At 32.7% G+C, this 46,423-nt stretch carries 40 protein-coding genes and 4 pseudogenes; 34 read left to right on the forward strand and 10 right to left on the reverse strand.

Going from position 1 to position 46,423, the window contains the following annotated elements:
- Positions 1 to 279 precede the first annotated feature (279 nt).
- The 14 genes from AB5M32_RS13015 to AB5M32_RS13080 all read left to right on the forward strand — a co-directional run bounded on the left by AB5M32_RS13015 (position 280) and on the right by AB5M32_RS13080 (position 13,165).
- On the forward strand, positions 280 to 534 hold the full coding sequence (locus tag AB5M32_RS13015) for a type II toxin-antitoxin system Phd/YefM family antitoxin (protein ID WP_104761970.1): 255 nt from the start codon (positions 280 to 282) through the stop codon (positions 532 to 534).
- The gene (locus AB5M32_RS13020; protein WP_104761971.1) at positions 519 to 788 is read left to right on the forward strand and encodes a Txe/YoeB family addiction module toxin; all 270 of its coding nucleotides are present in this window, start codon (positions 519 to 521) and stop codon (positions 786 to 788) included. Before AB5M32_RS13015 ends, AB5M32_RS13020 begins: the two co-directional genes overlap by 16 nt.
- Before the next feature lie 51 nt (positions 789 to 839).
- Positions 840 to 1,598 carry a Fic family protein gene (locus AB5M32_RS13025; RefSeq protein ID WP_181916680.1) on the forward strand — a complete coding sequence of 253 codons (759 nt, stop codon included), beginning with the start codon at positions 840 to 842 and terminating at the stop codon, positions 1,596 to 1,598.
- Positions 1,599 to 2,299: 701 nt separating this feature from the next.
- The gene (locus AB5M32_RS13030) at positions 2,300 to 2,635 is read left to right on the forward strand and encodes a TnpV protein (protein ID WP_368024506.1); all 336 of its coding nucleotides are present in this window, start codon (positions 2,300 to 2,302) and stop codon (positions 2,633 to 2,635) included.
- A gap of 3,041 nt (positions 2,636 to 5,676) precedes the next feature.
- The gene (locus tag AB5M32_RS13035; RefSeq protein WP_368020676.1) at positions 5,677 to 8,145 is read left to right on the forward strand and encodes an SNF2-related protein; all 2,469 of its coding nucleotides are present in this window, start codon (positions 5,677 to 5,679) and stop codon (positions 8,143 to 8,145) included.
- Between the two features lie 37 nt (positions 8,146 to 8,182).
- Positions 8,183 to 8,569, forward strand: coding sequence for a hypothetical protein (locus tag AB5M32_RS13040; RefSeq protein WP_010720568.1), 387 nt, complete (start codon positions 8,183 to 8,185; stop codon positions 8,567 to 8,569).
- Between the two features lie 201 nt (positions 8,570 to 8,770).
- A complete protein-coding gene (locus tag AB5M32_RS13045; RefSeq protein ID WP_368020667.1) occupies positions 8,771 to 9,106 on the forward strand; it encodes a collagen binding domain-containing protein in 336 nt (111 codons plus the stop codon).
- Positions 9,107 to 9,112: 6 nt separating this feature from the next.
- On the forward strand, positions 9,113 to 9,616 hold the full coding sequence (locus tag AB5M32_RS13050; protein ID WP_368024510.1) for a SpaA isopeptide-forming pilin-related protein: 504 nt from the start codon (positions 9,113 to 9,115) through the stop codon (positions 9,614 to 9,616).
- Positions 9,617 to 9,974: 358 nt separating this feature from the next.
- Complete coding sequence (locus AB5M32_RS13055) at positions 9,975 to 10,466, forward strand: LPXTG cell wall anchor domain-containing protein (protein ID WP_252711022.1); 492 nt, start codon at positions 9,975 to 9,977, stop codon at positions 10,464 to 10,466.
- A gap of 317 nt (positions 10,467 to 10,783) precedes the next feature.
- Positions 10,784 to 11,443 (forward strand): hypothetical protein, encoded by a 660-nt coding sequence (locus tag AB5M32_RS13060; protein ID WP_368020668.1) that lies wholly within the window; start codon positions 10,784 to 10,786, stop codon positions 11,441 to 11,443.
- Positions 11,444 to 11,545: 102 nt separating this feature from the next.
- On the forward strand, positions 11,546 to 11,767 hold the full coding sequence (gene relB / locus AB5M32_RS13065) for a type II toxin-antitoxin system RelB family antitoxin (protein WP_096708555.1): 222 nt from the start codon (positions 11,546 to 11,548) through the stop codon (positions 11,765 to 11,767).
- Between the two features lies 1 nt (position 11,768).
- Positions 11,769 to 12,035 (forward strand): type II toxin-antitoxin system RelE/ParE family toxin, encoded by a 267-nt coding sequence (locus AB5M32_RS13070; RefSeq protein WP_161440314.1) that lies wholly within the window; start codon positions 11,769 to 11,771, stop codon positions 12,033 to 12,035.
- A 548-nt stretch (positions 12,036 to 12,583) separates the two neighbouring features.
- Positions 12,584 to 12,805 (forward strand): hypothetical protein, encoded by a 222-nt coding sequence (locus AB5M32_RS13075; protein WP_010738575.1) that lies wholly within the window; start codon positions 12,584 to 12,586, stop codon positions 12,803 to 12,805.
- Between the two features lie 3 nt (positions 12,806 to 12,808).
- Entirely contained in the window at positions 12,809 to 13,165 is a 357-nt protein-coding gene (locus tag AB5M32_RS13080; protein ID WP_010738576.1) for a type II toxin-antitoxin system PemK/MazF family toxin, read from the forward strand.
- Positions 13,166 to 13,234: 69 nt separating this feature from the next.
- Here the strand turns inward: AB5M32_RS13080 and AB5M32_RS13085 are convergent.
- A pseudogene (locus tag AB5M32_RS13085) lies at positions 13,235 to 13,497 on the reverse strand (hypothetical protein).
- Between the two features lie 188 nt (positions 13,498 to 13,685).
- Positions 13,686 to 14,363 (reverse strand): hypothetical protein, encoded by a 678-nt coding sequence (locus AB5M32_RS13090; protein ID WP_368020670.1) that lies wholly within the window; start codon positions 14,361 to 14,363, stop codon positions 13,686 to 13,688.
- Positions 14,364 to 14,954: 591 nt separating this feature from the next.
- On the opposite strand from AB5M32_RS13090, the pseudogene AB5M32_RS13095 reads away from it, so the two are divergent.
- The 16 genes and pseudogenes from AB5M32_RS13095 to AB5M32_RS13170 form a co-directional block, all read left to right on the forward strand.
- A pseudogene (locus tag AB5M32_RS13095) lies at positions 14,955 to 15,734 on the forward strand (hypothetical protein).
- Positions 15,735 to 15,774: 40 nt separating this feature from the next.
- Positions 15,775 to 16,719, forward strand: coding sequence for an LCP family protein (locus tag AB5M32_RS13100; RefSeq protein WP_136771186.1), 945 nt, complete (start codon positions 15,775 to 15,777; stop codon positions 16,717 to 16,719).
- A gap of 15 nt (positions 16,720 to 16,734) precedes the next feature.
- Entirely contained in the window at positions 16,735 to 17,514 is a 780-nt protein-coding gene (locus AB5M32_RS13105; RefSeq protein ID WP_252711026.1) for a YveK family protein, read from the forward strand.
- 12 nt (positions 17,515 to 17,526) lie between these two features.
- Positions 17,527 to 18,225, forward strand: a complete 699-nt coding sequence (locus tag AB5M32_RS13110; protein WP_136771184.1) for a CpsD/CapB family tyrosine-protein kinase — start codon at positions 17,527 to 17,529, stop codon at positions 18,223 to 18,225.
- Between the two features lie 27 nt (positions 18,226 to 18,252).
- Positions 18,253 to 19,017: a tyrosine-protein phosphatase gene (locus tag AB5M32_RS13115; RefSeq protein ID WP_368020671.1), complete on the forward strand. Its 765-nt coding sequence runs from the start codon at positions 18,253 to 18,255 to the stop codon at positions 19,015 to 19,017.
- A 13-nt stretch (positions 19,018 to 19,030) separates the two neighbouring features.
- The gene (locus tag AB5M32_RS13120) at positions 19,031 to 20,848 is read left to right on the forward strand and encodes a polysaccharide biosynthesis protein (RefSeq protein WP_252711028.1); all 1,818 of its coding nucleotides are present in this window, start codon (positions 19,031 to 19,033) and stop codon (positions 20,846 to 20,848) included.
- Positions 20,849 to 20,861: 13 nt separating this feature from the next.
- On the forward strand, positions 20,862 to 22,082 hold the full coding sequence (locus AB5M32_RS13125) for a DegT/DnrJ/EryC1/StrS aminotransferase family protein (RefSeq protein ID WP_010738106.1): 1,221 nt from the start codon (positions 20,862 to 20,864) through the stop codon (positions 22,080 to 22,082).
- A 23-nt stretch (positions 22,083 to 22,105) separates the two neighbouring features.
- Positions 22,106 to 23,116, forward strand: coding sequence for an NAD(P)-dependent oxidoreductase (locus AB5M32_RS13130; protein ID WP_136771181.1), 1,011 nt, complete (start codon positions 22,106 to 22,108; stop codon positions 23,114 to 23,116).
- Positions 23,106 to 23,798, forward strand: coding sequence for a sugar transferase (locus tag AB5M32_RS13135; protein WP_136771180.1), 693 nt, complete (start codon positions 23,106 to 23,108; stop codon positions 23,796 to 23,798). The genes AB5M32_RS13130 and AB5M32_RS13135 overlap by 11 nt, the downstream gene beginning before the upstream one ends.
- On the forward strand, positions 23,798 to 24,994 hold the full coding sequence (locus AB5M32_RS13140; RefSeq protein WP_368020672.1) for an ATP-grasp domain-containing protein: 1,197 nt from the start codon (positions 23,798 to 23,800) through the stop codon (positions 24,992 to 24,994). The genes AB5M32_RS13135 and AB5M32_RS13140 overlap by 1 nt, the downstream gene beginning before the upstream one ends.
- A 4-nt stretch (positions 24,995 to 24,998) precedes the next feature.
- Positions 24,999 to 26,144 carry a glycosyltransferase gene (locus AB5M32_RS13145; protein WP_002323845.1) on the forward strand — a complete coding sequence of 382 codons (1,146 nt, stop codon included), beginning with the start codon at positions 24,999 to 25,001 and terminating at the stop codon, positions 26,142 to 26,144.
- A 15-nt stretch (positions 26,145 to 26,159) separates the two neighbouring features.
- Complete coding sequence (locus AB5M32_RS13150; RefSeq protein ID WP_002323846.1) at positions 26,160 to 27,314, forward strand: glycosyltransferase family 4 protein; 1,155 nt, start codon at positions 26,160 to 26,162, stop codon at positions 27,312 to 27,314.
- 20 nt (positions 27,315 to 27,334) lie between these two features.
- Positions 27,335 to 28,591, forward strand: a complete 1,257-nt coding sequence (locus AB5M32_RS13155) for an O-antigen polymerase (protein WP_002323847.1) — start codon at positions 27,335 to 27,337, stop codon at positions 28,589 to 28,591.
- Positions 28,592 to 28,599: 8 nt separating this feature from the next.
- Positions 28,600 to 29,586, forward strand: a complete 987-nt coding sequence (locus AB5M32_RS13160; RefSeq protein WP_010738101.1) for an acyltransferase family protein — start codon at positions 28,600 to 28,602, stop codon at positions 29,584 to 29,586.
- 1,107 nt (positions 29,587 to 30,693) lie between these two features.
- Entirely contained in the window at positions 30,694 to 32,106 is a 1,413-nt protein-coding gene (locus AB5M32_RS13165) for a flippase (RefSeq protein WP_010738100.1), read from the forward strand.
- A 304-nt stretch (positions 32,107 to 32,410) separates the two neighbouring features.
- Positions 32,411 to 33,291: pseudogene (locus AB5M32_RS13170) on the forward strand (transposase); the annotation flags it as partial.
- 114 nt (positions 33,292 to 33,405) lie between these two features.
- On the opposite strand, the gene AB5M32_RS13175 reads toward AB5M32_RS13170, so the two are convergent.
- Entirely contained in the window at positions 33,406 to 34,890 is a 1,485-nt protein-coding gene (locus tag AB5M32_RS13175; protein ID WP_368024507.1) for a nucleotide sugar dehydrogenase, read from the reverse strand.
- Positions 34,891 to 35,155: 265 nt separating this feature from the next.
- Complete coding sequence (locus tag AB5M32_RS13180) at positions 35,156 to 35,905, reverse strand: MurR/RpiR family transcriptional regulator (RefSeq protein ID WP_368024508.1); 750 nt, start codon at positions 35,903 to 35,905, stop codon at positions 35,156 to 35,158.
- A 550-nt stretch (positions 35,906 to 36,455) separates the two neighbouring features.
- On the opposite strand from AB5M32_RS13180, the gene AB5M32_RS13185 reads away from it, so the two are divergent.
- From AB5M32_RS13185 to AB5M32_RS13195, 3 genes and pseudogenes are all read left to right on the forward strand, one after another.
- Positions 36,456 to 36,620, forward strand: coding sequence for a hypothetical protein (locus AB5M32_RS13185; protein ID WP_154650183.1), 165 nt, complete (start codon positions 36,456 to 36,458; stop codon positions 36,618 to 36,620).
- Positions 36,621 to 36,910: 290 nt separating this feature from the next.
- Entirely contained in the window at positions 36,911 to 37,285 is a 375-nt protein-coding gene (locus tag AB5M32_RS13190; RefSeq protein ID WP_010738095.1) for a DUF3440 domain-containing protein, read from the forward strand.
- Between the two features lie 50 nt (positions 37,286 to 37,335).
- A pseudogene (locus AB5M32_RS13195) lies at positions 37,336 to 37,829 on the forward strand (IbrB-like domain-containing protein).
- Between the two features lie 1,084 nt (positions 37,830 to 38,913).
- Here AB5M32_RS13195 and AB5M32_RS13200 read toward each other — a convergent pair.
- Both AB5M32_RS13200 and AB5M32_RS13205 read right to left on the reverse strand, forming a co-directional pair.
- Entirely contained in the window at positions 38,914 to 39,180 is a 267-nt protein-coding gene (locus AB5M32_RS13200; protein ID WP_010738094.1) for a helix-turn-helix domain-containing protein, read from the reverse strand.
- Complete coding sequence (locus tag AB5M32_RS13205; protein ID WP_010738093.1) at positions 39,167 to 39,526, reverse strand: type II toxin-antitoxin system RelE/ParE family toxin; 360 nt, start codon at positions 39,524 to 39,526, stop codon at positions 39,167 to 39,169. The genes AB5M32_RS13200 and AB5M32_RS13205 overlap by 14 nt, the downstream gene beginning before the upstream one ends.
- A gap of 130 nt (positions 39,527 to 39,656) precedes the next feature.
- Between AB5M32_RS13205 and xerS the strand changes: the two genes are divergently transcribed.
- Positions 39,657 to 40,742, forward strand: a complete 1,086-nt coding sequence (xerS, locus tag AB5M32_RS13210) for a tyrosine recombinase XerS (RefSeq protein WP_010738092.1) — start codon at positions 39,657 to 39,659, stop codon at positions 40,740 to 40,742.
- Positions 40,743 to 41,133: 391 nt separating this feature from the next.
- Here the strand turns inward: xerS and AB5M32_RS13215 are convergent, their stop codons facing one another.
- From AB5M32_RS13215 to AB5M32_RS13230, 4 genes are all read right to left on the reverse strand, one after another.
- Positions 41,134 to 41,676 (reverse strand): hypothetical protein, encoded by a 543-nt coding sequence (locus AB5M32_RS13215; protein ID WP_368024509.1) that lies wholly within the window; start codon positions 41,674 to 41,676, stop codon positions 41,134 to 41,136.
- 64 nt (positions 41,677 to 41,740) lie between these two features.
- Positions 41,741 to 42,295, reverse strand: coding sequence for a tyrosine-type recombinase/integrase (locus tag AB5M32_RS13220; protein WP_010738090.1), 555 nt, complete (start codon positions 42,293 to 42,295; stop codon positions 41,741 to 41,743).
- Positions 42,296 to 43,116: 821 nt separating this feature from the next.
- Entirely contained in the window at positions 43,117 to 43,710 is a 594-nt protein-coding gene (locus AB5M32_RS13225) for a hypothetical protein (RefSeq protein ID WP_010738089.1), read from the reverse strand.
- A gap of 12 nt (positions 43,711 to 43,722) precedes the next feature.
- Complete coding sequence (locus tag AB5M32_RS13230) at positions 43,723 to 44,640, reverse strand: ParA family protein (RefSeq protein WP_010738088.1); 918 nt, start codon at positions 44,638 to 44,640, stop codon at positions 43,723 to 43,725.
- Positions 44,641 to 46,423 lie beyond the last annotated feature (1,783 nt).

The raw sequence follows: 46,423 nt of genomic DNA on the forward strand, positions 1-46,423 counted from the left end.
ATCAAAGTGTTTCAAGACACAGATAGCGAAAAACAATATGCATTATTGGGTGAAGAAGATAGTCGTGGTGTGAAAAACGAAGTCCTATTTGTTGTTCAACTGGTTGAAGAAGATGGACAATATAAAATTGATAATTTTCGCTATGAACAACTTCATGTACATTAAATTCTTAATTTAAACAATTTCTATGTTCATTTATTTTCTATAACCAAAACGTTGACGAACGTTAAAGCGTACGCTATAATCAGGGATGAATAAACATAAAAGGATGTGAACATAATGGAAGTCACTACACCGACAAATGCTCGTAATAATATTTATGGGTTGATTAGGCACGTTGTTTCTGATAATCAACCTGTAGAAATTATCAATACAAAAAATGAGAATGAGAGTGTCGTTATGATCAGTAAATCTGATTGGAATGCGATTCAAGAAACATTATTTTTACAAAATACAGGGGTTCTTGATCAAATTAAACGTCACGAAAATGAAGGCACAGAAGAGCTAGGTGAAATTGATTGGGATTCACTATAGAGATTAAGAAAAATGCCAAAAAGGATTTACCAAAATTGAAAGCAGCAGGATTGCATAAAAAATTTGATGAACTGATTCAAGTGATTCGAGAAAATCCTTTTCAAACTCCACCACCATATGAAAAATTAGTTGGTGTTCCATATTATTCAAGAAGAATTAATATACAGCACCGATTAGTTTATAGCGTAGATATAAAAGAAAATGTGGTAGTTATCCTTTCTGTATGGTCACATTATGAACGTGGATTAAATTAGAAAAAATATACTAGCACCATGTAACTCCCAAAGAAAGTTAGAGGTGAGAAAATGACTTATAATTTTTACGATGAGTATTCTATCGCGCGTAATCAATTTCATAACCAGCAATTCCCTTCAGAATACTTAGATGATATTTTAGTTCGATTAGCTTATCATTCAAGTGCTATTGAGGGAAATACGATATCTTTACCTCAAACTGTTTCTATCATTTTGCATAATACGGTTCCCGAAAGAACTTCACTACGTGAGCTATTTGAAGTTGAAAATCATAGAGGTGCTTTTGCATTAATGCTGGAAAAAGTACAAGAGAACGAAGAATTATCCATTTCTTTAGTTAAAGATATCCATGAACGACTAATGGATAAATTAATTGTTGATCGTGGTCGATTCAAATCGAATGAAAATGCGATATTAGGGGCAGATTTTGATACAGCTTCACCGCAGGAAACTCCGTTTTTAATGCAACAACTTATTGATAACCTGAATTACCGGTTAGCTGTTTCTACAACTGAAGGCGAGCAACTTGAAGCAATTTTGGATTCGCATATCCAATTTGAACGTATCCACCCATTTAGTGATGGTAATGGACGTACGGGGCGATTGGTTATGAATTATTCTTTACTCAAAGAGGGATTTCCACCTTTAGTGATTCAAACGGAAGACAAAGGTCAATATCTGGAGTTATTAGCTGAACAAAATGTCAGAGGGCTAATGAAGTATGCACTTGAACAAATGGCCAAGGAAGAAAAGCGCCAAGAACAATTCATTGAAAAAGAAAAAGTACAGGAACACGATTTAGAGTTATAAAAAATTGAATAGAAAAGGGTACGCCTTTTCTAAGGAGGGGCGTATCCGCTCCTCCTTCTTTTATCTTTTTGGGAGGAAAACTATGAATTATCAAAAATACAAGGAATTAGGAAATTTATTCAAGGAGACATTTCTATTGGTTGTTTCTGATAAGAACAGTTTATTTGATTTTTTCAACCAAGTTCAGATATTTCATAAATACGATATTTATGAACAAATATTTATTTACGGACAGAAGCCGAATGCTACTCATATCGCTGATTTTGATACGTGGAAAAAATTAGGACGATTTGTTAAAAAAGGAGAAAAGTCTATTGCTGTTCTTAGCCAGTCAACAGGGAAAATAAATATAAAACATTATTTTGATCTTTCTCAAACAGATGGAAAAAAACTTGATTTTCCAGATTATACGTTAGAAAAGAACGACTGGAATCTTTTAGTTAGCCAAGAGATAGAAGATTTAATTGATGAAACAGTTGATTTTACTGAAGAACCAGATATTCGTAGACTATCTATAGAAATTGGTTTATTTTTGGCAAAAAATAAGAGTATTGGTTCTGAAGTAATTGATATAACCGAACAAGAATTCACTATGTTACAAAGTTTGCCTAACTTTTTTAAAGTAATGAATTATGCAAATGAAGTAAACCTACTAATTAGTAAAGAAATTTTAGTTTATAAAAGAGAGAGGATGAATGAACATGAGTCTAAAATATTACGAGAACGAGACAGGTCAATTGATACCAGAAGTCGAGTATCCCAATTATCCACTGGGGAGATTCGGGAAAATAGCTGTAGCCAAATTACAGGAAGAGAATCCCGTGGAGTATCAAATCAAACTAGTCGAGGGCGATTTGATGAAGTGGGGACACGAGATCAACAAAAAAGTGTGGAACAGAGTAAGCGAATTGATGGAATCGTTGGAAGAAGCCAATCCACTGACATCAGCCCAACAAGCGAATTTCGAGGAAGCGTCGAAGATACGAACGCAATTTCGGGAACAAGCAATCGAACTCGCAATGAGCGAGATTCTATAGAGGTAAAATCTAATATAGATATAAAAGACTTGGAAGAAAAACAATCTTCGGAGTCTTTTTTTGTTGAAAAAAATCATGATTACGAAGAAATTACTCCAGATTTTACAGAGGAAGAGCTAAACAACATATTGAGACGTGGATCAGGCGTTGAAGGTGGAAAAATACGCATTTACCATTTATATCAACGAACCCTTTCCAAAAAGGAAAGAGCTTCTTTTTTAAAAGATGAATATGGTTGGTCAGGTTCTACTTTAGATATTCAGGGTTCTTCTTTTTCGATGATGGATTGTCGTCCAAGCAAAGGAATTACAGTAATTAAAAAAATCAATAATGAAGACTATGAGCGTGTGATGAAATGGTCGGAAGTTGAGGAACGTATTGGTTTGTTAATTCGTCAAAATGAATATCTAACTGAAGAAGAACTTAAACTTGTGCAATCAAAGAAAGAAGAATCAGTTAAAGAAGAGTTAAGCCAAATGGATACTGAAGCAGAGGAATTAACGCTATTTGATTTAGAAGAGATAAAAACAGAAGGAAAACCTGTTATAACTGAAGGATATGGGACAGAAGTAGCATTTATTCCGAAAATAGAAGCTAAAAAAGAGACAATCAATCATGACGAAACAATGTTTGAACAAATTTATCGGAATAAAACAAACGGTTTTTCTTTTGAAAATATAGACGTTGTTCAATTTTATCCTAGTAAAGCGAGAGAAAAAATCAAAGCAAATCTTGAAGCGATTCGGTTATCGAAAGAAATTAGTCAGATACCTGGACGAATCGCTACTGACAAAGAACGAGAAGTTCTTGCAAAATATGTCGGTTGGGGTGGTTTGGCAGCGATTTTTGATGAACGTGATGACCAATATTTAAGTGAACGGAATCAGTTGAAAGTTTTGTTATCTGCAGAGGACTATCGAGCAGCTAGAGAAAGCGTATTGACTGCTTATTATACTGATCCACGTATTATTCAAGCAATTTATCAAAAAATTGAAGCGATGGGCTTTAAAGGTGGCACAATTTTAGATCCTTCGACAGGAACAGGGAATTTCTTTTCGGCTATGCCAAAAACAATCAAAGAAAATTCCACACTTTATGGGGTGGAATTAGACCCAATTACTGGGAAAATTGCGCAACAATTGCACCCTGACGCGAATATTGAAATTACAGGTTTTGAGAAAACTCCTTTAAATAAAGATAAATTTGACTTAGTCATTAGTAATATTCCTTTTGACAACTTCAAAATTGAAGATGAAAACTATTCTAAAAAATATGCGATTCATGATTACTTTATTAAAAAAGCCCTTGATAGCACAAAAGAAGGCGGAATTGTAGCAGTTATTACGTCGATGTCGACAATGGACAAATCAGATTCTTCTATTAGAAGAGAATATGCTGAAAAAGCTGATTTATTAGGTGCTGTTCGCTTACCAAGTAATGCGTTTAAGAAGATTGCAGGAACGGATGTTGTGACAGATATTCTTTTCTTCCAAAAAAATTTTGAACGAGAATTAGAATACTCTCCTAGCTGGGTATTTACTGGAACAGATCCAGAAATACCAGAAGTAAGTATGAATAATTATTTTATTCGACACAAAGAAATGGTTTTAGGAGAATTAGCTGTCAAGAACTTCAGAGGACAAACCCTAACAGTCAAATCACATGAAGGAGACTTAATTGATTATTTAAACCAAGCATTTTTGAATTTTAATGGTCAATTAGCCATTTCAACGGAAACAGAAGTGATTGATTTAGTTTCGGTAGAAAAAGAAGGGTTAGAGAAAGAAATTCCAATGTTCAATTATGGAGTCATTGGTGACGAAATTTTCTTCAATGATGCTGGAGAATTAGAAAAGTATGCGGGTTCTAAAAAGTCCACAGAACAAATGAAACGATTGATTGAAATTAAAGAAGCTTTGCTTTCAGTCATTGAGTTACAACGAAATACAGAATATACACAGGAAGAATTACAAGCTTCTTTAAATCAGCTTAATGATTGTTATGATGGATTTGTAGCTACCTATGGTTCGATAAATAAAGTAGGTAAAATATTTGATCGTGATGAGTATTATCCGTTGTTAAAGTCGATTGAAGAGGTTCAAGAAGATGGCACAGTTCGAAAGGGAGATATCTTCTTTCAAGCAACGATTCGACAAATAGAAGAAATCACTCAAGTAGATACAGCTCAAGAAGCTCTACAATTGTCAATTAATCGACAAATGAAAGTAGATCTCGATTATATGATGTCTATTTATCCAAAAGACAAAGAAACGATCATTGACGAATTAGAGGATTCGATTTTTATCAATCCTACGAAGTATCAAGGTGATATTTATGGTAATGTTTGGGAAACACGTGAAGAATATCTCAGCGGAGATGTCAAACAGAAATTAGTGGAAGCAAAATTAGCGATTGAATCGTATCCAGAAATTTTTCAAAAAAACGTGTCAGCACTTGAACAATCACAACCAACACCATTAAAAGCTGGAGATATTGACTATTCATTGGGAGCTACATGGATTCCAACTGAAATTTATCAATCGTTTATGTATGAATTATTTGAAACACCTCAATACATGCAGAGAAGCGGGATTATTCAACTAGAGTATGATTCCTATGCTTCTAAATATTTTATTCGTGGAAAAAGTAGAGACGAAAATGCGTTAACAACCAATAAATATGGGACAAAGCGTGCAAATGCGTATTTGATTTTGGAAAATAGTTTAAATCTTTTAAAAGTGGAAGTACGAGACCGAGTGATTGATAATGACGGTAAGAAACGATACGAACTCAATCCAAAAGAAACGATGTATGCACGTACGAAACAAGAAGGGCTACAAGAAACCTTTAAAAGTTGGGTGATGAATCATAGTGAGGTATTGGAAGAATTACATGCAATCTATGAAGAACGGTTCAATCGAATTGTGTCAAGGACTTATGATGGCAGCAAACTAGAGTTTCCTGGTTTGAATCAAAAAATCACTTTACGCCCTGCGCAACAAAATGTGGTCGCGCGTATTCTACATGAAGGAAGAGCATTAATGGCACATTCTGTAGGGGCAGGAAAAACACTTTCCATGATTACAGCAGGAATGATGATGAAAGAACATGGACTGATCAAGAAACCATTGTACGTTGTGCCTAATCATTTAGTGGGAGATTTTGGGACAGAATTATTACGCTTTTATCCTGCCCAAAAAGTATTGATTACCACAAAAAAAGATTTTGAGAAAAGTAAACGCAAAGAGTTTGTTTCTCGAATTGCTGTAGGAGAATATGACGCCGTTATTATTGGTCATAGTCAATTTGAAAAAATCACGTTATCGCCAGAACGGCAAAAGAAAATGTTACAAGAAGAAATTGATCGAGTTTCTGAAGCAGTTGCGGAATATCAAATGAATAACGAAGAAGAATCTTGGTCAATCAAACAGATGATTTCTTTTGAAAAACGATTAAACGAAAGACTTGAGAAATTAAATAAACAAGATAAGAAAGATCATATGATTTATTTTGAAGATTTAGGAGTGGACTTCTTATTTGTTGACGAGGCGCATGTTTATAAGAACCTTTATTCTTATACGAAACTATCCAATGTGGCAGGAGTGAACTCTTCCAATAGTTTACGTGCCAGTGATATGGAAATGAAGGTCAAATATCTGTTAGAAGAAAATAATCAACGAGGGGTTGTTTTTGCGACAGGAACGCCGATTTCCAACTCGATGTCTGAAATGTTTACAATGCAGAAATATCTTCAACCCGATATATTAGAAGCATATGGTGTCAGTCATTTTGACGCATGGGCTTCTACTTTTGGCGAGATTATTTCTTCTTTAGAGATTAATCCTGAAGGTAGTGGTTATCAGATGAAGAATCGTTTTGCCAAATTTCACAACTTACCTGAATTGATGACTATGTTTAATTTGGTAGCGGATATCCAAACACCTGATATGTTAAAACTTCCTGTGCCTAAATTAAAAACTGGAAAAGCACAAATTGTTGTCACTGAACCAATTCAGTATCAAAAAGATAAGGTGGAAGAACTTGGTGATCGTGCGATGGCAGTACGTGAAAAAAAAGTAATGCCAGAAGAAGACAATATGTTGAAAATCACGAATGAAGCAAAACTCATGGCTTTAGATCCACGTTTATTGGAAGACTATGATGAAGAAAAATATGATTCTGACGAATTGAAGCAAACGAAGTTAGCTACTTGTGCCAATAAAGTATTTGCGATTTGGAAAGAAACAGAAGCAGCTCGTTCCACGCAAATGATTTTTTCTGATTCTGGTACACCAAATCCAAAAAAATTTAATGTTTATGATGAAATGAAACGATTATTGATGGATAAGGGAATCCCAGAAGAAGAGATTGTGTTTATTCATGACGCTAAAAATGATAAACAACGAGAAGCGATGTTTGAGAAAATGAGAAAAGGCTCGATTCGTATTATGTTGGGAAGCACAAGTAAAGTTGGGACAGGAACAAATATCCAAAACAAAATGATTGCGGCTCACCATATTGATTGTCCTTGGCGTCCGTCAGATATCGAGCAGCGTGATGGTCGAATTATTCGACAAGGAAATGAGAATAAAAAAGTTCAAATCTATCGTTATGTGACGAAAGGAACGTTTGATAGTTTCTTATGGCAAATTCAGGAACAAAAGCAAACGTATATTTCTCAAGTCATGTCTGGTAAAGCTATTTCTCGAAGCGTTGATGAATTATCCGAAACAGTGCTAGACGCTTCCGAAGTTAAAGCATTAGCAACAGGAAATCCATTGATTGCAGAGAAGATGAAATTGGACAATGAGATTAGCCGTTTGCGGATGTTGCAATCTGCTTTCTTGAATGAACAAGAAAGTCTAAAAAGAAATGTAGAACAAAATTATCCGAAAAAAATGCAAGAAATTAAACATTCGATTACCCAATTGGAAAAAGATGTCGAATTGTCAAAACAATATTCTAATAATGAATTTCAAGTTCAATTATTGAACATGACTTATGATTCTCGAACGGAAGCTACGCAAAAGCTTGAACAGTTGTGCCAAGCTTATAATCGTTCTGAAGAATTTGTAGAAGTGGGTGCTTATCAAGGTTTTAGTATCCATCTAAAACGTAGTGAAATGCAGTATGGACAGCTTGAAATGAAATTGCAGTCTGAAGGTGGACGTTATACAACGTTGATTGATCCACAAGCAGGTATTGGAATGGTTCGTCGGATTGAAAATATTGTTCAAAAATTGCCTGAACGGATATTAGAAAAACAAGAACAACTAAAAGAAACGGAAGAAAAGTTAGAAATAGCAAAACAACAACTTGGTCAACCTTTTTCACAAGAACAAGAACTAAAAGAAAAAGTAGCAGAACAAACAAGAATTAACACAGAAATTGAGTGTTCACTAAGTAAGAAGAAAGGCTCACAATCAGTGACTGATGAAATAGAAGAAACTGTGGAATATGAAGAAGAACGCTATACAGAAGAATACAATATAGAAGAAATAGAAATGTAGGGACTCCTACATTTCTATTATTTTGGAGGTAAATAAAATGACAAAAGAAACTCTTTCAATAAAAGATATTTTAACTAGATTAGAAGCTACAGAAGACGGAATATTGCTCATTCCGGAATCAGATGTAGCAATTGTTGATGAACGAGACCTTGAAGAGTTTGATATTCCTGAAACATTAAAAGATTCCAAGATTATTTGTTTCTGGACTACTGATGAAGTTCGAAATTATTTTAGTATAAAAGATGATAAAATGTTGTGGTTTGATAATGAATTAAGCGCACCTGTAAGTTTTTTTGAAGGAAATGTAAAAGAAGATATTGTATTTGTGATCGATGATAGAACGTTTGACTTAAAAATTTTATCAGACGATATTGTTCAGTATGAAGATCACAATTTTTTTGAGGATAGAGAAATAGAAATGTAGGATTCCTACATTTCTATTTTATTTATATACAGGGAAGGAGAAGAAATATGTTAAACAATCATTCTTGGGAAGAAAAGGGAAAGAAAATCTATTCGGCTGAAACGCTATGAAAAGGATAGCACGCCAATCCCATTTACTGTTGAAAAAGGAAAACAGGATTCTGTACAATTAACGAAGAAAAATAAAGTTGTACCAGGTAGTGTGTTATTAACAAAAGTAGACAGTGAAACAGGAAAAACTCTTGCAGGCGCAGTTTTTGAACTACAAGATAAAGATGGTCATACTTTGCAAGAAAACTTAGTAACAGATAATTTCGGTCACTTATCTATTTCAGGATTAAAAGTAGGACACTATCAATTAGTTGCAACACAAGCACCTAAAGGCTATGAGATAGATACTACACCTATTAAGTTTGAAATCACCAAAGACATGAGCCATAAGAATGTGGAAGTGACAAAGGAAAACACACCAGAAGAAAAGAGTGTTCGTTTAGAAAAACGTGATCGTCAAACGGAACAGCTATTGTCTGGTGCATAATTTGAACTGAGGAATGAAGATGGCAAAGTTCTTCAAAGTGTTTTAGTGACAGATAAAAATGGGGTTATTTTCCTAAAAGGGTTAGCTAATGGTAACTATCAACTAATAGAAACTAAAGCGCCAAATGGTTATCGTTTGGATAACACACCAGTTGTTTTTACTATTGATTCGGATACAACCGTTGTCAATGTAACAAAATACAATGTGAAAGAATCGCAAGATACACCAGTAAATCCAACGAATAAGAATGAAGGAATACCAACTAAAAACAATTTATCCAATAGTAGTAAGTATACAATATCAATGGCTAAATATAATCAAACAAACAATCCTAAAGAGAAAAAATCTTCTGTGGATGGCAAGCGTACTTATTTGCCAAAAACAAGTGAGAAAACAAATAAATGGTTAACTTGGATTGGTGGAGGGATTTTTCTAGTAGTTAGTGTTGGGATATTTTCTTTAAAAAAGAAGAAGTCATCAACCCAAACGGTTGATGACCGAGATAGATAATAATGGAAGATGTAGATTGAAATTTGTATAAAATCATTATATGAAGAAAAACAGTAATTTTATTCTTATTTTTAATCAAAAAAAGATAAAAAATAAGAATGGTTGAAAAACAAGATTTTTTTGATAAAATAGTATTGATAAACGTCCATACTATAGGCTTTATAGGTACTGTCCGTTAGTGAAGTTTCAGGCAGTACCTATCTTTATTAATTTGGTATATAGATGTTATACTCAAGATGCAGTAAGGTAGCATTTTTTATTTGTTTTTGAAGTAATTTTCTGAGCTATGTTTACGCATAGCTTTTTTTATTCATAGTATATCATTTGATAAATTACCAATATATTAAATGAAGGGGGAGTGACTGAGTTGTTAGTAGAAGCTGTTCATGTTCAACCAGCACATGGAAGAATAAATGATTCCGTCTACTTAAAAAATAAGATATTTACTTTTCGTGTAGCTGAAAAATTAGAAAAAAAGCTTCAAAAGGGAATGCTTGTGTATTCTAAAGATGGTCAATTGGTTTATGTTAAAAATATAATTAGTGGTAGATCCGAAAAAGAAGAAAACGAGTATACTGCGATTATTAGTAAAATTTTTAACGAAAATCGTTCCTCGGGTGCTAGTAAGAATCAAACAGTCGTAGACAATTATCAGGAAACAAAAAAACAAGAACCTAAAAAACTATCTGTGAATGGAAACCATACGTATTTTCCAAAAACAAATGATAAAACGAATCGATGGGTGACTTTGATTGGAGGAATCGTTGTTATGAGTGGAATAGGATGTGCTATTTTAGCTAACAAAAGAGAGAAGTCACCAAATAAATTATTTGATGACTACGTGAAATGATATAGAGATTATAAAGTTTTAAGAATATTGGATGATACAAATATAACAAAAAAATAGTTTTAACCATTTCAAAAAATTTAAAATAAAAAGAAAAAGAAAAAATAAAAAAGATAGGTACTGCTCATTGATGAAGTTTCAAGCAGTACTTATCTTTTTCATTTGACATATAGATGTTATACTCAAGACGTAGTTACGATAGCATTTTTTATCTGTTTCTGAAACAATTTTAGGAGCTATGTTTGCGCATAGCTTTTTTTCATTCATAGCATATTCTTTGGTAAGTTGCCAATATATTTGATGAAGGGGAAGTGAATTAGTTGCTAGTAGAAGCTGTTTATGTTCAACCAGCACATGGAAGGATAAATGATTCCGTCTACTTAAAAAATAAGCAATTTACTTTTCGTGTAGCTGAAAAATTAGAAAAAAAGATTCAAAAGGGAATGCTTGTGTATTCTAAAGATGGTCAATTGGTTTATGTAAAAAACATAATTACTGGTAGATCTGAAGAAGAAGAAAATAAGTATACTGCGATTATTAGTAAAATTTTTAATAAAGCACCGAGTATTCTCCCTGTAAAAAAAGGAGATAAAATACGATTCATAAACAAAAAGACAATTTTTGAAGGGCTATTTTTAGAATTGAAAGATAAGACCTTACACAAAACCAAGCAAAAGGTTTATTTCAAAGTACCACCAACTATCTATAAGAAAATTGGCATAGGAGATATTGTGATCTTTTCTATTAAAGGTAAAAAGTACCATGTATTAATTATCCAAGTCTACAAACCAACAGAATTGGATAAAGAAGTATCTTTAATCAAACCGAAATTCAAACCATTCTTTTTAAAAAAAGCTGCGAAAGGCTTCAAAAAAACAGACTATATTACTATACCAAAGGAAGAGAATATTGTAACTTCTAATCAAAATCAACAAACAAATCGTAAACGTCCGTTTACGATAAGAAAAACAAGTCAATAAGATATTTTGAACCTCTCATGACTACGAGAGGTTCAATCGTACTTTCAATTTGAGATTGTAATACAATTGTATTACAATAGGTTTGAAAGGAAGTTGATAACTATGCCAGTAATCAGTATTCGAGTATCTAACGAAGAAAAAGATTTTCTTGAAAAAGTTGCTAACTTTAATGGAGACAATATTTCTGAATTTATGCGCAGTAATTCTTTACAATCAGCTGAGTCATTAGTAGACTTTGAAACCTATAAAAAACTAATGAAAGATCATGAGAAAAATGATCAAAGCATTTCTCATGAAGAAATGCTAAAAGAGTTAGGATTATAAGATGACCTATCAAGTACGATATGAACGAGAAGCGCAAAAAGCATTAAAAAAAATGGATAAATTTCAAGCAAAAGTTATCCTGAACTGGATTGAGAAAAATCTTGTTGGCACAGACGATCCAAGAAGACATGGGAAAGGACTAACAGCTAATAAATCAGGATATTGGAGATATAGAGTAGGTGCATATCGTATAATAGCTGATATTAGTGAGCAAGAAGTGACGATTCTTATCTTATCAATTGGTCATAGAAGCGAAATATATAAGTAATAGACATGTCGATATAATTTTGTTAAAGGGCCAGAAACTTAAAAGTTTCTGACCCTTTATTTTTTCTATATTCTGATATGTGTAACTTTTTTTCTAGAAGGAGCATGTAAAAAAGTCATTTGACATAGCTTGCACGACAACAGTAGGGAAAGCCATAAAAATTGTTTAACGGATATTTCTTTTGGGCAGTAACCATAGCGGAATAGTAGGAAAGTTCAAAGCCTATTAGTACTCTATCTTGGCAACAGGCTAAAAACGGGCACTCATTCGTGTGAATGGCATGTCTAAAATGTTGATTGGTAAATTTCTCGAAGTAGTAGTAATACATTATTGTCACTCTCCTTTACAATCACAAATATAACAAATAAGAGAGTAATCACATTTCACACTTTTTACTTTTTTGATTATAAATCACGATCATTAAATCACGATTTTATGAACATTTTCTGCCTGATTATTTTTTATAAGAATAACCACATAAATGAATACATTGTATTTACTTACAACTTATATTATAATAGTAATAAATTAAATAGAGGAGTTTTTTTATGAAAACTAGACGACAAGGAAATGCAATTGTTTTAACTGTTCCAACTAAGTTCGGCATTAATGAAAATGTTGACTACTTAGCTGTTAAAGGAGACGATGATTCAATCACGTTTATCAAAAAACAAGCAAATATTTTTGATGCAGCAGCTGCTGCAGGTAAAAAAATCGATGCAAGTTCAGGATTCCCAGACGATAAACCCATTGGAAAGGAAATTCTTTAAAAAATGGATAAACCTAAAGAATTTCCTAAACAAGGGGATATTATAACTATAAATTTCAATCCCAGTGCAGGACGAGAAATTCAAAAAAGACGACCAGCTCTAGTTGTAAGCACCGATAACTATAATCTAGTTACTGGATTGGTAGCTGTTTGCCCAATCACAAGCACCAAAAAAGAACATTTTATTCCACTAAATGAAAATCATCAGATAAAAGGTTATGTCAATGCTTTACAAGTAAAAACTTTAGACTATAAAGCACGCCACTGGAAAAAAATAGAAAAAGCAACATTGTCAGAACTTGGACAAGTAGCACAAACAATAAACATGATTTTTAGCTTTGATACTTTATTGGGAGAATAAAAAGCTCATCCTGCTACATAGGTGAGTTTTTTTCATTACTTATTAATCTCAAAAATATTAGATATATTTTCACTGAAGACCTATTAGCCTAGTAATATGATCAGAATTTTTAACATTGAATAATGACACAACTAACTGATTTATTCTATTGTAGTGTCCGTTAACTACTACATTATATTTTCCGTCCTCTAACATTAGCATCTTCGTCGCTAACTCTTTTTTGGCCACAATACAACAATAGGGTTTGTGAATAGTAGTTAACGTAAATCGGATCATTAGAGGATCATATTTATAACTCTTATTTTGTCTAATACTCCTACTAAATGTTCCACATTTCTCGCCCCTAATATAGTTTCATAATAATATCACTTATCACCATTAATTAGTTAACTACAGGACTAGTATAACTCACTTATATAATAGAAAAAATATAGCACTGCTGGAAACTTCTTTAACAAGCAGTACCTACAATAACAATTGAACATCTACTACTATTTATCTTATCACTAAATATAAATTATTATTTGCTTGTTTTTCTTATTGTAAACGGACGTTTACGATTTATTTGTTGCTTTTTATCAGAAGCTGCACTACTTTCTTCCCCTGATATAGTGATATAGTCTGTTTTTTTAAAGCCTTTCGCAACTTTTTTCAAAAAAAATGGTTTAAATTTCGGTTGAATGAAAGATACTTCTTTATTCAATTCTGTTGGTTTGTAGACTTGGATAATTAATACATGGTACTTTTTATCTTTAACAGAAAAGATCACAATATCTCCTATGCCAATTTTTTTATGAACAGTTGATGGTGCTTTGAAATAAACCTTTTGCTTGGTTTTGTGTAAGGTCTTATCTTTTAATTCTAAAAATAGCCCTTCAAAAATTGTCTTTTTGTTTATGAATCGTATTTTAGGTAACTTTTCTCCTTTTTTTACAGGGAGAATACTCGGTGTTTCATTAAAAATTTTACTAATAATCGCAGCATACTTATTTTCTTCTTCTTCGGATCTACCAGTAATTATGTTTTTTACATAAACCAATTGACCATCTTTAGAATACACAAGCATTCCCTTTAGAATCTTTTTTTCTAATTTTTCAGCTACACGAAAAGTAAATTTCTTATTTTTTAAGTAGACGGAATCATTTATTCTTCCATGTGCTGGTTGAACATGAACAGCTTCTACTAACAACTTATTCACTTCCTCTTCATTTAATATATTAGCAATTTATCAAATGATATGCTATTAATGAAAAAAGCTATGCGTAAACATAGCCCCTAAATTTGCTTCAGAAACAGACAAAAAATGCTATCGTAACTACGTCTTGAGTATAACATCTATATGTCAAATGAAAAAGATAAGTACTGCTTGAAACTTCATCAATGAGCAGTACCTATCTTTTTTATTTTTTCTTTTTCTTTTTATTTTAAATTTTTTGAAATGGTTAAAACTATTTTTTTTGTTATATTTGTATCATCCGATATTCTTAAAACTTTATAATCTCTATATCATTTCACGTAGTCATCAAATAATTTATTTGGTGACTTCTCTCTTTTAATATATTGGCAATTTATCAAAAAAACTACGATTTTCTGAACACTTTGTTTTAAAATAAGAGCTAAGAAAATACACCAATTATTTTGAACGATGTTCTTAGCAATTAAACATTTATAGTTTCTGTCAAATAAAATTAAAAATTTATGCCATTTAAAAAGAAAAGTGACAGCTGTCATTTTTATGTAAGTGAATTATATCTTAATTTATCTATCATCCATACTTAGGAGTGAATCTATGGAAAAGCCATTCATCAAGTCATTGACTACTGTGGTGGTAGGTGCAGGTGCTATTGCGATCTGTTTGTTTGGATACCATATCAATAATCAGCGGCAACATCATCAACGGATCAATTACGCAGAATCTGCCATCACCAATCAAAAAGACACCGTGACCTCTTTATCAAAAGAAGTAGATAAGCTGTACAGTACAAAAGAAAAAATTTTCCTAAATCCTGAAATAACAGAAGAAACAGTTTCAAATTTGTCACATAAACTATCTTCTATCAAACTTTCGGCAGATGATTATGACATCAAGGAATCAGAATTACCTAAAGAAGCTGCTGCGATCTAAGAAGAAAAGAAAGCAGTCTTAACGCAGTTAGAGGATGCAGGATCAAAACTGAAGATCCAGACGGCTGTCAATAAATTATTTACTAAAAACGTATCAAACTGGCAGCAAGCTGTGGATGATGTCATCATCAAAGAAAAGTTGGCAAGTGCAGATGTCGCCCATGTACGTGAAAATATGAGCTTTTTTAAGGATAGTGCTTAGAAAACAGTTGTTATGCAATATCTAGGATTCGCTGATACCCAAATTGCACAAGTCACGCAACTAGATCAGCTATTCGATACGATGCTGAAAGACGGTCAAGTAACAGCTACTGCTACTTACGATCAATATTTGACCGCACTCAGTCTCATCGAACAGATCCGGAATGAAAAAATAAGAGCCGTATACGCGTCAAAAGCAGAAACAGTCGCTCAGCAAATGGGCTATAGCAATACGAGCTATTAATAAGCGAGAATTCAAGCAAGGCTAGCAAACGGAGGAAACTATGGCAAAACGAAGAAGAAAATCAAGAGGGAAAAAGATATTTCTAATTATTTTAGCAATTCTTGTCGTATTAGTATTAGCAATCGTAGGAGTAGGAGCAAAATTATATCTAGATCTCTCACATTCTATTGAAAAAACTTACGAATCAGTGGAACGAACCCAAGGAGAACGAACAAAACCAGTTGATCTGGACAAACAAGAATCCTTCTCTGTCCTATTGATGGGGATCGATACGGGAGATTTAGGACGGGTCGATCAAGGACGATCAGATACGATGATGGTTGCCACAGTCAGTCCTGAAGATAAACAGACAACGATTGTCAGCATTCCTCGGGATACGTATGTCGACATCGTTGGTCATGACACAAAAGACAAGATCAACCACGCTTACGCATTCGGCGGAGCTGCCATGGCAATGGATACCGTACAAAAATATGTAGACATCCCAATCGATCACTATGTTTCAATCAATATGAAAGGTCTAAAAGAACTCGTTGATGCAGTTGGTGGTATCGAAGTCAATAATGACCTCACCTTCTCACAAGATGGCTATGATTTTACGATCGGTAAAATCACATTGAACGGGGATCAGGCATTATCTTATTCTCGTATGCGTTATGAAGATCCAAACGGTGACTATGGTAGACAAGAGCGTCAAAGAAAGATCGTAGAAGGTGTAGCGAAAAAAGTATTGAGTCTAAACGGTGTCAGCAACTATCAATCCGTTTTGAATGCTCTAGAGTCGAATATGAAAACAGACATGAGCTTTGATGAAATGAAAAAGATTGCTTTAGATTATTGGGAGGCATTTGGTACGATCAAGCAAGATCAGCTGCAAGGAGAAGGCTTCATGCAAGACAATATCTCATACCAAAAAGTCAGCGATCAAGAACTTGACCGTGTGAAAAAAGAATTAAAAGATCAAATGAATCTAGAGAATAAATAGGAAAGTGGAGAAAAAATGGAAGAGACAATCAGCTTGAAAGAAATTTTTGAAACATTACGCAAACACGTGATAACAATCCTCATCTCAATGTTTGCTGGTTTGGCCATCTCAGGCATCGTGACGTTTTTCATCTTGACACCAAAATACAGCTCACAAGCCCAATTGATTGTGACAATGCCACAATCAGATACTGTAAATGTCAATGATGTCAATACGAACCTGCAAATGATCAATACGTATAAAGATATGATCGTCAGTGATCTAGTACTAAATGAAGTCAAAGATCGTTTAGAAACAGAAGACAATGTGAAAATGACTGCTGGACAAATCAAAGATGCCATCTCCGTCAATCAGTCACAAAATTCACAAATGTTCTCGATCCAAGCAACAAGCACAAATGCAGTGACGGCTCAACAAATCGCTAATACAACGTCACAAGTATTCCAAGAGAACGCCAAAGATGTGATGAATGTCGATAAAATCTCGATTATCTCAGGTGCAGTTGCCAATACGACACCTGTTTCGCCAAATAATAAATTGAATCTAGTGATTGGCTTAGTGTCAGGAATGATGGTAGGTGTAGGTCTAGCTTTCTTATTTGAATTACTCGACCGGACAGTAAAAGATGAAAAATATGTGACGGATACATTAGGCTTTCCAATCTTAGGGACTGTACCAGAAATGTCAGCGAAAGAATTGAATGCTGGTATCCGTAAAAAAGGAACAGCTCCGACACAACCAAAAGCTACAAACGATAAAACAGCGCCATCACGCAGAAGCCGCTCAAGAGTCTAGGAGGAAAGAAAAATGGCACGAACACAGAAACAAAAAGCAACCCAAACTCATGCAGTCAGTTTGGTCACACTAACAAACCCCTCTTCACTAATAGCCGAACAATATCGTACGATTCGGACGAATATCCAGTTTGCCTCCGCAGCTGGTCAGCAAATCAAAACGATTGTTGTGACTTCATCAGGACCTGAAGAAGGGAAATCTACCACTGCAGCAAACATTGCCGTTGTTTTTGCCAAATCTGGTCAACGGGTGCTGCTAGTCGATGCAGACTTACGTAAGCCCGTCATCTATAAAACGTTCAAGTTGAACAACGCAAGCGGATTAAGTACTGTCCTTAGTTCATCAGGAAGTGTAGCAGATGAGATCCAACGAACACCAGTCGACAATTTGTCGATTCTGCCAAGTGGACCTAAACCACCAAATCCATCAGAGTTACTAAGCTCGCCAAGAATGGATCAGATTTTAGCAGAAGCAAGACAACTATTTGATGTAGTGATCTTCGACATACCGCCAGTCGTTGTCGTAACAGATGCACAGATCATGTCTTCAAAAACGGATGGCACCTTATTGGTCGTACGGGAAAATACGTCACGTAAAGAATCATTGACTAAAGCAAAAGAACTGTTAGATATGGTACAAGCGCGAGTCCTTGGTGTTGTATACAATGGGGCAGAACACAGCAAAGATGCTGGCTATTACTACGGGAATTAAGAAATAAAAAGAGAGGAGACAAGAGAAATGATTGATCTACATTGCCATATCCTGCCAGGAATTGATGACGGAGCAGAAAACTTAGATGCCAGTATCGCCATGGCTGAAAAAGCGATTCAACAAGGGATCACACATATTTTATGCACACCCCATCACAATAATGGAAAATACAGCAATGAAAAATCACAAGTCATTTCTCTAGTCGCTTCGTTACAAGCAGAATTAGAAAAAAGACAATTGCCTTTGACGTTATTGGAAGGACAAGAAGTACGTATTACCGGAACACTGATTGAAGACATCCACCGAGATGAAATTTTATTTACAGATTTAGATGATACATATCTTCTAATCGAAATTCCGACACTGGAAGTGCCGTTATATGCAGAACGGCTCTTTTTTGAGTTGTTACAACTAGGAAAGACACCAGTGATCGTCCATCCAGAACGCAACGCGCATTTTCGTAAAGACCCGAATCATTTGCTTCCGTTTCTAGATATGGGATGTTTGGCCCAACTTACTGCGCCAAGTTATGTTGGTGTATTTGGCAAAGACATCCAGAAAACAGCCAAAACAATGGTCAAACATAATCTCGTGCAGATGGCTGCTTCTGATGCACACGGGGTCTCTAAGCGCACGTTTTACTTAAAAGAGTGCTATGAGCAGATTGCCAAGGACTTTGGTAAGGAAAAAGTAGTACAGATGAAACAAGTCGCAAAGGATCTGATCAACGGGGATGAGATCAGTTATCCAATCTATGAAGAGGTAAAAAAGAAGAAGTTTGGTTTATTTTAGGGGGAGTTAAAAAGTGTTTATATTAACAAGAAGAAGAAAAATTGCCACATTGGTTGTTGTGGACAGCTTGTTATTAATCGCTGCAAATATTGCAGCAGCTAAATTCATGAAGCCGTTTGTATCTATATCAATGGACCTTATTTTAATCTCTATCGGTTTGTCGATTGGTTTTTATTTATTTTATGGTAGTTTATTCAAAGTTTTCACTCGGATCAATCGCTATACAAATTTAAGAGAAATCATTGCAATTTTTAGTTCACTATCTGCAAGTGCTGCCTCAAGTATCCTCATACTGCTGTTCATTAATCGGCGATACAGTTTACGGTTAGTTATCTTTGCTTATCTGCTTTCGCTCTTATTGATCATCGCTAGCCGATTGATCTGGCGTATCTACATCGAAACAAAAAATATGAGATATGTATCAGCAGATTCTGCTAAAAATACCTTGATCGTTGGTGCTGGCGAAGGCGGGCGTATTTTATACAACAGCTTTCTTGGATCCAAAACAGCTCAAGATATCCACGTTGTCGGGTTTGTAGATGATGATCCAAATAAAAGAAATACGTATCTTTCAGGAAAAAAAGTATTAGGTGCATTAAAAGATATTCCGGAATTGATTGAAAAATATGACATTCAAATGGTAACGATCGCTATTCCTTCCTTATCAAGAAAAAAATTACGAAGAATCTTCGAGTTAGTCGAATCCGCTCGTGTGAAAGTCAACACGATGCCTTCTATAGAAGAACTTGCTTCAGGAAAAATTAGTGTATCAAAATTAAAAACAATTGACGTAGTGGATTTACTGGGAAGAGATGAGGTAAAGCTGGATATTGAATCCATCAAAGATCAGATCACAGACAAAGTCATTCTTGTCACCGGCGCAGGAGGATCGATCGGTTCAGAAATCTGTCGGCAAATCATTCAATTCAATCCTGCAAAGCTATTGCTTTTAGGACATGGGGAGAACTCGATCTACTTGATTGACCGTGAGTTACGCACGCATCATCAAAATTATCCTACAGAAATCGTACCGATCATCGCAGATATCCAAGATCGCGAGAAAATCAATGAGATCATGGAACAATATCATCCAGATATTGTCTACCATGCAGCTGCTCATAAACATGTACCACTGATGGAATATAATCCAAAAGAAGCAGTCAAAAACAATATTTTCGGTACAAAAAATGTAGCAGAAGCAGCTAAAGCAGCAAGAGTGAAAAACTTCGTCATGGTATCGACAGATAAAGCTAACAATCCTCCAAATGTCATGGGTTCAACAAAACGAATTGCTGAAATGATCGTGACTGGGTTGAATGAAGAAGGCTGTACGAAATTCTCAGCTGTCAGATTTGGGAATGTCCTTGGTTCTCGTGGTAGTGTGATCCCAGTATTCAGAGAACAAATTGCTCAAGGAGGGCCAGTCACCGTAACAGACTTTCGTATGACCCGATATTTCATGACGATTCCTGAAGCTAGTCGTTTAGTTATTCAATCTGGTGCATTAGCAAAAGGCGGCGAAATCTTTATTTTAGACATGAGCGAACCAGTGAAAATCGTAGATCTAGCCAAAAACATGATCCGATTGAGCGGATACAGCGAAGACGAGATCGAAATCATTGAAACAGGTATCCGTCCAGGGGAAAAACTATATGAAGAACTATTGTTAGATAAGGAAAGAAACGATGAAGCAGTTTACGAGAAGATCTTTGTGGGAAACATCAAAGGTTACTCCATGCAAACAGTGATGGATTTTGTCAAGAGCCTGCCGCAAGACGACGAACAATTGGCTAAAGAGATCGTCACTTTTGCAAATGCTTCAAATAAGTAGGGGGAAAATATAAATGAATAAATTAGAAAAACGTCAGATACCATTTTCACCGCCAGATATTACTGATTTAGAAATAAAAAACGTTGTAGAAGTATTAAAATCTGGATGGATAACTACGGGACCAAAGACAAAAGAATTAGAAAAAAAAATTACAAAGTGGTTAGGAACTTCTAAAGTAGTTTGTTTAAATTCACAAACTGCTGCTGCAGAAACAGGGTTACGTTTGCTGGGAATAGGAGAAAATGATGAGGTTATCGTCCCAGCTTATACTTATTCTGCCAGTGCATCGGTGGTATGCCACATAGGCGCGAACCTAGTTTTAGTAGACTGTCAACAAGATTCTTTGGAGATGGATTACGATGCATTAGAAGCAGCAATTACGGAGAAGACAAAAGTGATTATTCCTGTTGATCTTGGTGGTATACCTTGTGACTACGACCGTATTTTTGAGATTGTGGAGAAAAAAAGAAATTTATTTCAACCTAGTAATGAGATTCAGAAAGCTTATGGTCGTATAATTGTTATGGCAGATTCTGCTCATGCGTTTGGAGCTAATTGGCATGATCATATGGTTGGTAATGTTGCTGATTTGACAACTTTTTCATTTCATGCTGTTAAGAATTTTACAACTGCAGAAGGTGGAGCTTTAGTATGGAAAGAGCACGAAAAACTAGATAATAAGGCAATGTATAATCAATGCCAGTTGCTTTCTTTGCATGGACAGTCAAAAGATGCACTTGCTAAAACACAGTTGGGTGCATGGGAGTACGATATTGTAGGTCCATGGTACAAATGCAATATGACAGACGTAACTGCTGCAATTGGTTTAGCTCAGTTCGAGCGTTATCCTAGACTGCTTGCAAAACGTAAAGACATCATTGCAAAATATGATGATTCGTTTAAGCCGATTGGGATTGAGGTACTGAATCATTATACAGACAAATACCAGAGTTCCGGTCATCTATACATCACACGCATTCCAGAAATCACACCGGAGCAAAGAAATGAAATTATCATTAGGATGGCAGAGAGAGGAATTGCTTGTAATGTACATTATAAGCCACTGCCAATGCACACTGCATATAAGAAACTTGGATTTGACATTAAGAATTATATGAATGCTTATGCGCATTTTGCTAATGAAATCACACTGCCACTTCATACAAAACTGACGGATGAAGAGATTGCATATGTAATCGATAACTATAGTGACATTGTGAAGGAATATATTTAAACAAAAATAAAGGAGAGCATCATATGTATATTGTTATGGGGGCATCCAGTTTTATTGGTGTTTATACTGTTGCTGAATTTTTAAAACAAGGAGAACAGGTAATTGTTACTGGTAGAAATAACAAGTTTAAAGAACATTATGATAAACTTGGAGTTCAATACATTAATTTAAATTTAACCCATAAGGAAGATTTTGAGCAGCTTCCGAAGGAAGGTATAGATGGAGTGATTCTCCTGAGCGGTCTGCTCCCGGCAAATGCACAGGTGAATTTAGATGAAGATGAAAATGCAGATGAATATTTTGCTGTCAACACTATTGGAACAATTAATGTACTTGAGTATTGTAGAAGAAACAGAATAAACAGAATTATTTCAAACTGTTCATATGCAGATGTTAGAGGCGCATGGGGAAAGAAAATAATTACCGAAGACGAACCACGCGATTTTATATATACAGGTGATCACGCTGTGTATGTATTTTCAAAGAACGCCGCTAATGATGCTATGGAGTACTATAATCAGCAGCACGGCATGAAAAATGCCTGGTTTAGATTTCCACCTGTATATGGAGTAGGACCTCATGATTGTTTTTACATTAATGGAACACTGAAGAAATCAGGATTGAAAAAATTTATTGATAATGCATCAGTGGGTGATGATATTTGTATCTTTGGTGACCCAAATCTTAGCCGTGATGTTGTATATGTTAAAGATGTAGCTCATGCATATTATTTAGCTATGAAAAGTGAGCATACATATGGTCTGTATAACATGACATCCGGTCGTGGTGTTACACTGCAAGAACAGGCAGAGATTATTGCAGAGTTGTGGGCTCCAAGCAAGGAGAAAAAATCTAAGATCACTTATAGACCTGAAGTGGTTAATAACACTCCTTCATATATATTCTCTATGGATAAAGCAAAGCGTGATTTTGGATTTGTTCCCCAATATGCAGACTTTAAAGTTATGATGATAGATTATAAAAAAGATTTAGATTCCAATAAATATCAGGAGCTCTTCCATTATGTTAAATAATAAAATGACTCCAGCAGGGAGTATAGGATATAGATTTATAAAAAGAAGTTTCGATATTGTTTGTTCTACAATATTGTTAATTCCGGTAGGAATTGTAATTGGTTTTTCTTCAATTTTCATCAAAAAGGAAGATCACGGGCCGATATTTTATATGGCCAATAGAACAGGTAGATATGGAAAAACATTTAAGATGTTTAAGTTGCGTTCTATGAAAGTAAATGCTCCAGATATACGTCTTGCTGATGGCTCCACATATAATGGAGACGATGATCCTCGCGTAACTAAGTTTGGAAAATTTGCAAGGAAAACGAGTATAGATGAATTACCGCAGATTATTAATATTTTTAAGGGAGATATGACATTTATAGGCCCTCGTCCAGATACCCCTGTAGGATCAGCTGCTTATACATATGAGGAGAAGATTATTCTTAGAGTACGCCCTGGTGTTACTGGATATAATCAGGCTGTAAATAGAAATTCAGTCTTAACAAAAGAAAAACTGAAAAATGATATTTACTATGTTAAGCATATATCGCTTTGGTTTGATATAAAGATAGTATTCATGACTATAGTTACAGTTCTGGGCCACAAAAATGTTAATAGAATAGATGCTACAACAGATAATACCTATGTTCTCAATGAAGATGGAAGTAAAACAGAAAATATTTCGGAGGTTAAATAATGCATAAAAGAATAATGATTTTGGGTGCGAGTATCCTTCAGCTTCCTGCCATTGAGAAGGCATTAGAAATGGGATTACAGGTTGTTGGAGTCGATATGAATCCAGAAGCAATAGGATTGCAGGTTGAAGGAGTTATTCCTGAAATAATAAGTACAATAGATATCCCAGCCGTTGTGGAAGCCGCAAAAAGACATAAGATAGATGGTGTTATGACATTGGCAAGCGATATGCCAATGAGAACCGTAGCTGCTGTGGCCAAGGAATTGGATCTAATTGGGATTACCAGTGATACAGCTCTGAGAGTGACTAACAAAGCTGAAATGCGAAAAGTACTTAAAGAACATAATGTATCGATTCCGGAGTTTTATAAAGTTTCGAATGAAGTGGAATATGAGAAAGCTATTTTATCATTACAATTTCCAATTATAGTAAAGCCTGCTGATAATTCTGGTAGTAGAGGAATTTTTAAATTGGAAAGTGGGGAAGATATTGAGCTGATTCAAGCGGCTTACAAGTACAGCAAGGAATTTTCTAGAAATGGAGATGTAGTGGTCGAGGAATGGATGGAAGGACCAGAAGTTAGCGTAGAAACACTTACAATCGACGGTACATGTCATGTGATTCAGATCACAGATAAGATTACAACTGGCTCCCCACATTTTGTGGAGATGGGTCATACACAGCCAACAAAACTTTCTGATTCGACTTCTGAACAAATAAAGATAGTAGCTAAATCCGCTAATAAAGCATTAGGAATTACAAATGGCCCGTCGCATACAGAAATTATTGTAACGAAAAGTGGCCCTAAGATTGTAGAACTTGGTGCAAGACTAGGCGGTGATTATATTACAACACATTTAGTGACGCTGTCAACAGGAGTCAATATGGTGGAGTGTTGTATTAGAATAGCGTTGGGAGAGAAACCAGATATAACTCCTAAGTTTGCTAAGGGTAGCGCAATAAGATATTTCAATCAAACAGCAGGAGTTATAAAGAACATATACGGTGTTGAGGATGCTAATCGTATGGAAGGTATTCAACAAGTTAGTATTACTCATGGTATTGGTGAAACGATAACACAGATTGACAGTAGTACAGCGAGAATGGGATTTGTGATTGCACAGGGGGATAGTGCGGAAGAGGCAGCTCGAATGTGCAACGGTGCAATGAGTAAAATAAAAGTAGAGATGGAATAAGAATATGAAAAAAGCAGTGATAGTTACTCCGTTTGATAATTATAGTTACAACGTTAGAATTAAATTTGTAGAGGAGTATCTTCAGAAAATTGGATATAACGTAAAAATTCTTTCTTCTGATTTTGATCATAGAAATAAGGAAAAGTATCAAAACAATCGAAAAGGATTAGAATTGCTGAAGGTGCCGGAATATAGGCGAAATTTATCACTTTCAAGAATTCAATCCCATAGGATATTTGCAAGAAAAAGCGTAAAGAGAGCCCTGCAATTGCAACCGGATTTGTTGTATGTTAGTGGGCCTCCGAATTTCCTTTTTAAATATTTTGCCACTAACAAAAGTAGTTTTAAAGGAACAAAGCTCATATTTGAACTCGGTGATATGTGGCCAGAAACAATGCCAATAAATGGAAAAAAGAAAACTTTATTTAAGTTTCCAATGAAGATATGGGCTTCATTAAGAGATAAATACATTGCAAAGGCTGATTTTACAATATTTGAATGCGATTTATTTAAAGAGTTAGTAAACACTAATATAAAGGAGATTAAAGGCGGTACCATATATTTATGTAAAGATGGTACAACAATGGAATTGCCTAAAGAACAAATTTCGAATGAATGTATAGAACTAGTTTATGTTGGATCTATCAATAATATAATTGATGTTGATTTGATAGTAGAAATCTCAAAAAAAATAGCGGTAAAGAAAAAGACAATAGTACACATTATTGGCGATGGTGAACAACGTCAAGATTTAATTTCTGAGTTAAGTGGAAAAAATATTGAAGTCAATTATCATGGAATAGTTTATGATGAGGTTGAAAAATCTAAAATATACAGTAGATGCAGTTTTGCTTTTAATATTATGAAAGAAACCGTATGTGTTGGTCTGACAATGAAAAGTATAGATTATTTTGAAGCAGGATTACCTTTGATAAATAATATTTCAGGCGATACACATGATTTAGTGGTAAACAATAGATGTGGATATAATGTTGATAGGAAGAATTTGGATACTGTTGTAGAAAAAATATGTGCGGTTTCAATGGACGAAGTAAGGAATATGAAAAAAGCCTCTAGAGATATGTATGATAAATATTTTAGTAAGACAGCATTTGAAAAGCAATTTGAGGAAATGATGAGTAAGTTATAATACAGAGGTGTCGAGATGAAAAAAATATTGATTTTTAACGGTTGGTATTTACCGTCTAAGCGATGTGGTGGACCGGTAACAAGTATTAGAAATACTGTTGAGGCGTGTAGTGATGAATTTCAGTTTTATATTGTTGCGTTAAATCATGATTTTGGTGACAACATAGAGTTTCCTAATATTCAAAAAGGATGGAACCAGGTAGGTAAAGCGAAAGTTCTGTATGTCCCAGATAAATATTTTGATTTTAATATGAATCATCTTGAAAAGCTGTTTACTGATCTAAAACCAGATCTAGTGTGGTTTTCTGGTATTCTTCATCCAGAAATCAAGCTTTATACGATGCGGTTGAGTAGGAAACTAAATTTTCCTGTATTGTTTTCTCCACGTGGAGAGGTTAGTCGAGATAGAGTTACAAATCTGAAAGCATATAAAAAAGTACCATATTTATTTTTAGCTAGGCGCTTAGGATTTTATAAAGGAGCATGGTTTCATGCTACCAGCGATGATGAATTTGAAGGCTTAAAATATTATATAGGTGCTCCAGCAGATAGAATTTCATATGTTAGGAATATACCGGTAATGCCGGATAATTATAGGGATGACTATGAAAAAAAATCCGGAGAAATTCGAATAGTATTTATATCAAGAATCCATGAAGTGAAAAACTTAAAATTTGCAGTGGAAGTAGCAACCAAAGTTAAAAATTATAACGTTATTTTTGATGTTTACGGACCAAAAGAGTCACAGGATTATTGGGATGAATGTGAGGAAATAGGGAAAAATGCTCCCACTAATGTGAAGTTAAATTATTGTCGAGTACTTGCTCCAGACGAAGTAGGAAGCACATTTAAGAAGTATGATTGTTTCTTATTTCCGACAATTAATGAAAATTATGGTCATGTTATAGCAGAATCCTTAGCTAATGGTTGTCCGGTGATTTTAAGTAAGGGAACAACTCCTTGGGATGATTTGGATAATATAGCAGGATATGTATGTAACCTTGGGGATGAAGAAGCGTTTGTTGAAGCTATAGGTAAAATAGCAGTATTAAATACCCAAGAGTTTAACTCATTATCAAATAATACGGTTGAGTATTACAAGAAGAAGATTGCCGAGGATGATGCAATTAAAGGTCATATAGATATGTTTAATCGAATTATAAGCTCTTAAGAAAAGGAATTAAATTTATTATGATAAAATTTATTGGAATATTATTAGGCCTGTTTTTTTTATTAATGTTATATATCTATTACCAAAAAGAAAAAGATTTTTTAGAGCCAAAGGTTTTGTTTTTGATATTGGAATTTATTTCTTACGTTCCTGGAATGATTCTGTTTACATCAGAATCATCTATAGAATTTACGGTTGCGGGATGTATGAAGGTGATGTTATTTGAATTAATATATGTTTTTTCAGCATTAGCAGGCATTAATTTATCGAGGAAGATATTTGTAGCGGAGAAAAACAAGGTATATGATATTCCACTAATTAATATTATTATATTTTTTGCGATCGGTTTTGGGGCGAAAATATTGGTTATCCTCAAGTTAGGTGGACTCTCATTTGTAATTCAAAACGGACAGCTTGCATACTTGATGCAATCCCATGGATATGGAATATATACTATGTTTTATAAATTTATGGTTGTTGCAATACTAGCAATGTTTGAAAAATTCGTCATTCACAAAGAACGAAGAGTATATAAAGTACTGTTGATTGTAATGATCTCTTTATACGCATTATCTTTTCTTATCTATACAAGCCGGACTCCAGCGTTTATTGTAGTATTGATTACTTTTTTTATATATAATTTTGAGATTCGAAGAATGAATTTATCAAGAGTGCTAAATTTAAGAGTTATTTTAGTAGTAGTATTACTTGTATTTTTGGCATATACAGCAACATTGAGTAGGACTGAGAATTCAAATAAAGTAAGTCAGTCCATGTGGGAAGATTTATTTTATAACTATACTAATGTCGGTCGTGATATCAAAGTTTATGATTACTTTTCTGATCATGAAAAATGGCTAGGAAAAGGATATCTTAATATTATTCCTTCTTTAATTCCAGGAACTAAATCGAAACCAAGTACGGATGATGGAATTTATTTAGTCAATATTATAAGAGGAAACGATATAGACATTAATGCCAACAGTGACGAATTGCCGAGTCAGACAGGAAGTGTACCATTTACAACTCCAGGATATATGTATGCCAATTTTGGTTTTGTTGGGGTTTTATTAGGAGGTATAATAGAAGGATTTCTTATAGGATTATCATATAAGAAAATGCAAAAAAACAAAAATGCATTTAATGTAGCTATATATTTCTATATGATATATTCTTTTGGTTTATCTACGGGAAGAATGGTGCCCACAATGATTTCCATTATCTTTATATGGTTATTTAAAAAAGTCATAAACATCAGAGTGAAAGTATATAGGTGAATTCAATAATGAACGAACGTAAAGTCGAATTAGATATATTAAAAGGCATTGGCATTATTTTTATGATAATGGGACATATTGAATATGGGGATATATTTAATAAACTTATCTATGGATTTCATATGGTTTTGTTTATATGTGTATCTGGATTTTTATATAAAGATTACAATGGATCCGTGAAATCATGGCTAAGAAAAAAAGGCAGAAGTTTACTGGTTCCATATTTGACCTTTGGTGCTCTATTTTTAGCAATTTCTTTAACTCAAGGTGTTTTGGGAATGGAACCGTTGGAAGATTTTAAATCTCATTTCATTAATTTTCTATGGATAAATACAGATGGCTTGGCTGTTGCGGGAGCGATATGGTATTTGACAGCTATTTTTATTATAGAATTTCTTTTCTTTTCGTTAAATAAAAAAGTTAAGAATAGAGTGATTAAAGTGGGGGTGATTCTAGTAATTTTTATATTAGGAATTATACTCGGAAATTTTGGGATAAGGTTACCATGGGCGATAGATGTGTCATTCGTTGGTTTGTTTTTCTATAGCATTTCAGTTTATTTGAAAAAATATGAAAGAAACTTAAAAAACATAAAAACATATGACATTTCTATATTATTAGTATTAGGAGTATGTTGTATACTTTTCAATGATGATGTTAATCTCAGGATGGGAAATTATGGGAATCCATTTTTGTTTGTCACTGGGTCACTTCTGACGGTGTTCGTAATATATAGATTGGCATTAAAGATATCTAAATATAAAAATATATTTGTAAATGAGATATCTTATATTGGAAAAAAAAGCTTAGTATATCTATGCTTGAATGAATTTGTGCTATTCTTTTTGAAAAGATTGATTATAAATACAAGTTCTGAGTTTATAGAGCTTATTAGTAGAATTGTAGTTTTGTTAATTACATTATTAGTACTCCATATAATTGATATCATTCTAGAAAAAACACCATTCAGAATAATGCTAGGAAAAGTGTATTGATCAAAACGCAGAAGGAGAAATAACAATTTATTATTAGATGTGTGGGAATGATGAATCAAAAAGTTAATGAATGGAGAATTATAGGATAAATACTAGTATAAAAAAACTGCTATTAAATATGTTGCATCAAATTTTAAGCATGGTTCCCCCATTTATTACGAGACCATATGTATCCAGAATATTAGGGCCAGATGAAATTGGATACAGATTATGGAAAGTCAATTCAGGAGTGAAGCATTCAAAATATATAAATTTTTAGAAAAAGACAGAATGTCAATAGACTAGACAATTATTGAAGGACATGTCTAAAGATAAGAGCAGCACAAAAAAAGAAATCAAAAATAAAAAAACATGGACAGTTTGCTTACATTGCAAAGCAAAGTAGAAATCAATTATAGATGTTGTACGTGTGTATGGTACACATTCAATAGAGGGCATATACAGGGGAGATTCTGATGATAGGTTCGTGAAACGAGTTGGGGTATATCTTGATGAAATAGTAGGAACAACATTGAACAGGTTAATGCAATACCATAAAATTACGTAGAGCACGGTTTAAATAAAGAACCAGAGAAAGAGCCAACGATTACTTATTACGTCACAGAGCATCCATCTAATAAGAGTGGTAAATAAAGGATTATGTATAGAAATATCTTGAAATTAAGTCTGAAATGTATTAATGACGAAAACGGATATTATCTGGAGAACATTTTCACGTTATTAAATGTGCGATTAATTATAATTGTTTATATTTAAGAGGTATACTTTCAGGGGACGCACATTTAATAAATAAAGCTGTAGCTACATACAGGATTCATTCGAAGAAATATTTCAAAAGAAAAATTTAGTAATAAGTTTATGGACAGGTGTTTAAATGGAAAAAATCTATTTATAATTATGCTATAAATAATTTTTAATTGGAATATGGTAAGCGATTGTTTAATTTTTTAATTAAATATGTCTACTTATTATTTTAATAGTTTTTCTAACTATAAATCGGTAAATTTACTTCGCATATTAAGGTGGGTTACATTAAAAGGATAGAGAATTCGTACTCATTTTTTATCAGTTTATTAAGAAGAAGTAAAATAAGTTTGGAGGGATAAAGTGAAAAGTAATTTAAAAACTAATTTTATATATAATTCTGCATATCAGATGTTGTCTATGATAGTTCCACTTGTGACTACTCCTTATATTTCTAGAGTTTTAGGTGCAGATGGAGTTGGAATTTACTCTTATAATTATTCGATTGCGGCCTATTTCGTTATGTTTATTCTTCTTGGTCTAAATAATTATGGTAATCGAGAAATAGCAATAGAAAGAAGCTGTAAAGAAAAAGTATCACGAAAATTTTGGTCAATATATTCATTACAAATACTTCTAGGAATATTTATAAATTTGTTATATTTTTTTTATTGCATTTTTATTGCTACGAATCAAGTAGTAGCGCTGACATTATTATTTTATACTTTATCAGGGATATTTGATATAAACTGGTTTTTCTTTGGGATGGAAGAATTTCGTATTACAGTTATTAGAAATACATTAGTAAAAATTCTTAGTACCGTAGCTATTTTTCTTTTTGTTAAAAAACCGAGTGATATAAATATATATACATTAATCTTATCACTTAGTTTCTTAGTTAGCCAAATCTTATTATGGCCATATTTGATAAAAAAAGTATATTTTTATAAGCCAAAGCTTTCAGAAGTAGTATCTCATATAAAGCCAAATCTATTTCTGTTTCTTACTGTAGTAGCTGTAAGTATTTATAGGACAATGGATAAGATTATGCTAGGATATTTAACTGATAATTTACAAGTTGGGTATTTTGAATCTTCAGAAAAAATTATTCAAGTTCCTATGCTCCTAATTACTTCATTAGGAATGATTATGCTACCTAGAATGAGCAATCTCGCAAACAATAAGAAAAGTATTGAAAGTAAAAAGTTAATAAACAAAAGTATTCTATTTGCAATGTTCCTATCCTCTTCTTTATGTTTTGGAATAATGGGGGTAGCAAGTGAATTTGTTCCCCTTTTTTTTGGTAAAGGTTTTGAAACTTGTATTTATTTATTTTGGATTCTGTTACCTAGTTGTCTTTTTTTAGCATTTGCTAATGTTGTACGAACTCAGTATGTTATTCCCAATAAATTGGACCAAATTTATGTGAAATCTGTTTTTATCGGTGCAATAGTTAATTTTTTATCTAATTCGTTACTTATTAAAAATTATTATTCTATTGGAGCTGCAATAGGTACATTATTAGCAGAAATAGCTGTGTGTGTATATATAAGCTATAAGATAAGAAATGATTTAGACATATCTTACATGGTATGGATTTCTGTACCTTTTATTATTTCTGGGATAATAATGTTCAGTGTATTATTAAATGTTAAATTACCCTTTGAAAGTTTAAGCTCCATAATGCTAGGGAAAATTTTGATAGGCGTTCCAATTTACATGGGTTCATTATTATTACAAATAATAATAATAAAATTAACAAAAAAAATTGTTTAATTTTTCCAATATAGAAGGCTTCTATATTGTTTATTGCTTCTTTATAAATATATCTAATAGAAGTTATGCTTCTATTATTTTTGGATGGGATAGGTTCTACTGGTGTATTTTTATTGATTTAAAAAATAGAAGATATATCATGATTACTCTGTACTAAATGTCTATTTAAAAGAGAAATGTTTAACTAAAAACATTTAGATCAAATTTGTTTGATCTATCGTAGCATACTTTTTTATTAGTTAAAATGTTCCGGTTGTCTGCCTTCGCTCATTAAAAAGAACAAACTAATGATTAAAATTGCCGGCAAAAAAACATTTCTATTTCTTCGGTTTATTGAATCAGGAAAAATTTTTATCGTCCATTGAATCCTTTGAAACAAAGCTTGCCAAAAATCTTATGTTTCGATGAATTTAGCCTGTTCGTAGTGTGTCTAGCTCCATGAGCTTCATCCTGATGGACGGTGACACCTATGAACTACTGGATATTTTAGAAAATCGACGATTTCCCTGTCTAGAATGTTACTTTATGCGCTTCTCATCAGAGGTTCGAGAGGCGATTAAATTAATGTGTGCACCTCTTATGTTTCCTTAGTGAAAAAACAGTTTCTAACCGCGAAACTGATCATTGAACGATTCCACATTGTCCAGCATATCGGTAGAACATTTCGCAATCAACGAATCAAAGAAACGAATTCATTGCCTAAACGTTGATCTTCTTTCCAAAAAAGTATAGGGTGAAAGCTGAAAAGTTACTGGAAGCTTCTACAAAAAGAAGAGGAGAAACTGGATTATATCAAATGCCTTTGGCGAATCTATTTAAAGATTATTTAACTGAGAATGAAATAGTGGATCGCTTTCTCAGAGACTGTCCTAGTCTACGCACTAGTTATCAACTCTATCAAAACTTACTTTATGCAGTTAAAAAACGTGAAATCGAAACGTTTAAGAATATTTGAATGTGGAAAAAATAGACCTTCTTAAGATTTATAATACGACTTTGAAAACTTTCAAAGATTTTCTTCCACAAATTGAGAACGCTCTAGGTTTTAACTACTCAAATGGTCCTTTGGAGTGTTTGAATAATCATATCGAGGTATTAAAACGAAATGCCTATGAGTTTCGAAGCTTTTATAACTTTAAATTGCGAATCATGATTCGATATGTGAAAGCATTGCTCATAAAATAAAAAATGACCAGAAAGAAAAAATTTCTTTCTGGTCAAAATCATTCTAGGATATCTCTTCACCAACATCATTTGACAAAGAGCCTAAGAATTATAGTATCAAAATAGATCACTATATTAATCTCGTTGAAATAAATCTCTAGTGTATACTTTTTCTTTTACATCATTAAGAATACTATCATATCGATTAGCAATAATACTATGACTTATGCTTTTAAATTTTTCTAAATCATTTATTACTTTTGAACCAAAAAATGTACTATCATCTTTAAGTGTTGGCTCGTAAATTATCACAGTGGCTCCCTTTGCCTTGATTCTTTTCATAATACCTTGAATAGAAGATTGACGGAAGTTATCCGAATTACTTTTCATTGTAAGCCTATAGACTCCAATAATCACTTCTTTTTCTAGAGACAAATCGAAAGTATTGTCATCATCGTAAGAATAATATCCAGTTTTTTGAAGCACGCGGTCTGCTATAAAGTCTTTTCTTGTTCGGTTACTATCGACAATTGCACTCATCATATTTTGAGGTATATCGTTATAGTTAGTTAGAAGTTGCTTTGTGTCTTTTGGTAAACAATAGCCACCGTATCCAAAAGAGGGATTATTGTAATGAGTGCCAATTCTTGGATCGAGACATACTCCATTGATAATATCTTTGGTATTTAATTCTTTCATTTCTGCATAAGTATCAAGTTCATTGAAGTAAGATACTCGAAGTGCAAGGTAAGTATTAGCGAATAATTTAACTGCCTCAGCTTCTGTGAATCCCATGAAAAGAGTTTCGATATCTTTTTTGATTGCTCCTTCTTGGAGTAAATCTGCAAAAGTATGAGAGGCTTCTAGTAAAGTTTTGTCATTTTGGTCCGTGCCAACAATAATTCGCGAAGGGTATAGATTGTCATATAATGCCTTAGATTCTCTGAGAAATTCTGGGCTGAATAGAATATTTTTAGTATTGTATTTTTCACGAATGCTTTCGGTATAGCCTACAGGTACCGTCGATTTGATAACCATTATTGCTTTTGGATTGACTGCTAATACCAATTCAATTACTGATTCTACAGCAGAAGTGTCAAAATAATTTTGTTTACTATCATAATTTGTTGGGGCAGCAATGACAACAAAATCAGCTTTTTTATAAGCGGTTGCTCCATCTGTCGTTGCAATTAAATTAAGATTTTTTTCAGCTAGATATTTTTCAATGTAATCGTCTTGTATTGGCGATTTCTTATTATTGATTTGTTTTACTTTTTCAGGAATAATGTCTACTGCTGTTACCTGATTGTGCTGAGCAAGAAGAATAGCAATGGAAAGACCTACATAACCAGTACCAGCTACAGCAATATTCTTCGACTGATGTTTTGTTCTGTTTGATTTATTTGATTCATTTATAAATAGATCTGTTGGTTCAAAATTTAGAACTTCGGCTAATGATTCTAATTGTTGTATTGAAGGGATAAAATCGAGAGATTCTAATCGACTAATTAAGGCGCGGTTGATACCAGTAGCTACTGCAAGTTGTTGTTGTGTCATTTTTAGAGATTTTCTAGAATCAATAATGATTTGAGCTAAACGTTTTTGAGATAACTTTTTCATGATATACTCCTTTTTGTTACTATTAATAACAAATGATTTTTTCTTCTATAACAGAATAGCTTATTATTAATAAATATGTCAATTTTTTTATTGATTAAAAAGATATTTTTTAGTTTTAAGTATTTTCACTTATTTTTTTGTTACTTAAAGTAACCTTGTAGATTGTGAATAACCTTATACATAAAAAGTTTCCGTGAGTCCCTACAATATAAAGAATAAAAAAATGTGATGTTTTAAACTGTAACCAACCACAATAAACTGCTTCTCAATTCTCCCCCATACGCAATACATAGGCGTCAAGCAGAATTCTCGCGATGATCTGGAGAGGCAAACGTGACCGTACTTCATAATCAGGGAAATAAGAACCTTCTGATTTGAAACCTACGAGATTGATCTCGCAATAGTCTTTCAGTGTAGAGGAATGATTGGCTGTAACTAGAATTGAACCAATCTCTGCATCATAGCAATTCTTTGCGGCAGTGACGAGTTCTTTTGTCTCGCCGTTCAAAGAAACAAAAATAACGCTGTCTTTCTTAGTTAGTTTTCGACTGATGCTTTTGATAATCTCTGGATCAGTATGCATTTGACAATTTTTTCCTGTTAATTGAAGTTTTACCAGCATTTCTTGGCCAATCATTTCTGAAAATCCTCGGGCAAAGACAAAAACCCGGTCAGCAAATTTGATTATTTGTATCGCATCCTCAATATTTCCGATTTCCAACATATTGATCGTACGTACCACTTCTTGTTCATTTTTTAGAATGGCTCGGCGGATGCCTTTGTCTACTTTATCTAAGAAAGAAAAATTGATGTTCTTGTTTTCTCCTTCTTTTAGATGATGCTTAAACGAAGTAAACCCTTCATAGCCTTTCTTTTTCATTGTCCGCACAATGGTGGCTGTTGAGACATTTGCTTGTTCACTTAGATTCACAATGGAGTAGTTAGGGATCTCTAGGATATGGTGTTCGATAAAGTTCCAGAGGTACTGTTCTGTTTCACTTAATTTGTGATCCATATTCTTTCCTTCTTTCACCAAAAGTTAGTTAAAAAATAGGCTCTTTGTCAAATGATGTTGGTAAAGAGAAATCTTAGAATAATTAGGACAGAAAGAAAACTTCTGGTTCTTTTTCAATAAGGACTGATGAGTGGTATAAAATCAAAATTGAGTCAGAAGGAACCTCATTCTGCCCCAGTTTTGATTTTTTATAATTTTTACTTTATAAGATTCTATTTTTTAAGCTGGAGTCGTTTCGGAAACAATCCAAGAAATAGTATCTGAATAATTTTTGCTTAAATCAATTGGAGGGTTTGTATTACCAGGTATTGGAGAACCAAAAAGTATATAGCGTGATAACGGTGATTTTGTGTTTCCTTAAGCTGATTAAGTAAATGTAATTTTTTTAAGATCAGTTGCTTCAGCAGCATTATTTTTCATTTTATCAGTTAAAGCAGTAGGTTCTGCAGCACCTTGTTCCGTTTATTCACTATATAACCATGTCCAATCCTTACCATCAGAAGTTTTGACTAGCATATACCCATCGCTATCTACATATTGAGGAGTATCGTTGACACTGAAGGTACGATCCTTAGAAGAATCTTCAAAAGATTTACCATCTGCATCTACAATTGCTAGTTGTCCCATACCATACTTAAATGTGACATTATCAGATTTATCTTCCTTTGTTTCATTGATTGTTGCAGGAACAGAGATTCCCCAATCTTTTGGTTGAGGGGCGGTACCTGTATAAGAAACTACTGTATTACCCTCTTTTGTAGTGTCCGCATGTACGGGCCAATTATGAAATTCTTAAAGCAGAGATCCCCATAATTGCTGCTGCTCCTAATGTGATCATTTTACTGTTCATACATTTATTCTCCTTTTTTAAGGAAGAAAAATTAATCATGTTAAATAACTTTTTTACAGATGAGAAAAAATATTTTCAGTTTTTTGAAGAGAAATATTAGAACTGCTATTTTCATAAGAATTATTCACCAATTGCTTAAAGAATGGAAGAAATATGTGAAGAGATCAAAAAAATTCATAGTATGGAAAGCATATACAAATTTTTTATTACAAATATTACCTAAAAAAACTAGAGATATTTATTTAAAAAAGTTCAACTCTTCTAAAAATTATTGGTTAAATAAAGGTGGTTCATTACCTTTAGATGTTGTGGAAGAATTGAAAAATTTTGATGTTTCATTTGTAGATTTAGGCAAACCAAATAATAATAGAAAGTATAAAACTGAATATTACTGGATTAAATTTTATGATTGTCTTGATGAGGTACCGGTTAAACATTTTCGATTGATTCCATCGTATAAAAGAATGTGTATTAAAATTCTAAAAAATGAGACATCCTGTCGATATATTTTTTTCTCAAACAAAGGATGAATTACAAAAGAAAGAAGAAACAATAAAATTATGGAAAACAGAAGAAATTTATAAGTCCTGTTTATAAAGTGTGTAGAATTCAGATAAATAAAATACGAGCAAATGATTATAATTCTAATAATGTAGCTCCTACGGAACTAAAATTATTAGAAAAATCAATTTTAGCAGATGGTTGTACAATGCAATTGTCTATTATTATGTAAATGAAAAGAATTACTATGAAATTATTGATGGTTATCATAGATATTTAGTAATGAAAAAGTTAAAAGAGATTGCAGAAAGAGAAGAAAATCATTTGCCAGTAGTTATCATTGATAAACCAATAGTCGATAGAATTGCCAGTACAATTCGCCATAATCGAGCAAGAGGTAGATCATATGGTAGAAATTATTCAAAAGTTAGTAGGATCAGTAGTAAGTGATCAATGGATTATATAACAAACTTGGGTATGGACAAAGACGAGCTATTAAGGTTGAAGAAGATTAGCGGATTAGTTTCTTTGTTTGCAAAGGAAGATTTTTCTGAAGCATGGGAAGAGATATAATTATTTACCTTAATTTAAATTTAGGCAGAAGTTGCTGCCATCCATTCTTAAGTTAAGTAATGAAATATTTGATGATGTTAAAGATACTTTTGAAAGAATTTTAGAATTGTACCATTGGAGATTCTGAGAAGAATACAAACCCAAGTATATAGAAAACTATAATTTTCTATATACTTGGGATTTTTACAAGTTATATCTGGATCAATAAGAACCATGGAGTATTTAATTGTAATGGTCCACCAATATGTGGAGAAATATACTAAACTGAAATTTTCAGTTATGGTATAATGTTTATGCTGTCTGCTACCCCGGCCTATTCTGGCAAGGGGAGGAGGTTGTATAATGAATTACCTTTTCGATATGTTTTTTGCAATTGTAGCAGAAGTAATCGCGCATTACATCTGTAAATGGCTTGATTGCAAAATTATTGCCAAAAAAGACAGTAAGCCTACCTGTTAATCTGAAAAGAACGTAAAAGAAAACCACTAGCCCGCCAGCTAGTGGTTTTTGGTGTATAATGAATTATCTTTTCGTTAAAACAATTATACCATATCTATTAATAATTACAATCAATTAAATACAATAGATAAAGTTTGTTTTTTGCAATTGCGGCAGAAGTAGCAGCCCCTACATCTGTAAATAGCTTGATTGCAGAATTGTCAAAAAAGACAGTAAGCCTACCCGTTGATCTGAAAAGAACGTAAAAGAAAGCCACTGGCCCGACCGCTAGTGGCCTTCGGTCGTAATATGAACCTGTTTTTGATAATTTTATCATAGCATATATTCTGTTAATTGTAATCAGGAAAATACTTGTTTGTAAACTTACAAATAAGTGCAATTTTCAAGTCTACTCTTTTAAATAGCTATAGCAAAACAAGTTAATAAATTACCCCTTAACATCTGCTTAGATTTTTAGGCTAAATTATGTGTTCTTTGGTTATTGCTGCTCCCCTTCTTACTCTCTTAAACACTTAACTAGTTACATTCACTTATTTTCAATTATTTAATTATATAGAAAGATTGTTCTTTCTATATAATTAATATAAAAAAACTCTAAAAGATTTTTTTGGAGGGTCAATCTTATTTAGATAAATTCAACTTTTAATTCTTTTCCCATAGCATGAGCAATTGCTGATAGCTTCTCAAAAGATACGTTATCCCCACGTTCAATTCGAGCGATAGTTGCTTGAGTGGTCTCTGCACGTTCAGCTAGCTCAACTTGTGTTAGTCCCGCCTCTTCTCTTGCTTTATATAGTGCTATAGCAGTTTGCAGTTTCTCCCCTTCACTCTGATAAGCTTCTGCAAAGGCGGTATCTTTTTTCATATCTTTAATTAAATCATCTATCTTCATTTTCAAACCATTCCTTTCTTAATTCCTTTGCATGATCTATTTCTTTTTTGGGCGTTTTTTCTGACTTTTTTGTAAAGCCATGTGTGATTACATATCGCCCATTTTCAACATGAAAATATAACCCTCTTTGAATATTTGAACCAACTTTACTTCTCAATTCATATAAATTGGTATCTATTTTTTTAACCCATTTTAAACGTTGTGCGACTAACAGGCCATTTACTTCTGTTTCTTTGATAGTTCTTAATAATTTTGCACGATCTTTAATAGGCAAAGCGGTAACCCACTCTAAAAATTCATCATGTCCATTTGGTCGTTTATAAGTTTCGAATTCTATCTTATCCATGCACTTATTATATCATATATTTTATTTATTTCAATTTTTGTGTATAAATTAATTGACAAGCAGCTCTCAAATTGGTATAGTCCAATTGTAGGGTTACTTCTCTCCCCTACTATTTGAAAGGATGAATATAATGAAAAATACGGAAATATATATAAAAATAGATGAAATATTGCTTCATATGCCAGCTTATATAAAAGATTTTGTTCAGGAACGTGAGGATAAAGATCAATCTCCTCGTACAACGCTAGAATACTTGAAAAATTATAAACTCTTTTATAATTGGTTATTGGGCGAAGCTATTGTTGCTGATACTTCCATCGCATCAATAAAGCAATTAACAGCCTATGATTTAAATCTATATAAGTCCCGCTTGAAGCGTCGCGCAAAAGAAAATGTCAAAAAAGAATCCACTAAATCTCAACTTGAAGACAATAATAACTTGGGCTTATCGATCCCTACTATTAACCGAAACATCACGGCACTAAAAGTTTTGTTTAAGTACCTTTCTACGAGCTCGAATAATCCTTTAGGAAAGCCATATTTAGAAAAAAATCCTATGGACCAAGTATCTACTATTGCAGATAAAACAACTTTAGCTGCACGTGCAAATGCTATAGAGAAAAAATTATTTTTAGAAGATGATACGCAAAACTATTTGGATTATATCGCAGTGGATTATAAGAACACTTTGAGTAAAAGAGCGTTAGTTTATTATCAAAGAGATATTGAAAGAGATCTTGCCATAAATGCTCTTATTTTAGGGTCTGGATTGAGATTATCAGAAGTTGTAAATATTAATTTGGAAGATCTATCTTTAGAGAAGAACAATGTCGTAGTGACTAGAAAAGGAAATAAAAGAGATGCTGTGAATATAGCAGCTTTTGCTATGGAATACATAGCAAATTATTTAGCCATTCGAAAAGAACGGTATAAAGCTTCAGACGATGAAAAAGCCTTTTTCCTAACAATCTATCAAGGAGAAGCAAAACGAATCTCAGGGATTGCTATAGAAAGAATGGTAGCAAAATATTCGAAAGGCTTCAGGGTCCAAGTCAGTCCCCACAAACTACGTCATACGTTGGCCACTAGACTCTATCAACAAACCAATTCTTTAGTACTTACGGCACAACAATTAGGACACTCTAGTACTAATACAACAACTTTATATACCCATATAGACAACGCAGCTACGATTGATGCTTTGAACGCTTTATAGATGTAGTAAACAAGTATAATAATGAAGCTTCCCTCTAAAATTAGACAAAAACCTAACTTTAGAGACAAGCTTCACTACCGTTTTTATATTACTAAACTACCAGTTGCCAATCAGAATAACTGATATAAAATCTCTTAAATAAAGCTTGAAAAATCAAGAAAAAAATTGTGATTGTTAAAATACTATGCAATTAATAAACCAGTCCACAATACTAACATAATAAAAGGAGAAGTATTCTTATTTCCCTCAACAATAAATGAAGACTTTTTTATTGTTAATAGTTTATTTTTCGATTATTGGATATGAGACTCGCATTCAGAAACCATAGAAAAAAATGTATATGTTTTAAATATTAAGATGAGCGTTATAACTTGTGACTGTAAGTTATTTGTTATTTAAAGTTAGGGACAGTGCCAATTGTTTTAATTTCAAAGGCTTTTTTTATATCTTCTAAATTAGAAGATATTTGTTTATCAATATGGACTATATTACCTTTTTTATATTTTCTTATATTATCTTTAGCTAAAACATTAAATACATATCCTTGAAAGTGTATCGAGTTAGCAGGATTTAATTTAAATTGAGGAACTTTCACCACAGCTGATTCAAAACATTTGTCACACTTTTTTATTTTTTTACCTTTGTAAAAATATTCGATTGAATAATCTATTTGACACGACTCATTTGGTAGGATATGTATGTCAATGTTTTTCATCTGTTTCATAGGTATTTCAAAATCCAAAGTATTAAAAACATATAATTCTCTGTAATTATTTACATCTAACTCTACTAAATTTGTCTTTGGAACAATAGAACCTCCGCCCATTCCTCCATAATAATCATTATCAACTACAATATTTTGTTCTATCTCTGGTATTCTATTATAAATGTTACTAAACGTTTTAAATACTTCCAAAAATTCAGTTATCTTCATTCATCTTACCTTCTAAGTTTTCATTATAGTTATTTAATTATACACGAAAAAACTAATATCTAAATTATCCTCCCAATTTAAATCCACGCAACGAAGCACCTATCTCATCTTCGGTAATTCCGATATATCTTTTTGTAATTGCTTGAGAACTGTGATTGAAAATGAACATTAAGGTAGCAATGTCTTTCGTTCTCTTATAATAATGATACCCGAAAGTTTTTCGTAAAGTGTGTGTCCCTATATCTGTTCTTTCTAGCTTCTTGGCTACATCAGCATAGATTTGATACACGCGATCTCTAGTGATATGCCCTCCCTGCTGCCTGCTTGGAAACAACCATTCATGATCTTCTTTTCCTTCAGTGTAAATTGAAATTTCTTCTCTTAAATTATCTATAAAAATTGGCTTTCTCTTCCCTGTTTTTTGTTCGACAATTACAGGCTTATCTATTCCACAAATGTCCCCTACCCTAAGTTTTATAATATCAGACATTCGCAAACCATTATTTATCCCAAATAGAAACAAAAAGCTATCACGTTCAGCGTAAGTTGTTCTTCGTAGCCAGAATTGAAAATCTTGAATCTCTTCCATCGTTCGCAGCGGTTGAACATTATAGTTCAAATTGTTCACCTTCTTAAAAATATTCTGAGTTCTTTATTTTAGTTATATATTAACATAATCATAAACTGATAGATACTAAGATTTAAAAGTCAATAAAATCAATGAGATGAGTTTATGATTTTATATCATTTCAGTAACTCAGAATATTCTGGAAATAACAAACAAAAAAAGTGTTTTTTGCTTAGGAGCATTCTGAGCGCGTTTCAGTTTTTTTGTTGAAGGATTACCCAAATAAGGCTTTAAAATGTACGCAGATAAATTGGGATTTTAGTCAGCATTCTAATGGTTAAATTAGCCATTTTTTATGGAGTAAATATATAAGTAAATTTTGTCATAATTACAAAATATAGGCTAGTTTCCTACTTATAGATCAGTTTATATAGTATCAATCAAGCTATTTTGATATTTAAGTAATCCAATAAAAAGGTAATAACATACTACCTTAATCTGTAATTGAGGTAGTATGTTATGTTGATTTAGAATCCAATTCGTCATAATATATTTGAAAAAATGGAGACTAAGGAATACTGCTATATTTTAAATATTATGGAAAATGAATAAACTACTACCCTAATTGTGAATTAAAGTAGTAGTTTATTAGTGTCCATAGTATAATTTTAATTATTGAGGCTGAAAATCAAACAGATTTTTTAGCTATCCCTATAAGTTTTTACCAGGTACATTAATAGCAATGTTGGTAGCATTAAATATTTAAAGAGGTAGAGGATATTAAGTTATATACCATATAAAAGATCATATGTAATGATACTTCTAAATATGTATAAAGTACTACCCTAATTTGTAATTAAGGTAGTACTTTATCAATGTTTATAGTTCATCCCCCAACTATCATGTAGGAATGTTTCAGTCTCTTGTTCTATTTCTTCTACTGTGCGAATGATAGTACCATCTGTGTCTATTTCAGGAATTGTAGGTTTCTTTTTTCTAAATAATTCAATATCACGCATAACATTATTAAAAAGATCTTGTTTATCTTCTTGAGTCAAATGCTGCTTGATATACTCATCAAGTGCTTTTCTTAATAACTCATCCCTAGTAAGATTTGTTTCATATTTTTCGACCATTACTCTAGAGGTGGCGTTCAGTAGTGGTGATAGCTTCAGGGGCATTTGGGCAGAAAAAGAACGATCAAATTTTCTTATGGGAGCCCCTACCCCTTTTGACTTCTTAGGAGGAACTGTTTTTTTTGTTGGCCTTTTTGGTGATTGAACAGAATCTGTAACATTAACTTTTTGAGCTTCAGTAGTTTCTTTACTAGTAACAATGGCACTTTCACCAGCAGTTATTGAATCAACGGAAATTTTTTTCGATTCTTTTCTTGCAGCATTTCCAGCTCGTATTTTATTTAAACCTTTATTTGGCTTAAAGATACCTAGATCTTTTATATCAGCCATTGGATCCCCCTCCTACTCGTACCAAGTTTCATGTTCAACAAGTTCATCATATATATTGATAAAAAGTTCATGAGAACGTCTATCCCACTGTTTTAGCTTACCAGCTTTAGTCAATTCCATAGTTATTCCTGATCCATCATAACGTTTTAATCTTGCATTTTTAAGTACTACATTTTTCAATAGATGATCGCCGTAAATTTTTTGAGCCTCTGCATACATTTCTTGATCTACGGCATCTCCACTCTCAAGCATAAAAGGAATGACTCCAGCAACCTTTAAAGTTGTATCAAATTCATCAACAAAGAAGTCCATGTATTCTAAGTATTGCATAGCATTTCGCATAGATTTTACTTGTGTTTGCAAAACAACAATCGCGAAATCAGCTATATACATTGCGGATTTACTATAAACAGAAATTGAAGGTGGTACGTCCAGATAAATCACGTCAAATTCTTCTAATAAAGGTGCCAATCTTTTTTCCATGTAAAGAAGTTTATCTGAAGAATCTGAAAACTGGTCTTTGATCCAATCATCGTAAAGTTCAAAACTCATATCAGCTGGTAATATATATAGATTATCTACTACTTTATATACAGCTTTTTCTGGATCAACACGAGTATCATTGACTACTACCTTATCCCAGTTGACTTTCCCATTTTTTTCCAATCCTAGTTCTAGAGGAGGCGTTCCAACAAGAACGTCAGTAATTGTATATTGATAATCTAACGGTTCACCATCTCCACCACCATCTTCAACTGGAAAATTCATATGGGTTAAACTCATAACATCTGAAGTATTCCCTTGCATATCTAAATCGATGATCAATGTTTTTTGTTTTTTTGCCACGGCAGATTCAAAACCTAACATTTGGGCGCAAGTACTTTTTCCAACGCCACCTTTAAAGTTACCAATTACAAATTTTTTGGACAATCTCTATCACTCCTTTATCTATTATATACTACCTTTTTTAATATGATAACATACTACTTCAATTAAATCTATAAAATATAATATATACTACCTTATTATTTTTAAATTATAAAATATATAAAGAAAGCTTATTTCAAGACATAAATACGTAATGATTTAATAAATAAAGGTCATAAATAATAGTAATTATTTTTATCTACTACTTCAAAAAAGTATAATATATACTACCTTTTTAACTTTTTTTGGAATTAAATAATCAGTTATACTTTAATGAATTAATAAAAAGCATATGTTTCCTAAAATGATAAATATATATCAAGTATGTTATAATCTTTTGTCGCCTATCCTACAGTTTTGCGACTGAATTGAGGTGTAACTTGTGCTTAAAAATATCATTTGTCCCCTTCTTGTAGGGTTGTTAGTAGTAACATACGATTATTGACTGAGTAATCGTAACAAGAAGTAAAGCAACAAAAGGCGACATCAGATCACAAAAAAGGCCCCTAGAGAATCCTACTTCTCTAGGGGCTTCGTGTAACTTGTGCTTGTATCATTAGTGAGTTTATTGTACCACATACTAATAAAGTTAGCTAATTTTATTAGCTAACACAAATTCTATTAAAAACGGAGCTTAATTAGATACACGTTTTATGTATCCTATATTTTTTTATTTTTGACCTCTTAAACATTAAAAGTATATTTCCGAGGACTCGTGCTGCAAAATGTATAGATAAAAATTGACATTCTATTGCTAAAGTGATAGTAGTATCAAAGTAATAAATGACTAGTGTAATTTTTCATAAATATCTATTATATACTACCTTAAGATCTTTAATTGAATACTACCTAATATTTACAAAAAATTCTTTGGTAGTAATTAATTTTGTTTCTTACTAAATAAAGGTAGTAATTAATGTTTATTAAAGGTAGTACATTATTGAACATTATTTTCATTATAGTAGTATATAATAGATTAAATTAGTAGTTCGTAATTATAATAAAGGTAGTACGTAATAGGAAATAAAGGTAGTATATTATACTATTATTAAAGGTAGTACTTAATTGTAAAAATAGGATTTTATTTATTAACTACAAAAAACAAGTAGCTACATTATATATGTAACCGCATTATTTAGAAAATATATGGGAAACATATGTAAAAAAATAAATACATACTAATTTAATGAATAGGAGAATTAAATTAGTATGTATTATGTATTTAAAGTAGTAGATAATTGCTATTTGAACATATTTTGGTAGTAGATATTTCATTATAAAGGTAGTACATAATTAATTTAATTTGTTAGAAAGGGTAGTACATTAATGTATATAAAGGTAGTAACTAATATATAAATAGAATTAATTAAGGTAGTAACTATTTTTTTTGAGAAGAAAAATACTTGTACATAATGTTATCTTCCTCTATTCTTAATATAAATATAAAAAGAAAATTGATATGTGGTTAAGAAGAATAACTTGCTATCGGTCAAGAAAAAGCTTTTTGACAAAAATATAAAAGAATATATTGAGCTATTTAGATGAAACAAATTTATTAGATAGTCAAAAAAAACAAAGGCACTCAAAAAACTATTTACAAAGCATTATAACAAGTGCTATCGTTATAAATAGGAACAATTATAAAAAACAAAAAAAGAGACGGAAATAATTGACTTTGGTCGGATCAATTATTTCTGAATCACATGAACAGTACTCATGTGTTCGTGCTCGTCTCAATAAATAATTAAGTGGTCTCGCAAACCACTTAGTTGTTTTCTAAATGTGC

Origin of the sequence: Enterococcus sp. C57 (assembly GCF_040887305.1) — a bacterium.
In the GTDB taxonomy this organism is placed as follows: Bacteria; Bacillota; Bacilli; order Lactobacillales; family Enterococcaceae; genus Enterococcus_B; species Enterococcus_B hirae.

Excerpts from the sequence above, each read along its gene's own strand:
- AB5M32_RS13200 (WP_010738094.1), bottom strand. The coding sequence starts at position 39,180 with ATGAAGATAGATGATTTAATTAAAGATATGAAAAAAGATACCGCCTTT.
- AB5M32_RS13135 (WP_136771180.1), top strand. The coding sequence starts at position 23,106 with ATGTTAAATAATAAAATGACTCCAGCAGGGAGTATAGGATATAGATTT.
- AB5M32_RS13110 (WP_136771184.1), top strand. The coding sequence starts at position 17,527 with ATGGCACGAACACAGAAACAAAAAGCAACCCAAACTCATGCAGTCAGT.
- AB5M32_RS13145 (WP_002323845.1), top strand. The coding sequence starts at position 24,999 with ATGAAAAAAGCAGTGATAGTTACTCCGTTTGATAATTATAGTTACAAC.
- AB5M32_RS13130 (WP_136771181.1), top strand. The coding sequence starts at position 22,106 with ATGTATATTGTTATGGGGGCATCCAGTTTTATTGGTGTTTATACTGTT.
- AB5M32_RS13205 (WP_010738093.1), bottom strand. The coding sequence starts at position 39,526 with ATGGATAAGATAGAATTCGAAACTTATAAACGACCAAATGGACATGAT.
- AB5M32_RS13160 (WP_010738101.1), top strand. The coding sequence starts at position 28,600 with ATGAACGAACGTAAAGTCGAATTAGATATATTAAAAGGCATTGGCATT.
- AB5M32_RS13150 (WP_002323846.1), top strand. The coding sequence starts at position 26,160 with ATGAAAAAAATATTGATTTTTAACGGTTGGTATTTACCGTCTAAGCGA.
- AB5M32_RS13025 (WP_181916680.1), top strand. The coding sequence starts at position 840 with ATGACTTATAATTTTTACGATGAGTATTCTATCGCGCGTAATCAATTT.
- AB5M32_RS13125 (WP_010738106.1), top strand. The coding sequence starts at position 20,862 with ATGAATAAATTAGAAAAACGTCAGATACCATTTTCACCGCCAGATATT.
- AB5M32_RS13100 (WP_136771186.1), top strand. The coding sequence starts at position 15,775 with ATGGCAAAACGAAGAAGAAAATCAAGAGGGAAAAAGATATTTCTAATT.
- AB5M32_RS13030 (WP_368024506.1), top strand. The coding sequence starts at position 2,300 with ATGAGTCTAAAATATTACGAGAACGAGACAGGTCAATTGATACCAGAA.
- AB5M32_RS13015 (WP_104761970.1), top strand. The coding sequence starts at position 280 with ATGGAAGTCACTACACCGACAAATGCTCGTAATAATATTTATGGGTTG.
- AB5M32_RS13115 (WP_368020671.1), top strand. The coding sequence starts at position 18,253 with ATGATTGATCTACATTGCCATATCCTGCCAGGAATTGATGACGGAGCA.
- xerS (WP_010738092.1), top strand. The coding sequence starts at position 39,657 with ATGAAAAATACGGAAATATATATAAAAATAGATGAAATATTGCTTCAT.
- AB5M32_RS13175 (WP_368024507.1), bottom strand. The coding sequence starts at position 34,890 with ATGAAAAAGTTATCTCAAAAACGTTTAGCTCAAATCATTATTGATTCT.
- AB5M32_RS13035 (WP_368020676.1), top strand. The coding sequence starts at position 5,677 with ATGGCACATTCTGTAGGGGCAGGAAAAACACTTTCCATGATTACAGCA.
- relB (WP_096708555.1), top strand. The coding sequence starts at position 11,546 with ATGCCAGTAATCAGTATTCGAGTATCTAACGAAGAAAAAGATTTTCTT.
- AB5M32_RS13215 (WP_368024509.1), bottom strand. The coding sequence starts at position 41,676 with ATGAAGATAACTGAATTTTTGGAAGTATTTAAAACGTTTAGTAACATT.
- AB5M32_RS13040 (WP_010720568.1), top strand. The coding sequence starts at position 8,183 with ATGACAAAAGAAACTCTTTCAATAAAAGATATTTTAACTAGATTAGAA.
- AB5M32_RS13080 (WP_010738576.1), top strand. The coding sequence starts at position 12,809 with ATGGATAAACCTAAAGAATTTCCTAAACAAGGGGATATTATAACTATA.
- AB5M32_RS13070 (WP_161440314.1), top strand. The coding sequence starts at position 11,769 with ATGACCTATCAAGTACGATATGAACGAGAAGCGCAAAAAGCATTAAAA.
- AB5M32_RS13155 (WP_002323847.1), top strand. The coding sequence starts at position 27,335 with ATGATAAAATTTATTGGAATATTATTAGGCCTGTTTTTTTTATTAATG.
- AB5M32_RS13140 (WP_368020672.1), top strand. The coding sequence starts at position 23,798 with ATGCATAAAAGAATAATGATTTTGGGTGCGAGTATCCTTCAGCTTCCT.
- AB5M32_RS13105 (WP_252711026.1), top strand. The coding sequence starts at position 16,735 with ATGGAAGAGACAATCAGCTTGAAAGAAATTTTTGAAACATTACGCAAA.
- AB5M32_RS13180 (WP_368024508.1), bottom strand. The coding sequence starts at position 35,905 with ATGGATCACAAATTAAGTGAAACAGAACAGTACCTCTGGAACTTTATC.
- AB5M32_RS13075 (WP_010738575.1), top strand. The coding sequence starts at position 12,584 with ATGAAAACTAGACGACAAGGAAATGCAATTGTTTTAACTGTTCCAACT.
- AB5M32_RS13225 (WP_010738089.1), bottom strand. The coding sequence starts at position 43,710 with ATGGCTGATATAAAAGATCTAGGTATCTTTAAGCCAAATAAAGGTTTA.